The 56,786-nt window shown below is 71.8% G+C and carries 51 protein-coding genes, 1 pseudogene and 1 riboswitch (2 of these 53 only partly in view); of the genes and pseudogenes, 26 read left to right on the forward strand and 26 right to left on the reverse strand.

The features are described 5' to 3' along the window. Together EV375_RS21490 and EV375_RS21495 are read right to left on the reverse strand one after the other, a co-directional pair. Positions 1-1,429: the 5' portion of an excinuclease ABC subunit UvrA gene (locus tag EV375_RS21490; protein WP_130301007.1), read on the reverse strand. The gene continues 995 nt to the left of window position 1, outside the view; only the first 1,429 of its 2,424 coding nucleotides appear in the window; the start codon lies at positions 1,427-1,429; its stop codon lies beyond the left edge, outside the window. 427 nt (positions 1,430-1,856) lie between these two features. Continuing rightward, complete coding sequence (locus EV375_RS21495; protein WP_130302017.1) at positions 1,857-2,276, reverse strand: helix-turn-helix transcriptional regulator; 420 nt, start codon at positions 2,274-2,276, stop codon at positions 1,857-1,859. Positions 2,277-2,615: 339 nt separating this feature from the next. Between EV375_RS21495 and EV375_RS21500 the strand changes: the two genes are divergently transcribed. Further along, complete coding sequence (locus tag EV375_RS21500; RefSeq protein WP_130301009.1) at positions 2,616-3,194, forward strand: dihydrofolate reductase family protein; 579 nt, start codon at positions 2,616-2,618, stop codon at positions 3,192-3,194. Here the strand turns inward: EV375_RS21500 and EV375_RS21505 are convergent. The 3 genes from EV375_RS21505 to EV375_RS21515 all read right to left on the reverse strand — a co-directional run bounded on the left by EV375_RS21505 (position 3,176) and on the right by EV375_RS21515 (position 6,711). After that, a complete protein-coding gene (locus EV375_RS21505) occupies positions 3,176-3,886 on the reverse strand; it encodes a helix-turn-helix domain-containing protein (protein ID WP_130301011.1) in 711 nt (236 codons plus the stop codon). The genes EV375_RS21500 and EV375_RS21505 overlap by 19 nt on opposite strands. A gap of 94 nt (positions 3,887-3,980) precedes the next feature. Beyond that, positions 3,981-4,745, reverse strand: a complete 765-nt coding sequence (locus tag EV375_RS21510) for an SOS response-associated peptidase (protein ID WP_130301013.1) — start codon at positions 4,743-4,745, stop codon at positions 3,981-3,983. A 151-nt stretch (positions 4,746-4,896) separates the two neighbouring features. Then, complete coding sequence (locus tag EV375_RS21515; protein ID WP_165434790.1) at positions 4,897-6,711, reverse strand: helix-turn-helix domain-containing protein; 1,815 nt, start codon at positions 6,709-6,711, stop codon at positions 4,897-4,899. Between the two features lie 360 nt (positions 6,712-7,071). On the opposite strand from EV375_RS21515, the gene dnaK reads away from it, so the two are divergent. From dnaK to clpB, 5 genes and pseudogenes are all read left to right on the forward strand, one after another. Continuing rightward, complete coding sequence (gene dnaK / locus EV375_RS21520; RefSeq protein WP_130301017.1) at positions 7,072-8,976, forward strand: molecular chaperone DnaK; 1,905 nt, start codon at positions 7,072-7,074, stop codon at positions 8,974-8,976. Between the two features lie 9 nt (positions 8,977-8,985). Continuing rightward, positions 8,986-9,636, forward strand: coding sequence for a nucleotide exchange factor GrpE (locus tag EV375_RS21525; RefSeq protein ID WP_130301019.1), 651 nt, complete (start codon positions 8,986-8,988; stop codon positions 9,634-9,636). A 6-nt stretch (positions 9,637-9,642) separates the two neighbouring features. Continuing rightward, positions 9,643-10,587, forward strand: a complete 945-nt coding sequence (locus EV375_RS21530; protein WP_130301021.1) for a J domain-containing protein — start codon at positions 9,643-9,645, stop codon at positions 10,585-10,587. Continuing rightward, a complete protein-coding gene (locus tag EV375_RS21535) occupies positions 10,584-10,937 on the forward strand; it encodes a chaperone modulator CbpM (protein ID WP_130301023.1) in 354 nt (117 codons plus the stop codon). Before EV375_RS21530 ends, EV375_RS21535 begins: the two co-directional genes overlap by 4 nt. A 9-nt stretch (positions 10,938-10,946) precedes the next feature. Further along, positions 10,947-13,591: pseudogene (clpB, locus tag EV375_RS21540) on the forward strand (ATP-dependent chaperone ClpB). A gap of 28 nt (positions 13,592-13,619) precedes the next feature. Here the strand turns inward: clpB and EV375_RS21545 are convergent. Further along, the gene (locus tag EV375_RS21545; RefSeq protein WP_486588625.1) at positions 13,620-14,138 is read right to left on the reverse strand and encodes a DUF488 domain-containing protein; all 519 of its coding nucleotides are present in this window, start codon (positions 14,136-14,138) and stop codon (positions 13,620-13,622) included. Positions 14,139-14,529: 391 nt separating this feature from the next. On the opposite strand from EV375_RS21545, the gene EV375_RS21550 reads away from it, so the two are divergent. The 4 genes from EV375_RS21550 to EV375_RS21565 all read left to right on the forward strand — a co-directional run bounded on the left by EV375_RS21550 (position 14,530) and on the right by EV375_RS21565 (position 17,890). Beyond that, positions 14,530-15,309 carry a uracil-DNA glycosylase gene (locus EV375_RS21550; protein WP_130301027.1) on the forward strand — a complete coding sequence of 260 codons (780 nt, stop codon included), beginning with the start codon at positions 14,530-14,532 and terminating at the stop codon, positions 15,307-15,309. 236 nt (positions 15,310-15,545) lie between these two features. Continuing rightward, positions 15,546-16,400: a lysozyme gene (locus EV375_RS21555; protein ID WP_130301029.1), complete on the forward strand. Its 855-nt coding sequence runs from the start codon at positions 15,546-15,548 to the stop codon at positions 16,398-16,400. 267 nt (positions 16,401-16,667) lie between these two features. After that, on the forward strand, positions 16,668-17,027 hold the full coding sequence (locus EV375_RS21560) for a cupin domain-containing protein (RefSeq protein ID WP_130301031.1): 360 nt from the start codon (positions 16,668-16,670) through the stop codon (positions 17,025-17,027). A gap of 179 nt (positions 17,028-17,206) precedes the next feature. Further along, entirely contained in the window at positions 17,207-17,890 is a 684-nt protein-coding gene (locus EV375_RS21565; RefSeq protein WP_130301033.1) for a pentapeptide repeat-containing protein, read from the forward strand. Between the two features lie 51 nt (positions 17,891-17,941). Here the strand turns inward: EV375_RS21565 and EV375_RS29855 are convergent, their stop codons facing one another. Continuing rightward, positions 17,942-18,547: a hypothetical protein gene (locus EV375_RS29855; protein ID WP_486588626.1), complete on the reverse strand. Its 606-nt coding sequence runs from the start codon at positions 18,545-18,547 to the stop codon at positions 17,942-17,944. 146 nt (positions 18,548-18,693) lie between these two features. After that, positions 18,694-19,269 (reverse strand): TerD family protein, encoded by a 576-nt coding sequence (locus EV375_RS21580; RefSeq protein ID WP_055484033.1) that lies wholly within the window; start codon positions 19,267-19,269, stop codon positions 18,694-18,696. 164 nt (positions 19,270-19,433) lie between these two features. Between EV375_RS21580 and arfB the strand changes: the two genes are divergently transcribed. Continuing rightward, complete coding sequence (arfB, locus tag EV375_RS21585) at positions 19,434-19,883, forward strand: alternative ribosome rescue aminoacyl-tRNA hydrolase ArfB (protein ID WP_130301035.1); 450 nt, start codon at positions 19,434-19,436, stop codon at positions 19,881-19,883. A 118-nt stretch (positions 19,884-20,001) separates the two neighbouring features. On the opposite strand, the gene EV375_RS21590 is transcribed toward arfB, so the two are convergent. Next, positions 20,002-20,535, reverse strand: coding sequence for a flavin reductase family protein (locus tag EV375_RS21590; protein WP_130302018.1), 534 nt, complete (start codon positions 20,533-20,535; stop codon positions 20,002-20,004). 562 nt (positions 20,536-21,097) lie between these two features. Here EV375_RS21590 and cdgB point away from each other — a divergent pair. Continuing rightward, positions 21,098-22,741, forward strand: coding sequence for a diguanylate cyclase CdgB (cdgB, locus tag EV375_RS21595; RefSeq protein WP_130301037.1), 1,644 nt, complete (start codon positions 21,098-21,100; stop codon positions 22,739-22,741). A gap of 186 nt (positions 22,742-22,927) precedes the next feature. Continuing rightward, entirely contained in the window at positions 22,928-23,893 is a 966-nt protein-coding gene (locus EV375_RS21600; protein ID WP_130301039.1) for a carbohydrate-binding protein, read from the forward strand. A 101-nt stretch (positions 23,894-23,994) separates the two neighbouring features. Here EV375_RS21600 and EV375_RS21605 read toward each other — a convergent pair whose 3' ends face one another. The 3 genes from EV375_RS21605 to EV375_RS21615 all read right to left on the reverse strand — a co-directional run bounded on the left by EV375_RS21605 (position 23,995) and on the right by EV375_RS21615 (position 27,134). After that, positions 23,995-24,939 carry a 1-phosphofructokinase gene (locus EV375_RS21605; RefSeq protein WP_130301041.1) on the reverse strand — a complete coding sequence of 315 codons (945 nt, stop codon included), beginning with the start codon at positions 24,937-24,939 and terminating at the stop codon, positions 23,995-23,997. A 129-nt stretch (positions 24,940-25,068) separates the two neighbouring features. Continuing rightward, positions 25,069-26,232 (reverse strand): N-acetylglucosamine-6-phosphate deacetylase, encoded by a 1,164-nt coding sequence (gene nagA / locus EV375_RS21610; protein WP_130301043.1) that lies wholly within the window; start codon positions 26,230-26,232, stop codon positions 25,069-25,071. Continuing rightward, a complete protein-coding gene (locus EV375_RS21615) occupies positions 26,229-27,134 on the reverse strand; it encodes an ROK family protein (RefSeq protein ID WP_130302019.1) in 906 nt (301 codons plus the stop codon). Before EV375_RS21615 ends, nagA begins: the two co-directional genes overlap by 4 nt. Before the next feature lie 365 nt (positions 27,135-27,499). Here EV375_RS21615 and EV375_RS21620 point away from each other — a divergent pair, with 365 nt between their 5' ends. The 5 genes from EV375_RS21620 to EV375_RS21640 all read left to right on the forward strand — a co-directional run bounded on the left by EV375_RS21620 (position 27,500) and on the right by EV375_RS21640 (position 31,496). Further along, positions 27,500-28,789 (forward strand): extracellular solute-binding protein, encoded by a 1,290-nt coding sequence (locus tag EV375_RS21620; RefSeq protein WP_130301045.1) that lies wholly within the window; start codon positions 27,500-27,502, stop codon positions 28,787-28,789. A gap of 309 nt (positions 28,790-29,098) precedes the next feature. Beyond that, complete coding sequence (locus EV375_RS21625; RefSeq protein ID WP_486588766.1) at positions 29,099-29,377, forward strand: DUF3263 domain-containing protein; 279 nt, start codon at positions 29,099-29,101, stop codon at positions 29,375-29,377. Positions 29,378-29,426: 49 nt separating this feature from the next. Continuing rightward, positions 29,427-30,167, forward strand: coding sequence for a peptidase E (locus EV375_RS21630; protein WP_130301047.1), 741 nt, complete (start codon positions 29,427-29,429; stop codon positions 30,165-30,167). A gap of 9 nt (positions 30,168-30,176) precedes the next feature. Beyond that, positions 30,177-31,034: a trehalose-phosphatase gene (gene otsB, locus EV375_RS21635; protein WP_130301049.1), complete on the forward strand. Its 858-nt coding sequence runs from the start codon at positions 30,177-30,179 to the stop codon at positions 31,032-31,034. Between the two features lie 147 nt (positions 31,035-31,181). Next, positions 31,182-31,496, forward strand: a complete 315-nt coding sequence (locus EV375_RS21640; protein WP_130302021.1) for a GatB/YqeY domain-containing protein — start codon at positions 31,182-31,184, stop codon at positions 31,494-31,496. Between the two features lie 40 nt (positions 31,497-31,536). Here EV375_RS21640 and EV375_RS21645 read toward each other — a convergent pair whose 3' ends face one another. Both EV375_RS21645 and EV375_RS21650 read right to left on the reverse strand, forming a co-directional pair. Beyond that, entirely contained in the window at positions 31,537-33,090 is a 1,554-nt protein-coding gene (locus tag EV375_RS21645) for a trehalose-6-phosphate synthase (protein ID WP_130301051.1), read from the reverse strand. 54 nt (positions 33,091-33,144) lie between these two features. Beyond that, entirely contained in the window at positions 33,145-34,101 is a 957-nt protein-coding gene (locus EV375_RS21650) for a glucosyl-3-phosphoglycerate synthase (protein WP_130301053.1), read from the reverse strand. Positions 34,102-34,246: 145 nt separating this feature from the next. Beyond that, a riboswitch (SAM riboswitch) is annotated at positions 34,247-34,395 on the forward strand. 19 nt (positions 34,396-34,414) lie between these two features. On the opposite strand from EV375_RS21650, the gene thrC reads away from it, so the two are divergent. The 4 genes from thrC to groL all read left to right on the forward strand — a co-directional run bounded on the left by thrC (position 34,415) and on the right by groL (position 38,720). Next, positions 34,415-35,725 carry a threonine synthase gene (gene thrC / locus EV375_RS21655; RefSeq protein ID WP_130301055.1) on the forward strand — a complete coding sequence of 437 codons (1,311 nt, stop codon included), beginning with the start codon at positions 34,415-34,417 and terminating at the stop codon, positions 35,723-35,725. Continuing rightward, the gene (locus EV375_RS21660; RefSeq protein ID WP_055484045.1) at positions 35,722-36,000 is read left to right on the forward strand and encodes a MoaD/ThiS family protein; all 279 of its coding nucleotides are present in this window, start codon (positions 35,722-35,724) and stop codon (positions 35,998-36,000) included. Before thrC ends, EV375_RS21660 begins: the two co-directional genes overlap by 4 nt. A gap of 473 nt (positions 36,001-36,473) precedes the next feature. Then, entirely contained in the window at positions 36,474-36,677 is a 204-nt protein-coding gene (locus EV375_RS21665; RefSeq protein WP_028429801.1) for a cold-shock protein, read from the forward strand. A 414-nt stretch (positions 36,678-37,091) separates the two neighbouring features. Further along, positions 37,092-38,720: a chaperonin GroEL gene (groL, locus tag EV375_RS21670; protein ID WP_130301057.1), complete on the forward strand. Its 1,629-nt coding sequence runs from the start codon at positions 37,092-37,094 to the stop codon at positions 38,718-38,720. A gap of 137 nt (positions 38,721-38,857) precedes the next feature. On the opposite strand, the gene secD is transcribed toward groL, so the two are convergent. The 4 genes from secD to EV375_RS21690 form a co-directional block, all read right to left on the reverse strand. After that, positions 38,858-41,233: a protein translocase subunit SecD gene (gene secD / locus EV375_RS21675; RefSeq protein WP_130301059.1), complete on the reverse strand. Its 2,376-nt coding sequence runs from the start codon at positions 41,231-41,233 to the stop codon at positions 38,858-38,860. A 113-nt stretch (positions 41,234-41,346) separates the two neighbouring features. Further along, on the reverse strand, positions 41,347-41,790 hold the full coding sequence (locus tag EV375_RS21680) for a hypothetical protein (protein WP_130301061.1): 444 nt from the start codon (positions 41,788-41,790) through the stop codon (positions 41,347-41,349). Positions 41,791-41,945: 155 nt separating this feature from the next. After that, entirely contained in the window at positions 41,946-42,812 is an 867-nt protein-coding gene (locus EV375_RS21685; RefSeq protein WP_130301063.1) for a class I SAM-dependent methyltransferase, read from the reverse strand. A gap of 56 nt (positions 42,813-42,868) precedes the next feature. Further along, positions 42,869-43,654, reverse strand: a complete 786-nt coding sequence (locus tag EV375_RS21690; protein WP_130301065.1) for an IclR family transcriptional regulator — start codon at positions 43,652-43,654, stop codon at positions 42,869-42,871. A gap of 372 nt (positions 43,655-44,026) precedes the next feature. Here EV375_RS21690 and EV375_RS21695 point away from each other — a divergent pair, with 372 nt between their 5' ends. Next, on the forward strand, positions 44,027-45,358 hold the full coding sequence (locus EV375_RS21695) for an MFS transporter (protein WP_130301067.1): 1,332 nt from the start codon (positions 44,027-44,029) through the stop codon (positions 45,356-45,358). A gap of 38 nt (positions 45,359-45,396) precedes the next feature. On the opposite strand, the gene EV375_RS21700 is transcribed toward EV375_RS21695, so the two are convergent. Next, entirely contained in the window at positions 45,397-46,623 is a 1,227-nt protein-coding gene (locus EV375_RS21700; RefSeq protein WP_486588627.1) for an MFS transporter, read from the reverse strand. 140 nt (positions 46,624-46,763) lie between these two features. Between EV375_RS21700 and EV375_RS21705 the strand changes: the two genes are divergently transcribed. After that, the gene (locus EV375_RS21705) at positions 46,764-47,435 is read left to right on the forward strand and encodes a hypothetical protein (RefSeq protein WP_130301070.1); all 672 of its coding nucleotides are present in this window, start codon (positions 46,764-46,766) and stop codon (positions 47,433-47,435) included. A gap of 227 nt (positions 47,436-47,662) precedes the next feature. Continuing rightward, positions 47,663-48,022 (forward strand): hypothetical protein, encoded by a 360-nt coding sequence (locus EV375_RS21710; RefSeq protein WP_130301072.1) that lies wholly within the window; start codon positions 47,663-47,665, stop codon positions 48,020-48,022. A 262-nt stretch (positions 48,023-48,284) separates the two neighbouring features. Here the strand turns inward: EV375_RS21710 and EV375_RS21715 are convergent, their stop codons facing one another. The 3 genes from EV375_RS21715 to EV375_RS21725 form a co-directional block, all read right to left on the reverse strand. Further along, positions 48,285-48,881 carry a Uma2 family endonuclease gene (locus EV375_RS21715; RefSeq protein WP_207228207.1) on the reverse strand — a complete coding sequence of 199 codons (597 nt, stop codon included), beginning with the start codon at positions 48,879-48,881 and terminating at the stop codon, positions 48,285-48,287. A 70-nt stretch (positions 48,882-48,951) separates the two neighbouring features. Further along, positions 48,952-49,875, reverse strand: a complete 924-nt coding sequence (locus EV375_RS21720; protein ID WP_130301074.1) for a virginiamycin B lyase family protein — start codon at positions 49,873-49,875, stop codon at positions 48,952-48,954. Continuing rightward, positions 49,872-50,372 carry an ATP-binding cassette domain-containing protein gene (locus tag EV375_RS21725; RefSeq protein ID WP_130301076.1) on the reverse strand — a complete coding sequence of 167 codons (501 nt, stop codon included), beginning with the start codon at positions 50,370-50,372 and terminating at the stop codon, positions 49,872-49,874. The genes EV375_RS21720 and EV375_RS21725 overlap by 4 nt, the downstream gene beginning before the upstream one ends. Positions 50,373-50,665: 293 nt before the next feature. Here EV375_RS21725 and EV375_RS21730 point away from each other — a divergent pair, with 293 nt between their 5' ends. After that, positions 50,666-51,337: a TetR/AcrR family transcriptional regulator gene (locus EV375_RS21730; RefSeq protein WP_486588628.1), complete on the forward strand. Its 672-nt coding sequence runs from the start codon at positions 50,666-50,668 to the stop codon at positions 51,335-51,337. Positions 51,338-51,406: 69 nt separating this feature from the next. On the opposite strand, the gene EV375_RS21735 is transcribed toward EV375_RS21730, so the two are convergent. The 4 genes from EV375_RS21735 to EV375_RS21750 all read right to left on the reverse strand — a co-directional run. Further along, positions 51,407-52,939 (reverse strand): hypothetical protein, encoded by a 1,533-nt coding sequence (locus EV375_RS21735; protein WP_207228209.1) that lies wholly within the window; start codon positions 52,937-52,939, stop codon positions 51,407-51,409. A gap of 192 nt (positions 52,940-53,131) precedes the next feature. Beyond that, a complete protein-coding gene (locus EV375_RS21740; protein WP_207228211.1) occupies positions 53,132-54,811 on the reverse strand; it encodes a PTS transporter subunit EIIC in 1,680 nt (559 codons plus the stop codon). Positions 54,812-54,908: 97 nt separating this feature from the next. Continuing rightward, positions 54,909-55,862, reverse strand: coding sequence for an N-acetylmuramic acid 6-phosphate etherase (murQ, locus tag EV375_RS21745; protein ID WP_130301078.1), 954 nt, complete (start codon positions 55,860-55,862; stop codon positions 54,909-54,911). 411 nt (positions 55,863-56,273) lie between these two features. Further along, on the reverse strand, positions 56,274-56,786 hold the 3' end of the coding sequence (locus tag EV375_RS21750; RefSeq protein WP_130301080.1) for a MurR/RpiR family transcriptional regulator. The gene runs 534 nt beyond the window's last position; 513 of the gene's 1,047 nt are visible here — the last part of the coding sequence; its start codon lies beyond the right edge, outside the window; it ends in the stop codon at positions 56,274-56,276.

The raw sequence follows: 56,786 nt of genomic DNA on the forward strand, positions 1-56,786 counted from the left end.
CAGTGCCCTCGAAGACGACCTGCCCGCCCTCCGCGCCGGCGCCCGGTCCGAGGTCGACGACGTGGTCGGCGACCGCGATGGCCTCCGGCTTGTGTTCGACGACCAGCACCGTGTTGCCCTTGTCCCGCAGCTGCCGCAGCAGGTCGTTCATGCGCTGGATGTCGTGGGGGTGCAGACCGATCGTCGGTTCGTCGAAGACGTAGGTGACGTCGGTGAGCGACGACCCCAGGTGCCGGATCATCTTCGTGCGCTGCGCCTCGCCGCCCGAGAGCGTGCCCGACGGCCTGTCCAGCGACAGGTAGCCGAGCCCGATCTCGACGAACGAGTCGAGGGTGCGCCCCAGCGTCGTCAGCAGCGGCGCCACCGCGGCGTATCCCCCGCTCGAAGAGCCCGGCGAAGGCTCGCGCAGGCCCCGCACCCACTGCGCGAGATCGCTGATCTGCATCGCGCAGGCGTCGGCGATGCTCACCCCCTCGATCTTCGACGACCGCGCCTCCGCGCTCAGCCGTGTGCCGTCGCACTCGGGGCAGGCGGTGAAGGTGACCGCCCGTTCCACGAAGGCCCGGATGTGCGGCTGCATCGCCTCCTTGTCCTTGGACAGGAACGACTTCTGGATCTTGGGGATCAGCCCCTCGTACGTGAGGTTGACCCCGTTGACCTTCACCTTGGTGGGCTCACGGTGGAGGAAGTCCCGCATCTCCTGCTCGGTGAACTCGCGGATGGGCTTGTGCGGGTCGAGGAAGCCCGATTCCGCGTAGACGCCCACGGTCCACCAGCTGTCCGACTTCCAGCCGGGGATGGTGAACGCGCCCTCCGCGATCGACTTGGAGTCGTCGTAGAGCTGGGTCAGGTCGATGTCGCTGACCGAACCCCGGCCCTCGCAGCGCGAGCACATGCCGCCGGTGACGCTGAAGCTGCGGCGCTCCTTCACCGTCTTCCCGGCACGCTCCATGGTGACGGCGCCCGCCCCGCTGACGGACGCGACGTTGAAGGAGAACGCCTGCGGCGAGCCGATGTGCGGCTTCCCGAGGCGGCTGAAGAGTATCCGCAGCATCGCGTTGGCGTCGGTGGCGGTGCCGACCGTGGAGCGGGGGTCGGCGCCCATCCGCTCCTGGTCGACGATGATCGCGGTGGTCAGCCCGTCCAGTACGTCGACCTCGGGCCGGGCAAGCGTCGGCATGAAGCCCTGCACGAAGGCGCTGTAGGTCTCGTTGATCAGCCGCTGCGACTCCGCCGCGACGGTGCCGAACACGAGCGAGCTCTTGCCCGAGCCGGAGACTCCGGTGAACACCGTCAGCCGGCGCTTCGGGAGTTCGACGCTGACGTCCTTCAGGTTGTTCACGCGCGCACCGTGCACGCGGATCAGATCGTGGGTGTCCGCGGCGTGCGGCGTGGGCGACTGCGAGTCGGTCCTCGAGTCCGTGGTCATCGTGTCTCCATCTGTGAGGTGCCTGTGACGCGGACGTCTTCCGCGGACGTCTTCCGCGGACGTCTTCCGGGGAGGGCTTCTCGGGACGTCTTCTCGCGGTCGCCGACGCGTCCTTCTCGCGGTGGCCGGGGCGGGCGCCGGCGGGACGGCAGGATCCGCTTCGAGCAGCTCGTCCGGCTGTCCGTATGGTTCTACTTCGTCCGTGCTGCCGCGGCAACGGTCCGATGGCGGCCGGCCCGTGCGGCAGGGTCGCGGCCGTCTGCCCGGTGGCGGCGGCTGCCGCGCTCGTGGCCGCGTGGCCGACGGTCGTGCGGGTCAGGACCGTGCACGGGTCACGGCCGGTCACGGTGAGCGGGTGGAAGGTGCCTGTTCCGGTGGCAGAGGAAGCGCAAGACAGGAAGCGCAAGAACGGTGACGTCCATGCCGGTCAGGCTAGGCGGGGCTCCGTCGTCCGCGCTTCTCGATTCCTGACCGGCCTGGTCACCTGCTTCGCCACACACGACGGCATCCCCGCCGTCGCCTGCGCCGCCTCCCGGCGGTAGGTGCTCGGCGGCATCCCGACGAGTTCGGTGAAGCGGGTGCTGAAGGTGCCCAGCGACGAACAGCCGACCGTGAAGCAGACCTCGGTGACGCTCATGTCGCCGCGGCGCAGCAGGGCCATCGCGCGCTCGATGCGCCTCGTCATCAGGTATCCGTACGGGGACTCGCCGTAGGCGCGGCGGAACTCGCGGCTGAGGTGCCCGGCCGACATGTGCGCGCCGCGTGCGAGCGCCTCGACGTCCAGCGGCTGCGCGTACTCCCGGTCGATCCGGTCGCGGACACCGCGCAGCCGCGCGAGGTCGCGCAAGTGCTGTGCCGTTCGGGGCTCTCCCGTTCGGCCGCCCGGGGAAGCCCCCGCCCACGGCTGCGGGGCCGCGGCGGAAGGTGTGCTGGTCACCTGTAGAAGCGTGCCACCTCACGGACCGGGGGTCGAGTGCCGGGGTGTGCCAGGCGTGCGGGCGCCGACGGGGCAGCGGGCCCTGGCGCTGCGCCGTCTCCCGATCAAGGCGGGCGGGGCGGCGGGGCGCTGCCCGGGAGCTGCGAACCCGCTGTCGTTTCCGTCCAAGACGGCCGCGGCGGCCGCGATCTAGCGTGGGCGCAGCAGCTCCCTCGATCAGGAGGAGCCGGCACATGAGGAGACAGCACGATGCGTGATCTGGTCTACACAGGCTTCATGTCGCTCGACGGCGTCGTGGACTCGCCCGGCGGCGGGCCGGAGGAGGAACACCGCAGCGGTGGCTGGGTGGTCGAGGACCTCGACTTCGTCCCGGAAGCCTGGTCGCTGAAGGGCGAGGAGCTCGCCGGCACGACGGCGCTGATGTTCGGCCGCCGCAGCTACGAGGCGTTCGCGCCGGTCTGGCCCGGCTCGGAGGACCACGCCGACTACAAGGAGCTTCCCAAGTACGTGGTGTCGTCCACGCTCTCCGAGGACGCCCTCGTCGACGGATGGGGGCCGACCACGATCCTCCGCTCGGCCGAGGACGTCGCCGCGCTCAAGGAGAGCGAGGGCGGCGCGATCTTCATCCACGGGAGCGCGGAGCTGGCCCGGCGGCTGTCGGAAGCGGGCCTGATCGACCAGTACAACCTGCTCGTCTTCCCCGTGCTGCTCGGTGCGGGGAAGAGCCTGTTCGACCGGGCCGACCGCGCCAAGAAGATGCTGACGCTGCGGGAGTCGGAGAGCTACTCGAACGGGATCCTGAAGCTGGTCTACAGCGTCAGGCGCTGATCCAGGTCGAGGGCTATGACGCCACCGGTGCCCTCGCGAAGCTGCCGGGCGGTGCGTCCGACGTAGGAGCGCAGCGCCCGGGCCAGGTGCGGCTCGTCGAAGTAGCCGAGCACGGCGACGACATCGGCGGCCGGGTCGCCGGCCGCCAGCAGTTCGGCCGCCTTGCGGGCCCGTTCGATCTGCCGGACGGCGCCCCGCGTCAGCCCGGTCGCGGCGCGGAAGCGGCGTTCGACCGTGCGCCCGGAGACGGCCGGGTGGTGGCCCCGCAGCACCTCGGCGACGAGCGGGTCACGGACCACGGTCCCGGCCCGGACGAGACGCTCGACGAGGGCCTCGGCGTCGTCGGGGCCGGGCGTCTCCCAGCGCTCGCCGTTCAGCCGGAACGTCCGGCGCGTGGTGTCGGGAAGCTCCACACCGCCGTCGACCAGCGCCGGCGTGGGCACGGCCCGCAACGAGGTGCCGACGGTGAACTCGATGCCCGTGAAGGTCGCGCCCTCGGGCACCGGCGCACTGCCGGTCCGGGTCTCGGGGCCGGTGACACCCGCGTACGCCCGGCCGTCCTGCTCCCAGAACACCAGACCCCAACTCACCCCTGCGACGGACGTCATCGCCGTGACCTGCTCGCTCGTGCAGGTCCACACGGTGTCGACCCACGGCGAACCGGACCGGCGTGTCTCGAAGCGCAGTGCCACGGGGCGAAGGATACGCCGCGTCGTGGCGGGCGAACCCGCCCGTCGGACAGGCCGTTGACCGTGAAAGCAGACCGGAGGGCCAGGACGGCCCGGATCAGGACGAGGAGTCCTTGCCCGCTTCCGGATCGCCGGCCTCCGCCGGATCCAGCAGGTGCGGGTTGTTGTTGCGGACGTTGTTGACCGCGGTGGAGACCGGACGTGCGTCCAGCTCCCCTCCGGCGGGCGAGGTGAGGAGCGCGCGGAGCTCGTCCGGGTCCTCGTGTGCGGGGTCGAGCCATGCGGCCTGGTCGGCGGGGTCGAGGGCCAGCGGCATCCGCGGGTGGACCCTTCCGGCCGCGTCGGTGGCCTCGGTGGTGAGGATGGTGCACGTCCGCCACCAGGCCTGCGGGTCGTCCTTGTCGCGGTCGGGATCCCGCCAGACCTCGTACAGGCCCGCCAGCGCCATCACCTGGCCGTCGTGGGGATGGATGAAGTAGGGCTGCTTGTACGCCTTGTGGGTCTCGGTCGCCGGGACGGACTGCCACTCGTAGAAGCCGTCGGCAGGCAGCAGGCAGCGGCGCTTGGCGAACGCGCGGCGGTAGGCCCGCTTTTCGTGGGCCGTTTCCATGCGGGCGTTGATCATTTTCGCTCCGACCGCCGGACTCTTCGCCCAGAACGGGACCAAGCCCCAGCGCAGCGGCCGCAGTTGGCGCTCCACCGCCCCCGTCTCACGGTCGGCCTTCTCCAGAACCGCCCACACCTGGTCGGTCGGAGCGACGTTGTAGTTCGGACCCAGGGCCGCCTCCCGGTCCCACTGGTCGACGTCGAAGAGGCCGGCCAGGTCTTCCGGGCTGCGGGTCGAGGCGTATCTGCCGCACATGCGTCCACCCTGCCACGCCGGTACGACAGTGACGGCCCGGTCGGCCGGTGTGCGCACCGCGCACCGCGTACCGTGCATCGCGCATCGCGCATCGGCCCCCGGCTCCCGGCGCGTTCAGCCTCCGGCTCCCGGCGCGTTCAGCCGGGCGCGTTCAGGCCGAGGCCTGCACGACCTGCCAGATCCTGGTCGCGACATGCAGGTTGAGACGTGTGTCGGGCTGCGACAGGTCGTGGCCGCTGACCTCCCGTATGCGCCCGAGCCGGTAGCGCAGGGTGCTGCGGTGGATCGTCAGCACGGAGGCGGCGGTGTCGTAGTTGCCGCCGCAGTCGAAGTAGAGGGCCAGGGTCCTCACCAGGTCGGTGTGGTGCCCGGCGTCGTAATCCTGAAGCGGGCCCAGCCATTCCCGTACGAACTCCTCGGCCTTCCGCTGGTCCTGGCCGGAGGCGAGGATGCGGCAGAAGCCCAGATCGTCGTATGCGGTGGCACCGGCGGGGTTGCCCGAATGGCGCCGGAACTCCGAGGCGCGCACCGCTTCCTCGTAGGAGCGGGGGAAGTCGGCCGGTGCGTCGGCCCGTCCGCCGATCCCGACACTTCCGTCCGCGGAGCCCAGTTCCTCCGCCACGGCTTCGTGCAGCGCGTGCGGCGCGGCGGCGCCCCGCACGGCGAGCACCGTGGCCCCCGGGCGGCGGCCGAGCAGGAAGCGGAGGCCCAGGTTTGCCGCCGAGCGGCCGACGGCCTCGGCGACGGTGTCCGCCGGTCTGTCCTGCCACCGCACGACGACGAGGCGGTGCGTGCCGTGCAGATCGTGGCCGACGGCTTCGGAGCGTGCGCAGGCCCCGGCGTCGTCGGTTCCGGTGACGAGGTCCTCGACGAGTTCGCGGCGCAGCCGGAGCTCGGTCTCCGCCAGGCGCCGCTGGTGGGACAGCTCCAGGGCCAGCGCGACGCAGGCGTGGTCGAGCACGAACTCCTCGTGGGCCCCGGCCGTTCTGCCGGGGTCGATCAGCGAGATCGTGCCGAACACCTTGCCGCGGTGCTGGGCGATGCAGGTGAGGCGGCTTCCCGCACGTACGGGGCCGGCGCGCCGCATGCCGCTGTGCACCTCCTGCTCGCGCCGCACGAGCCCCCGTTCCGGGTACGGTTCGGGGCGGCCGGGCCCCGACCACACCCGCAGATTCCCGAAGGGGTCTTCGACGGCGACAGGGAGACCGGTGAACGCGCGGACCATGTCCGCGATGCCTTCCTCGCTCTCGGCCGAAGCCTGGCTGAGGCACTCGTGGACGGACTTCTGGAATTCGAGCTCCGCCACCGACTCGCGGAGGCGGGCGATCGCCCGGCCGCGATCGCGGTGGGCGCGGCGCAGCGCCGCGGCGTGTTCGCGCTCCGCCCTGCGCCCCGCGGCGTTGCTCAGGGCCGCCGAAGTCTGCTGCGCCAGCGCCCCGATCAGGAACTGCTCCTCCTCGGACATCCGGGTGGCGGCGCTGACCACCAGGTATCCGACCGTGGCCCCGGCCGAGCGCAGCGCAACGGCCTCGCACCAGTTCCGCCCGGGGACCCGCACGATCCCGTCGTCCCCGCCGAGAGCGGCGACCTGGTCGTCCAGGTCCGTACCCGGGGCGCCGTCCCGTTCGTCGGGCGCGCGTATCCATCCGCCGCTGCCGTTTTCACCGGCGTCTCCGGCACGGCCTCCGCTTTCACCGGCGTCTCCGGCACCGCTTTCGCCGGCGCCTCCGGCACCGCGGCCGTCGCCGGGGCCACCGCCGTCGCGGCGCAGATATCCGGCCTCCGCCGTGCAGCGTGCGAGGGAGGCCACGGCACCCATGGCCAGGTGCAGGACGTCCTCCTCGTCGCATCCGTCGAACATCGCGATGGAGAGCAGGACGAGGTCCCGAAGGCCGTCCGGGCCCTCCGTGCCCCACGTGGCGGGGGCGGGAAGGCTCTGCCGCTGTTCTGTGGGGTTGACGCCCATGTTCTGACCCCCGCGTCTCCTCGTACCGCGTCCCCTTCCCCTTTTTTCAGGCTAGCGACGGCCGGAGGCGTTCGCCTGTCCGTGGCCGGGCGCTGCGCTGCCCCCGGGAGCGCGACCCTCCGGCCGTCCCTCTGCCCCGGGAGGCCCATGCGCCTGCTCCCCGCGTCGCGCACCGTGGATCACGTGCGCCGGCAACGCGCGCAGGCCGAAGGCGGCGGCGGGCTCCGCCGCAGGGAATCAGGGGGACCGGGCGAATCCGGGGGACCGGGCGAACCCGGAACCAGGGCGAGCCCCCGCAGGTGTCGTCGCGTGAGCGACCGCTTCCGGCCGGTAGGTGAGCGCTGGAGGAGGAGGCACCTCATGGGCAGGGCAGTGGGCATAGACCTCGGCACCACGAATTCGGTCATCGCCTATTGGGAGGGCGGCGAGTCGACGGTCGTCCCCAACGCGGAAGGCACCCGTACGACACCGTCCGTGGTCGCCTTCACCGACACCGGGGAGCGGCTGGTCGGCCAGCTGGCGCGACGCCAGGCGATCCTCAATCCCAAGGGCACGATCTACTCCGCCAAGCGCTTCATCGGCCGCAACTACGACGAGGTCCCGGACGAGGCGAAGGCCGTGGCCTACGACGTGGTCGAGGGGGAGGGCGGTGTCGCCCGCTTCGAGGTACGGGGGAAGCAGTACGCGCCGGAGGAGATCAGCGCACAGGTCCTGCGGAAACTCGCGGACGACGCGGGCAAGGCCTTCGGCGAGAAGGTGACCGAAGCGGTGATCACCGTTCCCGCGTACTTCAACGACTCGCAGCGCACGGCGACGAAGGACGCGGGCCGCATCGCCGGGCTGGAAGTCCTGCGAATCATCAATGAGCCCACCGCCGCCGCGCTCGCCTACGGACTGGACAAGAAGGAGCACGAGAGCGTGCTCGTCTTCGACCTCGGCGGCGGGACGTTCGACGTAAGCATTCTGGACGTCGGTGACGGGGTCGTGGAGGTCCGCTCGACCGCCGGCGACGGCCACCTGGGCGGCGACGACTTCGACCGGCGGCTCGTCGACCACCTCGCGGACGCGTTCCAGCGGGAGAACGGCATCGACCTCCGCAGCGACCCGCAGGCCCTGCAGCGGCTCTTCGAGGCGGCGGAGAAGGCCAAGACGGAGCTCAGCTCGGTCACGCAGACGCAGGTCAGCCTGCCGTTCATCACCGCGGACGCCGCCGGGCCGAAACACCTGACGGAGACGGTGAGGCGCTCCACCTTCGAGCAGATCACCGCCGACCTGGTCGAACGCTGCCTGGCCCCGGTCAGGCAGGCCATGGCCGACGCGAAGATCACCGACAGCGACATCGACGAGGTCATCCTCGTGGGCGGCTCCACGCGGATTCCCGCGGTGCAGGCCCTCGTCCGCCGGCTCACCGGCGGCATGGAGCCGAACATGAGCGTCAATCCCGACGAGGTCGTCGCGGTGGGCGCCGGCATCCAGGCAGGTGTGCTGAAGGGCGAGGTCAAGGACGTCCTGCTGCTTGACGTCACGCCGCTCTCGCTGGGCGTGGAGACACGCGGCGGCGTCATGACGAAGATCATCGAGCGGAACACGACCATCCCCGTCCGGCGTTCGGAGACCTTCTCGACGGCCGAGGACAACCAGCCGGCCGTGGACGTCGTGGTGCTCCAGGGCGAGCGCGAGAACGCCGCCGACAACAGGGTGCTCGGGCGGTTCCAGCTCACCGACATCAGGCCGGCGCCGCGCGGCGAGCCCCAGATCGAGGTCGTCTTCGACATCGACGCCAACGGCATCCTCAACGTCACCGCACGCGACCGGGACACCGGCGCCGAGCAGGGCATCACGATCAGCGAGAGCTCGAACCTCGACCGCAGCGAGGTCGAGAAGATGGTCGCCGAGGCCGAGCGCAACCGCAGCGAGGACCAGGCTCTCCGCCAGGCCGTGGACGCCCGGAACGAACTGGACACCGTCGCCTACCAGGTGGAACGCCGGCTCTCGGAGCTGGGCGACGACGCGCCGCAGCACGAGAAGGCCCGCGCGGAGATGCTCGTCGCCGACGCCCGGATGGCCGTGGAGCAGGGGGAGGAGCTCGAGGGCGTCCGCTCGCTCACCTCCGAGCTTCAGCAGCTCTTCCACGCCCTGGGCGCCCGCGGGGCGGCACCCGGCCCCGAAGCGGCCCCGGCCGGCGCAGCGTCCTCCGAGGGCGGGAGCGGTGAGGGCCCCTCGGGTGGTGACGACGTCGTGGACGCAGAGTTCGACAAGGGCTGAGGCGGTGCCATGCCGAAGAAGAACGAACCCACGGAAGCGGAGTTCCCGCTCGAGGAGGGGGACGAGGTACAGGAGCCCGGCGCCTCCGGGGAGGGCGCTTCGCGCGAGCGGCCGGCCGCCGGGAAGCCGGCGGTGACGGCCGAGCCCGGGCCACCGACGGAGCCCGGGGCAAGGGCCGAGCCCGGGCCACCGACGGAGCCCGGAGACCAAGCCGGGCCCCGGGCGCGCACGGAGACCGTGGAGGACCTGCGCGACCGCTGGCACAGGGCCCTGGCCGACGCGGACAACCTGCGCAAGCGCCACGCCCGCGAACTCGAGCAGGCACGTTCGGCGGAACGTGCCCGTACGGCGGCGGCGCTGCTGCCCGTCATCGACCACCTGGAGCTGGCGCTCGAACACGCCGGGTCCGACCCGTCCTCCGTGATCGAAGGTGTGAGGGCGGTGCGGGACCAGGCCGTCGGCACCTTCGAGAAGCTGGGCTTCGCCCGGCACGAGGAGACCGGGGTGCCCTTCGACCCCGCTCGTCACGAGGCGGTGAGCACCGTCGAGGACGACGGGTCCGGGCCCGGCGTCGTCAGCGACGTTCTGCGCCCCGGCTACGGCGACGGCCCCGGCCAGCTGCGTCCCGCGGCCGTCACCGTCACCGCGCGGCGGGAGTGACCTGCCGTGGCCCGTGACTACTACGAGGTCCTCGGCGTGGCCCGCGACGCCGACGCGGACGAGATCCAGCAGGCCTACCGGCAACTGGCCCGGAACTACCACCCCGACGTCAACACCGAGCCGGCGGCGGAGGAGCGCTTCAAGGAGCTCAACGAGGCCTACAGCGTGCTCTCCGACCCCAGGAGCCGCAGACGGTACGACCGCTACGGCCCCGCGTTCCGCCAGATCCCCGAGGACTACGACGAACGTGTGGCCGCCGGCGCGGGCAGGGCGGGCGGACCGCGGGGCCGGGGCCCGCGTGTGCGGGTGTCGGAGGACCTCGGCGAGGGTTTCGGACCCTTCCAGGACGTCGGAGTCGACCTCGACGACCTCTTCGGGTCGATGTTCGGAGCGGGCGGTGCCCGCGGCCCGGTTCGCGGCGCGGACCAGGAGGCGGAGATACCGCTCAGCGTCGAGGAGGCCTACCGAGGGGGCCGCCGCAGCTTCACCCTCAGCGGGATGCAAGGCGCCCGTACGTACGAGGTGAACATTCCCCGCGGCGTCGTCGACGGCCGGCGCATCCGGCTCGCGGGCGAGGGCGGCCGGGGCAGTCAGGGCGCCCCCGCCGGCGACCTGTTCCTGCGGGTGCGGATCACGCCGCACCCCCGCTTCCGACTCGATGGCCGCGACATCCACGTGCAGCTTCCCGTCACCCCGTGGGAGGCGGCGCTCGGCGCGACCGTTCCGGTGCCCACTCCCGACAGGCCGGCGAAGGTGAGCGTTCCCGGCGGGTCCTCCAGCGGCAGGCGGCTGCGGCTGCGCGGCGAAGGCATGCCCGACCCCGGCGGGAGGCCCGGCGACCTCTACGCCGAGCTGCGCGTGATGGTGCCGCCCGCGCCGGCAGGCCGTGAACGCGAGCTGTTCGAAGAGCTCGCCGCCGCCTCCGACTTCGATCCGAGGAGGCAGTCATGACGACCTCGCGGTCGAGGCTCTCCGGCCCCCGCGCCGGCGGCGGGGCGGCCCGTCCGTCCCACGTGCTGGCGCCCGCGCACCGGCTGAGCCTGGAGACCGTCGCGCGCCGGTCGGGGCTGCACCCGGAGCTGGTACGGCGATTCGTCGCCCTCGGTCTCCTCGAAGACGTCCACCGCGACGCCGAGGGACGTCTGTGGTTCCCCTCGTCGGCACCCATGATCCTGGCCCGCATCCAGCGGCTGCGAGCCGGGTTCTGTCTGAACTACGCGTCGCTGGGGCTGGTCCTGGACCTGCTCGACCGCATCGCCGTGCTGGAGGCGCGGCTGCGCCGCAGCGGTGTGAGGAGCTGATGACTCGTCATGGATATGAACCGTCTGACCCAGAAGTCGCAGGAAGCGCTCCAGGAGGCCCAGTCCACCGCGGCACGGCTGGGCCGGGCCGAGGTCGACGGCGAGCACCTGCTGTCCGCCCTGCTCGGCCGGAGCGACGGCCTCATACCGCGCCTCGTGGAACAGGCAGGCGCCGACGTCCCGGCGCTGCGGGAGGACGTGGAGCGTCAACTGGCCCTCAAACCACGGCAGACCGGCGCCGGAGCCGCGTCGGGCCAGGTGTATGTGACGCGGGGGCTGGCGAACCTGCTGGAGACCGCCGACCAGGAGGCCCGCAGGCTCAAGGACGAGTACGTCTCCGTGGAGCATCTGCTGCTCGCGATGGCCGACGAGGGCTCCGCGACCGCGGCGGGGCGCACGCTCGAGGAGCACGGCGTCACCCGTGACGCCTTCCTCAGCAGCCTCAGCCGTGTTCGCGGCAGTCAGCGCGTCACCTCCGCCACTCCCGAAGGGGCGTACGAGGCGCTGGAGAAGTACGGCCGCGACCTCGTCGACGAGGCACGGGGCGGGACTCTCGACCCGGTCATCGGACGGGACGCCGAGATCCGCCGGGTGACGCAGATCCTCAGCCGGAAGACGAAGAACAACCCGGTGCTGATCGGTGACCCGGGCGTCGGCAAGACCGCGGTCGTGGAGGGGCTCGCGCAGCGCATCGTCAGCGGTGACGTTCCCGAGGGGCTGCGGGACAAGACGATCTTCTCCCTGGACATCAGCGCGCTCGTCGCCGGAGCCAAGTACCGCGGCGAGTTCGAGGAACGGCTCCAGGCGGTGCTCGCCGAGGTGAAGGCCGCCGAGGGCAGGATCCTGCTGTTCGTCGACGAGCTGCACAACGTCGTCGGGGCGGGCGGCGGTCCCGAGGGCGCGATGGACGCGGGCAACATGCTGAAGCCGATGCTGGCACGCGGCGAGCTCCACATGATCGGCGCGACGACGCTGGCCGAGTACCGGAAACGTGTCGAGTCGGACGCCGCCCTGGAGCGCAGGTTCCAGCAGGTCATGGTGGACGAGCCGTCCGTCGAGGACACCGTGTCGATCCTGCGCGGGCTGCGGGAGCGGCTGGAGATCTTCCACGGCGTCAGCATCCAGGACACGGCGCTTGTCGCCGCGTCCACGCTCAGCCACCGCTACATCTCCGACAGGTTCCTCCCCGACAAGGCCATCGATCTCGTCGACGAGGCGTGCGCCCGCCTGCGTACGGAGATGGACTCGATGCCCGCCGAGCTGGACGAGCTGACCCGCCGTGTCACGCGCCTGGAGATAGAGGAGGCGGCGCTCTCCAAGGAGTCGGACCCGGCCGGCACCGCGAGGCTTGAGGAACTGCGGCGGGAGCTCGCCGACCTGCGGGCGGAGACGGATGCGAAGCAGGCCCAGTGGGAGGCCGAGCGCCAGGCGATCCGCAGGGTGCAGGAGCTTCGGGAGGAACTGGAGCGGATGCGTCTGGAGGCCGAGGAGGCCGAGCGCTCCTACGACCTGAACCGCGCGGCCGAACTGCGCTACGGCAAGATCACCGACCTCGAACGCAGGCTGGGCGCGGAGGAGGAGCAAGTGGCCGCCAAGCAGGGCGAGTCACGGCTGCTGCGCGAGGTGGTCACCCAGGACGAGATCGCCGGGATCGTCGCGGCGTGGACCGGTATCCCGGTGACACGTCTCCAGGAGGGCGAGCGGGAGAAGCTGCTGCGGCTCGACGACATTCTGCGGGAGCGGGTCGTCGGACAGGACGAGGCCGTCGGCCTGGTCGCCGACGCGGTCATCCGGTCCCGGTCCGGCATCCGCGCGGGTCCTTCGTCTTCCTGGGGCCGACGGGCGTCGGGAAGACGGAACTGGCGAAGGCTCTCGCGGCAGCGCTCTTCGACTCCGAGGAGAGCATCGTCCGGCTCGACATGAGCGAGTACCAGGAGCGGCACACGGTCAGCAGGCTCGTCGGCGCACCTCCCGGATACGTCGGTCACGAGGAAGGCGGACAGCTGACGGAGGCGGTGCGGCGCAAGCCCTATTCCGTCGTGCTCTTCGACGAGATCGAGAAGGCGCACGCCGATGTCTTCAACACCCTCCTCCAGGTGCTCGACGACGGGAGGATCACGGACGCGCAGGGCCGTACCGTCGACTTCCGCAACACCGTGATCATCCTGACGTCCAACATCGGTTCGGTGCACCTGCTGGACGGCGTGACCGCGGAGGGAGAGATCAGGGCCGACGCCCGCAGCCGCGTCATGGACGAACTGCGCGCCCACTTCAGGCCCGAGTTCCTCAACCGCGTCGACGACGTGGTGCTCTTCAGCCCGCTCGGCGAGGAGCAGATCGAGCAGATCGTGGATCTTCAGTTCGACGAACTGCGCTCCCGGCTCGCGGAACGCAGGATCACCGTCGAACTGACCGAGCCGGCACGCCGGCTGATCGCACGCCAGGGCTACGACCCCGTGTACGGCGCCCGGCCCCTGCGCCGCTACATCTCGCACGAGGTCGAGACGGCCGTCGGGCGTGCCCTGCTGCGGGGCGACGTCGAGGACGGCGCGTCGGTGCTCGTCGAGGCCGCCGACGGGGAACCGGCCGTCACCTACCGGTCGCCGGCGGCCGGAGCCCGGCCCCGCGACGACTCCCTCGCCAGGGCAGCGTGACCGCGGTCCCGTGCGGGACGGCGACGGGTCACAGCCGGTCGTAGACGAGGAGGCCGTCGTCGCGCAGCCGTGCGCCCTGCGCCGGCGGGTGCTCCGTGAGCCGACCGTCGTGCGCCAGGTGCAGAACGGGCGTGCCTCGTGCCAGGACGGCGAAGTCCGCGATGATCCGCCTGTGGCAGCGCCACCAGAGGGACTCGGCGCACATCACCGCCGTGCGTTCCGTCCTGGACGAGGCCTGCCCGAGCAACTCGTCCATGGCCGCGAGGAACGCGGGGGCGCGCGTGTAGCCCGCGTAGCCGCGGAACTGGGCGTGCTCCCAGAAGACGTCCTCCGAGTCGGGCGCCGCCTTGCGGAAGCCGCCCAGCCGCTTCTCCCAGCGGTACTCCAGTCCCGCGTCGGGCATCCACTCCGCCATCAGCTCCCGCCGGGCGTCCGGATTGCGGCGGCTTCCAGGTGCCGTCCGGACGTCGACGACGGCGGCGACGCCCGCGTCCCGGAGGAGAGCGGTGATCTCATCGCGGGTCGCGAGGCCGTGTCCGAAGGTCACGAGCGGGGCGGTCGCCGTCACCGGGCGCGGACGGGCGTCGACGGTACGGCGTGGGTGGCGGTGTCACGCAAGAGGTGTTCCCGTGGGCGCGTGTCCGACGAGAGCATTCGCATGGGACCGAGTGTGCCAGCGAGTCGTGGACCTCCGCCCGACGGAGAGCCGAAAGATCGGCGAAGGCCGGCCGAAGACGAGCCGATGAGCCGCGAAACCGGTTGATGTGACGGGGCGGGGTAACCGGCGGAGGAGCGCGCCGAGGACGGGCCCGGGCCGGGAAGCCGGCCGGCCGGGGAGACCGGCCGAGGACAGCGACAGCGGACAGCAAAGGAGGACCGGCCGGGGAGCCGGTGGAGAAACCGGCAGAGGAGAACCAGGACCGGCCGAGGAGAGCGTGATGTCGGCGTCGTCGGATTCCGCACGGCCCGAGGAAGCCCCCGGCTTCCCCGCGGCCGCGGCGCCTCGCGCTGCGAGCACCGCCGAACTCGACGCGGCTGTCCCGGCCTGCCGTGCCTGCCCGCGGCTGGTCGCCTGGCGCGAGGAAGCGGCCCGTACGAAGCGGAAAGCCTTCCTCGAATGGGAGTACTGGGCCCGTCCGGTCCCCGGATTCGGCCCACCGGACGCCCCCTTGGCGCTCGTCGGACTGGCGCCGGCGGCACACGGCGGCAACCGCACCGGCCGGGTCTTCACCGGTGACCCTTCCGGGGACGCGCTCTTCGCCGCCCTTCACGACATCGGCCTCGCCTCGCAGCCCACGGCCACGCACCGCGGCGACGGCATGGAACTGCACGGGGTACGGATCACCATGCCCGTGCACTGCGCCCCGCCCGCCAACCGGCCCACCACCGCCGAGCGCGACACGTGCCGCCCCTGGCTCGCCCGCGAGCTGGAGCTGCTGCGTCCCGCTCTGCGCACCGTCGTCGTGCTCGGCGGCTTCGCCTGGCAGGCGCTGCTTCCGGTGCTCGCCGACGCGGGGTGGTGGCTGCCGCGTCCGCGCCCGGCGTTCGGGCACGGCACGGAGGTACTGCTCAGCGACGCGCAGGGCGAGGCGGAGCTGCGTCTCGTCGGCTGCTACCACCCCAGCCGGCGCAACATGTTCACGCGCACCGTGACCCCCGGGATGCTGCGCGAAGCCCTGCGCCGCGGGGCGGAGACGGCCGGTCTGCCGACGCGCTGACGGTACGGGCCGCCGGGGGCCGGCGCCGGCGGCGGGTGCTCGTGGCATGGAGTCCCGCTGCCCGGCGGGCCTCCCGGCGGACTCGCGGAATCCCGGTCTCCGCCGTACCGCGGAGGACGGGGCCGTCCGTCCCGGCACGCGCCTCCCTGTTCGGCGAGGCAACCATTTAATACGTTTTTGTCCGGATACATTCATGGCTGCTGCTCCGCGACTCATCGACATCTACGGAGGCACGCATGCCCCAGCCCAGGTCCGGCCCGTCGCGCCGTGCCGCCACCGGCTCGGCGAGGACGCCCGCCGTTCTGCTCACCGCCCTCACCCTGCTCTTCGCACTGCCCGGGATCGCCGCGGCGCAAGGTGACGATGAACGACTGGCTCACCCAGAGAAGGACTGGATGGGTTCCACCCTCAGGGCCAACGAAGGCCATGCACCGGCATCCCCGGCCTCGTCACGGAACCTCGCCGCGTCCGTCGAAGGCGTAGACGTCTCCAGCCACAACGGCAACGTCCCGTGGGCCACGTTGTGGAAAGCCGGTTCGCGTTTCGCGTACGTCAAGGCCACGGAGGGCACCAGCTACAAGAACCCCTACTTCGCCCAGCAGTACAACGGCTCGTACAAGAGCGGCATGATCCGGGGTTCCTACCACTTCGCCCTGCCCTCGAACTCCAGCGGCGCCGCTCAGGCCAACTACTTCGCCTCGAACGGCGGCGGCTGGTCGCGGGACGGGAAGACGCTCCCCGGCGCGCTCGACGTGGAGTACAACCCGTACGGCTCGGCCTGCTACGGCAAGTCACAGAAGGGCATGGTCGACTGGATCAGCGACTTCGTGAAGACCTACAAGGCGCGCACCGGCCGTGACGCGATCATCTACACCTCGGCGACCTGGTGGAAGACGTGCACCGGGAACTCCACGAAGTTCAGCAAGACCAACCCGCTGTGGATCCCCAGCTGGGGCAAGTCGGTCGGCACGCTCCCGGGAGGCTGGCCGTTCCACACGTTCTGGCAGTACACCTCGACGGGGAAGACCGTCGGTGACCACGACCGCTTCAACGGTTCCCTCGCGCGGCTCAAGGTGCTCGCAACGGGGTGAGCGCCCGCTCACCTCGGCCGGCGGCCCCCCGGAAGCGACCGGGGGGCCGCTGCTTTTTCCGCCGCGCCCGCCGTGCCCGGGGGTTCCGCTGTTCCCCGCTGCGCTCGCCGTGCCCGCCGCTTCCGCCCGCCCGTCGTGTCCGCCGGGCGGCGGCCCCGCGCCCCGTGCCACGGCGGCCCTGGGAAATCGGCTCCTCAGGACGTTCGCCGCTCCCGCTGCCGCGGTCGCACCATGGAATGAGCAGGGGGGTGATTGGAGTGAAACCTCATGATCGAAGTCAAGACGGTCGACAAGGCAGACGAACGGCGTGACTTCCCGCGCGGGCACATCGAAGCCCTGCACCTCACCGGCCTGGATTTCGCCGTGGCCACGTTCGAGCCCGGCTGGCGCTGGACGGATTCGCTCCGTCCGATAGCGGGCACGGAGACCTGCCAGGTGCACCACAACGGATTCATGGTGCAGGGGCGGATGCGCGTGAGGATGGACGACGACGGCACCGAGACCGAGGTCGGTCCCGGCGACGTGTTCGTCGCCCCGCCCGGTCACGATGCGTGGGTCGTGGGCGACGAGCCGGTCATCCTGTACGACTTCGCAGGTCAGATGGCGATCGATTACGCGAAGCACTGACCGGACGGGACCGGGCCCCGGAGCTTTCCGGGACTGCGGGCCCTGACCGGAACGACCGCTGAACAACCGGGACGGTGGCCGCGGGCGACGCGGAAGCCGGGACATGGGCGTCGTCCGCGGCCGCCCCTGTGCGGCGGTTGATGCGCGGCGGTGTCAGTGGCGCGGTGCACGATGCCGGGATGGCGAGCACGAGGACGACGAAACAGTCCGGGGGAACGGTCAGAGGGCCGCGCAGGCCGGAGGTGAACCTTCCGGAGCTGCGTGCCCACGAGGGTGCGCTCTCCCCGGACGGGGACTACGACGGGGTGGAGTTCGAGGGTGCGGATCTCAGCCGCACCGACGCCTCCGGGGCACGGTTCCTGGAGTGCGGCATCCGCAACTGCACGCTGAACGACGCAGGATGGGAACGTGCGCGGCTGCTCGACAGCGTTCTCGAGGCCGTGACGGGAGCGGGCACGGACCTCGCCGGCTCGGAGCTGCGTGACGTCGAACTCCTGGACGCCCGGCTGGGCGGCGTTCAGGTGCACGGGGCGCGGCTGTCCAGGGTGCTGGTGCGCGGAGGCAAGATCGACTTCCTCAATCTCCGCCAGAGCCGGCTGCTCGACGTCACCTTCGAGAACTGCGTGCTGGTGGAGCCCGACTTCGGCGGAGCCACGCTCGAACGGGTCGCGTTCCCCGGATGCGTGCTGCGCGGTGTCGAATTCAGCGGGGCGGCACTCACGGACGTCGACCTGCGGGGCGCCGCGGAGCTGGACATCGCAGGCGGCATCGGACAGTTGGGAGGGGCGGTCATCGGCTCCGCCCAACTGATGGATCTCGCACCGGCGTTCGCGGCGCAGCTCGGAGTGCGGGTCGAGGGCTGAACTCTCCCGGCAGGCGCTCCCGTACCGACTCCTGGCCGGCCCCGGGAGACGTCACACGCGGGGAAAGCGTGCGCGCAGCGTCCACACGACCGGGTTGTGCGCCAGCCCTTCGTGCATGTCGGTGAGGTCCGCGAGGAGATCGTGGAGGAAGTCGCGGGCCTCGCGACGCAGCTCCGTGTGCTGGAAGGTGAGCGGGGGATCGCCCCGCACGGACCAGTCGGCGGTGATGTCCACCCAGCCGAACCGCCGCTCGAAGCGCATCCGGTCGGTGCTCTCGGTGAAGTCCACCTCAGCGTGCTGCGGCCCGGCTGCGCGCCTGCCTGGGGGCACTTCCCCTGGCTTCTCCCCCTGGCTTCGCCGGGGTGGGGCCTCCCCGGCGAAGCCAGGGGAAGTGCCCCCAGGGGAGACCCCACCCCTGCCGGAGGCCGGGGGAGGATCGGCGTCGAGCAGCTCCACCGTGTCGCACAGCGCCCAGGCGAAGTCGAGGACCGGCAACCATCCCCAGGCTGTGGACAGTTCGCGGTCCGTCTCCGTGTCCGCGAGGTAGACGTCCCCGCTGAACAGATCGTGGCGCAGCGCCCGTACGTCCGCCGTCCGGTAGTCCGTCTGCGGCGGGTCGGGGAAGCGGCGGGAGAGCGAGTAACCGATGTCGAGCACGGGAGCGATCGTGTCACGCCGCGGGCGTCGCGCCCGCGGCGCGGGCCGGAGGCCGGGAACACGGCGAGGGCGGCGCCCCCCTCATGGGGAGGCGCCGCCCTCGCTCCGTACTCCCCGCGTCGGGGAGCACGCACTCGGCGACCGCGTCAGACGTTGACGCCGAAGTCCTGCGCGATGCCGACCAGCCCGGACGCGTAGCCCTGGCCGACGGCACGGAACTTCCACTCCGCGCCGTTGCGGTACAGCTCGCCGAAGACCATGGCGGTCTCCGTGGCCGCGTCCTCGCTCAGGTCGTAGCGCGCGATCTCGGACTGGTTGGCCTGGTTGACGATGCGGATGAAGGCGTTCCGCACCTGGCCGAAGTTCTGGCTGCGGCTTTCGGCGTCGTAGATCGAGACCGGGAAGACGATCTTTTCGACGTCGCCGGGCAGGCCGGCCAGGTTGACGTTGATCTGCTCGTCGTCGCCCTCGCCCTCTCCCGTGACGTTGTCACCGGTGTGCACGATGCTCTGGTCCGGCGTCGCCTTGTTGTTGAAGAAGACGAAGTGCTGGTCGGAGTAGACCTTGCCGGCCGTGTTCACCGCGATGGCGCTCGCGTCCAGGTCGAAGTCGGTACCGGTGGTGGTGCGGACGTCCCAGCCGAGGCCGACCGTGACGGCGGTCAGGCCCGGTGCCTCCTTGGTGAGGGAGACGTTGCCGCCCTTGGACAGGCTTACAGCCATGGGGATGCCCTTCCGTTGGTGAGATCCGATGTGGAACCGGCCTGCGGCCGGTGGAAGTCGCTCGGGAGCTCGTTCCTACCCCTGCACAACGCACCTCGTGCATGGCGGGGTTCCAGGTCCCCGGTGGAAAAAGCCGGTGGCTCGGACAAGAGCTGGGAGCGACCATGGGAGACATGTCCTCGTCCCCTTTTGTCATCCGCGGATCGGTTTCGTTGCCCGAGGCCGAGCTGGTGTGGCGCTTCACGCGCTCGTCGGGGCCGGGCGGGCAGCACGTCAACACGAGCGACACCCAGGTCGAGCTGCGGTTCGACCTCGCGGGCAGCGACGCGCTGCCCGCGGTGTGGAAGGAGCGCGCCCTGGAGCGGCTCGCGGGCACGGGCAGCCTCGTCGGCGGCGGTGTCGTGGTCGTACGGGCGAGCGAGCACCGGTCCCAGTGGCGGAACCGAGAGGCGGCGGGACGGCGGATGGCGGCGCTTCTCGCGGAGGCGACGGCGCCCCCGCCGCGCCCGCGCCGCAAGAGGAAGGTGCCGCGAGGGGTGAACGAGCGCCGGCTTCGTCAGAAGAAGCAGCGCGGCGACATCAAGCGCGGGCGCTCGGGACGGGACTGGTCGTGAACTGCCTTTCCCACGCGGTCCGTCGGGGCTCTCGCGGCCATTCCTGGCCCGGCACCCCCGGCCGGGGCGCAGGCGGGGTAACGACGCCGGGACCGACGCGGGGGGACCAACGCAGGGGTCAGGAACCGCCGTTGCTCAGTGAGCGGTAATGGCCCCGGAAGTACAGGAGCGGTCCCGTGTCCGCGACGTGCGGCAGTCCGGTGCTCAGCACCCTCCCGATGACGAGGGTGTGATCGCCCGCCCGCACGCGCTGCTCGGTGCGGCACTCGACCGTGGCCAGCGCCCCGTCCACCAGTGGTGCCCCGGAGGCCTCACCGCGGGTGTGCGGGAGTTCGCGGAAGAGGAGCCTGTCGCTGAGCCGGCCCTTCATCGCGAAGCGGCCGGCGGTCTGGCGCTGGCTCTCGGTGAGCAGGGAGGTGGCCCAGAAGGGGCGGCGCTCCAGCAGTTCGTCCATGCGTGATCCGTCGCGGACGCTGACCATGACCAGCGGCGGTTCGAGCGAGACGGACATGAAGGCGCTGGCGGTCATGCCGACGTCCGCGCCCTCGGGGCCGTCGTCGGGGTCGAATGCCGTCACCAGCACCACCCCGGCCGCCAGTCTCGCCATGGCCGCCCGGAACTCGTCCTCGCTCACCCCCTCAGCATGGGGCATCGGGTGGTCCGGCGCCGGGGTCGTCTGCTGCTGAACTGCGTGTGACACGTCAAAAACGCTAACTGCTGCCCTAGGGCGGGTGCATCGGCCCCCGGGACCAGGACTTCAGACCCATGATCGACAATCGCGGTCGGGCCCGGATCTGTGACCATACTGTGCTCTTTGTGTGTACGTTGAGGGTCTGTGCAGTGACAGGACCGTGACCAGGGGTGGGAGCCCGCCGGGCGTCCGGACCCCTGTGCGTGCGGATGTTGGGGCGCGCGAAGGTTGCACAGAGGGGGCGTGAAAGGGGGCGCTTTTCAGGCTCTACGCTCCGGTAAGGCCGTACTGTCTGTGGACCGGTCATTCGGTCGAGAGCGTCGGCCGAGGGCCGGGTGCGCCGCGGAAGCACACGGAGAGGAGTCAACAGGCTGCGTACAGTTGTGACTTGAGTCACAGCGGGCAATAATTGTTGACCCTGTGTACCTGGAGAACAGCTCGCTGTGATTCAGTGGCCGTGGCAGTCGGACAATGACGTCCCGTGAACACCTGGAGTTGACGAACGAGGCTCAGGGGGAGGGCGATGGAAACCGAGTCGGAGCCCTACGTCCGCCTTGCCAGCCTGCGTGAGCTGCACCTCGTCGTGTCCCGGCTGAGCACCGCCCGCAGCCTTGCCGACACCTTGCAGACCGTCGCCGACGGCGTGGTCGAGGGGCTGGGCTTCGAGATAGCGGCGGTCAATCTCGTACGTCCCGAGGGCGACCTCGTCGTCGCCGCCGTCGCCGGCAGCCAGGCAGCCGAGGCGATGATGGCGGGCCGGACCGGCTCGCGAGCCTCCTGGGACCGCCGGCTGTCGATGGGGGAGGCGTGGGGCAACCTGCGGTTCGTCCCCTACACGGAGGGCTGGGTCCTCGACCACGACGATGTACCGCAGTGGCACTCCACCGGCCCCGCCCCCCAGTCGCCCGACGACTGGCACCCCATGGACCGCCTCTTCGCCCCGCTGTACGCCTCCGACAGCGAACTGCTCGGCGTCCTCTCCGTCGACAGACCCCGCAACGGACGGCGGCCCGGCCCCTGGGGCCGCGAGGCGCTTCAGCTCTACTCGTCCCAGGCTGCGATAGCCCTCAGCAACGCACGGCTGCGCTCCAACATGCAGCGCGCCCTCGTCCGTCTGGAGCGGGAACAGTCGGCGCTGCGCGCGAGCGAGGAGAGCTTCCGGCAGGCCTTCGAGTACGCACCGAGCGGGATGGCCGTCGCCGAGATGGGCGGGGACCAGCACGGCCGCCTCATCCGCATCAACGACGCGCTGTGCAGGCTGCTCGGGCGGCCCGCCTCCGCCATGCGGCGCTACTCCTTCTCCGACATCGTCCATCCCGAGGACATCGGCACGCTGCTGCGCACGTCCGCGGAAGGCGGCCGTGCGGAGCTGCGGCTGGCCCGGCGCGACGGCTCGTACGTATGGGTCTCGCTGCGCAACTCCGTGGTGGCCGACACCGCGGACGGGCCGCGTTTCCTGCTGACCCACGTCGAGGACATCGAGGACCGCAAGCGGCACGAGCTCCAGCTGGCCCACCGCGCGAGCCACGACTCCCTCACCGGCCTGCCCAACAGCGCCGAGCTGCGCACCCGCCTGAACGGCCGGCTGTGCGCCCGGCCGGGGCCCGCCGTCTCCGGGGTGATGCAGACCGGCCGGAACGGGGACGCCGGCAACGGGCCCGGCTCCGTGACTCCTTTCGACGACGCGGGCTCGGGCGTGATCGCGTCCACGGGCATGTACGACCCGCATCACACGCACGCGGTGCCGCCGACCGGCACGGTTCAGGGTGAGAAAGGTCTCGCGGTCCTGTTCTGCGACCTGGACGGCTTCAAGTCGATCAACGACCGCTTCGGGCACAACTGCGGGGACGCCGTACTCGTCGAGGTCGCGCGCCGGCTCTCCGCCGGTGTGCGGGACAACGACACGGTGGCCCGTATGGGCGGCGACGAGTTCGTGGTGCTCACGGACGGGGTGGGTCCGGCCGAGGCGCAGGATCTGGCCGTCCGCCTGCGGAACGCGATCATCCCGCCGATCCGCGTCGACGGACGGGCGGTGCGCGTCGGCGCCAGCTTCGGCATCGGCTGGGCGGGGTGCGGGATGACCGCGGAGGAAGTCCTGCAGTCGGCGGACCAGCGGATGTACGTGGAGAAGCGCTCCCGCTCCAAGGGGCAGCGCCGGGCCGGCTAGGACGGGGCCCGGGGCAGCGCCGGACCGGAGGGCAGCGCCGGACCGGAAGGCAGCGGACGGGCCCGTTCCGAGTACGGGCTTGATCCACCCCTTCCGGCCATTGCGCGATCATCCGCCGTTGGCGTAGCCATCACTCCGGAGAGGTAGGCTCGGCCGGATACGTGACGCAGTTGGGAGTGACAGGGGATGACCGCCGAGAACGACGGCACCGGTGCGACGCCGGAAGGCGACGACCCGTTCGCCTACCTTTACCGCCAGGAAGGCGGTGAGGGCTCTCCGGCGCCTCAGAGCGGTGCTCCCAGGCGCTCGTACAACCAGGTCCGCGCGGTCGGCGAGCGCCAGTACGGCGGCTACGGCGGCCAGTACGGCGGTGGTGCGGGCACCCAGCAGACCGCCGCGTACGGCCAGCAGCCGAACGCGCACTACGCCGCCCCGGAGACGATGCCCGGCGGCCGCGCGGCCGCCGGGCAGCCCCCCGGCGGCCACGGCGGGGGCAACGGACACGGTGCCCCGGGCGGGCGCAGCCGCAACGGCCTTCTCATAGGGGCTCTTTCCGTCGTCGCAGCGGTCGTCATCGGTATCGGCGCGGCCATCTACTTCAACTCGGGCGCCGAGGAGGGCCAGGACGCCGGCGCCACCGCCGGTGCCGGTGCGGGCGACGGGGGCAAGGGCCAGGGCCAGGACCAGGACACCGGTGCCGACAAGCCGAGCAAGGGCGAGCTGATCGGTGAGAAGCAGGACGCCTCGGGGTTCCAGCTGGCCGGCGGCGCGGCCGCGGCCAGCGACATTCCGGGCGCGGCGAGCAAGGACGGTTCGTACGTCGGGTCGATGAACGTCACCGGTGCTTCGGCGACGTGGACCGCGGACGTCCCGAAGGGCGGCACCTACACCCTCTTCGTGCGGTACGGCGTTCCCGGCAAGGACGCGAACTCGACGCTCTCGGTCAACGGACAGCCGACCTCGCAGCCGCTGAACATGTCGAACTTCGGCAAGGCCGAGGAGGGCGACTGGGAGCACGGCTGGACCCGGACGTGGGCCTGGATCGCCCTGAAGCCGGGCAGCAACACCTTCAAGCTCTCCTGCGAGCAGGGCAACAACTGCGACTTCAACCTCGACCAGGCCTGGCTGAAGGCCGGCAAGGTGAAGCGCTGAGCTCACACTCCGGCGCCGGAACGCGCGGCCCCATCCGATCGCGGGGCCCATCCGATCGCAGGGCCCCATCCGTTCGCAGGCCCTCATCCGTTCGCAGGCCCTCATCCGCCTGCGGGTGCGCTGCTCTCCTCGACCGTCACCTCTGACAGCAGGTCCGCGTGGACCTGCTCGTCGAACTCCCCCGCTGTGGGGGCCCGTACCGTCGCCGCCGACAGCGCGACCGCGCGTGCCAGCCGCTCGGGCCACGGCAGCTCCTCGACCATCCCGGACAGCAGCCCCGCAACCGCGGAGTCGCCCGCTCCGGTGGGGTTCCCCACGAAGGACCGGGGCGGTCCGGCCTGCCATGTGCCGTCCGGGGTCACCAGCAGCATGCCGTCGGGGCCGAGGGACGCCGCCACCGAGTGCGCCCCGCGTCGTTGCGCCGCCCGCGCCGCGCGCAGCGGCTCGGTCGTGCCGGTGATCCCGGCGAGTTCCACGGCGTTGGGCTTGACGAGGTCGGGGCGTGCGGCGAGGCCGCGGCGCAGCGGTTCGCCGCTGGTGTCGAGGACGACGGGAACGCCGGCCGCGTGCGCGTCCCGCGTCAGCTGTGCGTAGGCGCCCACCGGCACTCCCGGCGGCAGGCTCCCGCACAGCGCGACCGCCTCGACGCCGCCGTCCTCGTGCAGCAGCCGTCCGTACGTCTCCTGGAACGCGGACCACTCGTCCGGGGAGATGTGCGGGCCCGGCTCGTTGAACTGCGTGGAGCCGCCGCCCGATTCGTCCACGACGCCGACGGTGCGACGCGTGCTGCCCCTCGTCGGAACGAGCCGGTCCGTGATGTTCCGTTCCCCGGCCAGCAGTTCGCGCAGCTCCGAGCCGGTGAGTCCGCCGGCGAAGCCGGTGACGACCGACGCGTGGCCGAGTGCTGCGAGCACGCGCGCCACGTTGAGCCCCTTTCCGCCGGGGCGCTGCACCACCTCCCGCACCTGGTGCGAGTCGTGCGCGTGGAGACGCGGCACCCGGTAGGTGAGGTCGAGGGCGGTGTTGAGCGTGACCGTCAGGATCACGGAAGACAACTCCAGGGGGACGGGGCGGGGACGGCAACCGCCCGAGCGATCATGCCATTTGGCTTCCGGCGCCGCGACCCCCGCGGGCCGGGACGGCGGCATGTGACGGTTCGTCGGACGTACCGGAGGTCATCGCACGTCAGGCCGCAGCGTCCACTCGCCCCGGCGCATCACGCCCGCCACTTCGAACGCCTCGTCGAGTACCACCAGGTCGGCGTACTTGCCCTCTTCCAGGGAGCCCGTGCGGTCCCCGACGCCGAGCAGTCGCGCCGGATTGGCCGACAGGGCTCGCACCGCTTCCTCCACCGCGATCCCGTCGACCGTGACGGCCCTGCGGAACGCCGCGTCCAGGGTGAGGGTCGAGCCCGCGATCGAGCCGCCCTCCGTCAGCCGTGCCACCCCGTCGCGCACCTCCACCTCGAGCGGTCCGAGGGGGTAGCGCCCGTCGCCCATGCCGGCGGCCCCCATCGCGTCGGTGATGAAGGCGACGCGGCCGGCGCCGGCGCGGTGGAACGCCAACTCCAGGGCGGCGGGGTGGAGATGGGTGCCGTCGTTGATCAGTTCGACGGTGACGCGCTCGTCCTCCAGCAGCGCCGCGACGGGCCCGGGGGCCCGGTGGCCGAGTGCGGGCATGGCGTTGAAGAGGTGGGTGGCGACGGTCGCGCCGGCCTCGACGGCCTCCACGGTCGCCTCGTACGTCGAGTCGGTGTGGCCGACGGCGGCGATGACGCCGCTGTCCGCGAGCATCCTCACCGAGTGCATGCCGCCCGGGAGTTCGGGAGCGAGGGTCATCATCCTCGCCGTGCCGCGTGCGGCGTCGACGAGCTTGCGCACCTCCGCCGGGTCGGGGTCGCGCAGCAGCGCTGGGTCGTGGGCGCCGCAGCGTCCTGGGGAGATGAACGGGCCCTCGAAGTGGATGCCGGCCAGCTCGCCCTGTTCGACCAACTCGCTGAGCGCGCCCGCCTGCTGGGCCAGATCGCCGAGTTCGCCCGTGACGGTCGAGGCGACCATGGTGGTCGTGCCGTGCCGCTGGTGGGTGCCGATGACCTTCAGCGCCTCCTCGGCCGTTCCCGCGGAGAAGGACGCACCGCCGCCGCCGTGCACGTGCATGTCGACGAAACCGGGCACGATCCAGTGGCCGGCCAGGTCGAGCGTGGGCCTCTCCCCGTCCGCGTTCGCGGCGATCAGCGCTCCCTCGACGGTGAGGGTGGCGTGCTCCGCCACGCCGTCCGGCAGCACCACCCGGGCACCGGTCAGGACGGTGCGCTCACTCTTCGGGCTCGTGGGGCTCATCGGCTCGCAACCTCCGCGGAGAGTAGGTCCCGGGCGAGGAGTCCCGCGCCCAGGCAGCCCGCGGCGTCCCCCAGCGCCGCCGGGACGATGGTGGGCAGCTGCTGGAAGGTGACGCGTGCGCGTACCGCTTCCCGCAACGGTACGAAGAGGATGTCGCCGGCCTCGGCCAGCCCGCCGCCGACGATCACCGTGCGGGGGTCGAGGAGCGTCAGGGCGGTGACGAGGCCCGCGGCGAGGGCGTCCACGGCGTCCCGCCACACGGCGACGGCCCGGTCGTCCCCGGACTCGACCGCCCGTGCCGCGTCCGCGGCGGTGGCCGAGGCGTCGCCGCACGCCGCGGCCCAGGCACGTCCCACGGCGGACGCCGAAGCGAGAGCCTCGAGGCAGCCGCGCTGTCCGCATCCGCACTCCGGCCCGTCCGGCCGCACCACGATGTGCCCGATCTCGCCCGCGCCCCCGTGCGCGCCCGGCTCGACCCGTCCGTCCGTTCCGACGGCGCCCGCGATGCCCGTGCCGAGGGCGACGAAGAAGAATCTGTCGACGCCTTCGCCGGCGCCGATACGGCCCTCGGCGAGGCCTCCCGTGCGCACGTCGTGGCCGAGCGCGACGGGGACGCCGCCGAGCCGTTCGGTCAGCAGCGCGCGCAGCGGCACGTCGCGCCAGCCGAGGTTGGCGGCGTAGACGGCGGTGCCGCTGGCCTGGTCGAGGACGCCCGGTACCGCGACGCCTGCGGCCAGCGGCTCCGTGCCGAACTGCTCGACGCCGTGGGCCCGCAGCGCCGCCGCGAGGTCCAGGATGTTCGCGACGACGGCGTCCGGGCCGTCCTCGCGGCCGGTGGCCCGGCGCGTCTCGTACAGCAGCTCGCTACCGCCGCCTCCGGGGCCGATGAGGGCGGCCTTCATGCCGGTTCCGCCCACGTCGAGGGCGATGACGTAGTCCGGGTCGTGGGGGCTCGTGCTCACGGGGCCAGTCTCCCGTGACACCCGGCAACAGGTCTAGTCCACTCCTGTCATTTCGTTCGGGTTTCCCTCGGTGGAGCCGCGGCGGAGTGTCCCGTTCTGGTACGGAGAACTGCCACGTCACCACTTTTCGCTCCACGTACGGGATGAAACGGGAGAGGCTGTTGCGAAAGTGATATCGCCGCTGGCGTAGACCTCCGGCGGCGGGCGTTGGACACTCCCGTCCGTACACGTCCGGCCGGGCCGGACGCGGGGGGTGGGAGGGGAGCACGGCATGTGCCGTGCTCGTGGGTTGAGGGGTAGATGCTGTGGAGCGTCGCAGGTTCCTCGGTCTGGCGGCCGCGACGGGCGCGGCGGCAGGCGGGGCCTTCACGGCCGCCGGGTGCGGCACAGGGACGGGAACGCAGAGCGCGGCCTTGAAGGTGGTCGCGGCGGACTACGGCGAACCGGGCCGTGGCGACAGCTCCCAGGGGTACTGGGACAGTATCGTCCGCACCTTCCGCAAGAGGCATCCCGGCATCGCGGTCGACGTCGAGGTCCACCGCTGGAAGGACGTCGACAGGAAAGTCGCCGCGATGGTGGACGCGGGCCGCCCGCCGGACATCGCGCAGACCGGCTCGTACGCCGGCTTCGCCGAGAGGGACATGCTCTACAGGGCCGGCGAACTGCTCTCCATACCCGTGCAGGCCGACTTCCTGCCGTCGCTCGCCGAGGCGGGCGAGGTACGGCGGGTGCAGTACGGGATGCCGTTCATCGCCAGCACCCGGCTGCTGTTCGTCAACCGGACCCTCTTCGAGCGGGCCGGGCTCGACCCGGACTCACCGCCCAGGACCTGGGAGCAACTGGCCCGCGCCGCCAAGAAGTTGAAGGCCGCGGGTGTGAAGGTCCCGTACGGGCTGCCGCTCGGGCCGGAAGAGGCACCCGCCGAGGCCCTGATGTGGATGCTCGGCGGCGGCGGCGCGTACACCGACAAGGTCGGCAACTACACGATCGACGCCGCGGCGAACATCAAGACCTTCAACTGGCTGCGGGACAGCCTCGTACGGCCGAAGCTGACGAACGACGACCCGGGCGGCACCGACCGCAAGGAGCTCTTCGACGCCTTCGTACGAGGCGAGGTGGGCATGCTCAACGGCCACCCGACGCTGCTGAAGCGGGTGCGGTACAGCGGCGTGAAGTTCGCGACCGCGGTGCCGCCGGGGTCCGACGGCCCGTCGGCCTCCACTCTCGGCGTGGCGGACTGGGTGATGGCCTTCAAGAAGAACGGCAGGCGCCAAGAGGCGGGCCGCTTCCTCGACTTCCTCTTCGAGGTGAAGAACCACTACGCGTTCGCCGACCGTTACGACCTGCTGCCGGTGACCACCTCCGCGAACGAGAAGATGCGCGAGCGCCGCGAGCACAAGCCCATGCGGCATTTCCAGGACGAGCTCTCAACCGCCGAGTTCTACCCCGTCGGCAAGGTCTCGTGGACGAAGGTGAGCGGGGAGATCAAGCGGAGCATCGGCAAGGCGGTCGCCGCGGACACCGACCCGGTGGGCGTGCTCGGCGCCCTCCAGCGCCGCGCGGAGGAGCAGGACTCGGCGGCACGGGCACGCTGAGTGCCGGCCCCCGGCGCTGGTGCCGCGTCAGCCGTGGATCGCCCGGTAGCGAGGTGCCCTTGCGCTGTCAGCTGCAAGGCGCCGGATCGGCCTCGTAGTGGGCCTGCTCGGGCGATCGGGCAACGCAGCAGATGGCTGTGCCAGGGTGGTGAGCGGGGTGAACCTTGGCTGATGCGGCGCTAGGTTGGACGCATGAGCCACGAGGCCGGGGACGAGGAGCGGACCGGAGACGAAGTGCGGGCCGAAGGCGGCGAGCGGGCAGGGGCGGGCGAGCCGACCGGGGACGGCGGCTCGCGTATTCCGGCGCAGGTGCCGCGGGCCGCGGCGGAGGGGGGCGAGGCCGTGGGGGAGGAGCGCCGGCGGTCCGGTCTCTCCGAGCGCGACCTGTCCGTGCTCGCCGTGGAACGCCGCGGCTGGTCCGGGCCCGGCATGAAGGAACGCGCCATACGCGAGCAGCTGGAGATGTCGCCCACGCGCTACTACCAGCTCCTCAACGCGCTGTTGGACGACCCGCGCGCCCTCGCCCACGACCCGGTCACCGTCAACCGGCTGCGCCGCCGCCGCGAAGCCCAACGGGCCCGCCGCTGATGGGAGTCGACGTCATGACGGGAGCACGCACCCCACGGGGCCCGGCGCCGTGACGGCTCCGGAGCCGACCATCCTGGCCACCTCCGGCGGGCACCGCACCGGCGCCCGCAGCCGGGTGCTCTTCGACGCGCTGGTGCACCACGCGGTGGACCTGTCCGGCGCGCACGGCCGCCGCCCCCGCGTCCTGTACATCGGGACGGCGATCGGCGACTCCGAGCACTTCGCGGCGCGCATGGCCGAGGCCGCGCGGGTGGCCGGATTCGACCTCACCCCGCTGAACCTCTTCCCCATGCCCAACGTCGAGGACGTCGAGGGCACGGTCCTCGCTCAGGACGTCGTATGGGTCATGGGCGGCTCGGTGGCGAACCTGCTGGCCGTCTGGCGCGTGCACGGCCTCGACCGCGTCCTGCGCCGCGCGTGGGAGGCGGGCGTGGTGCTCAGCGGAGTGAGCGCCGGGTCGATCTGCTGGTTCCAGGGCGGTGTCACCGACTCGTTCGGCCCCGAACTGCGCCCGCTCACCGACGCGTTGGGCTTCCTGCCATACGGCAACGGGGTGCACTACGACAGCGACCCGGGCCGCCGCCCCCTCATACACCGGCTCGTCGCCGACGGCACCCTTCCCACCTCGCACTGCACGGACGACGGAGTGGGGCTCGTCTACCGCGGCACGCGGCTGGACGGGGCCGTCACCGAGATCCCGGGCAAGGCCGCCTACGCCGTCGTGCGGGAGGGAGGCTCGGCCGTCGAGGAGCGCATCGAGCCGCGCGGGCTGCCGCCCGTCGACGGGTAGGCTCGCGGCATGGCCGACGTTCCGACTCCCCGTACCGACGCAGGCCGGGAGGGGCTCGCCGCGATCCTCTCGGAGCCCCGGCGTGCCCTCGTGGCCTTCGACTTCGACGGCACCATCTCCCCGATCGTCGCCGACCCCGCCGACGCCCGCGCACATCCCGGCGCCGTTCCGGTGCTCTCCCGACTCGCTCCGCGCCTGTGCGCGGTCGCCGTCGTGACGGGACGCCCGGCCGAGGCCGCGGTCCGCCAGGGCGGCCTCGGCGGCGCCGAAGGTCTGGAACACCTCACCGTGCTCGGCGCGTACGGGGCGGAGCGCTGGGACGCCGCCACGGGCAGGCTGAGCACCGCGCCGCCGCCTCCCGGTGTCGAGGCCGTACGGGCCGAACTGCCCGCGCTCCTGGACGTCTTGGGCGCCCCACCGGGCACCTGGACGGAGGACAAGGGCCGCGCCGTGGCGGTGCATACGCGGCGCACGGACGATCCCGTGGCCGCCTTCGAGCTGCTGCGCGCCCCGCTCCACGAACTGGCCGACCGGCACGGTCTCGTCGTCGAACCGGGCCGCATGGTCCTGGAGTTGCGCGCCCCCGGCGTCGACAAGGGCGCGGCGCTGACCGAGCACCTGCGGGAGGTGGGCGCCGGGTCCGTGCTCTACGCGGGCGACGACCTCGGCGATTTGGCCGCGTTCGCGGCCGTGGAGAAGCTGCGCGGCGAAGGCGTGCCCGGTCTGCTGGTGTGCAGCGGCGGCGGCGACACCGGCGAGTCCGTTCCAGAGGTCGCCGACCGGGCCGACATCGTCGTCGACGGGCCGGCCGGTCTCGTGGGGCTGCTGGGCGGACTGGCCGACTCCCTCACGGAGCGGAGCGGTTAGGGCCCGTCCGGCGGTGTCCGCCCGGAGACCGCCTGGCCGGTCCCGCGGTGTCCCGTGCCCGGATATCCGGTTGCCGGGCCGCGAGCAGGGCCGTACGGTCCCGGAATGTCCCTGCGTGTTCGTATGCGTCAAGCCCTGCCGGAGGCGATGCGCGCCCGCGACAAGGCCGCGGTGAGCGCCCTGCGCGCCACGCTCGCCGCCGTCGACAACGCGGAAGCGGTGCCTGTGGACGAAGCCGGGACGCGCGGCCCGGCCCTCGAACAGTCACCGGTCGGCGTCGGTGTCACCGAGGCGGTACGGCGTGAGCTGAGCGAGCGCAAGGTGGCGGACATCGTGCGGGCCGAGGCCACCGAACGGCTGGAAGCCGCAGCGCAGTTGACGGTGCCCGCCCACGCGGACCGCGTCGCCCGGCTCCATGCGGAGGCAGCTGTGCTGCTCCGCATCCTCGACGGCACCCCGTAGGACCCGTAGGACCCGCAGGACACCGGCGGCACCCGGAGTACTACGCGTCGCGCAGCGCGTGCAACTGGTCGAGGAACCAGCGGGTCGGGGGGGTCGCCGTCGCGGCCGCCGCCAGCCTCTTGGTGCGCTCCGCCCGGCGGCCGTGCTCCAGGGTCAGCGCCTCGTGCAGCGCCCGGGCCGTGTCCCCGATGTCGTACGGGTTGACCACGAAGGAGTCCTCGCCGAGTTCCGCGTAAGCACCCGCCTCGCGCGAGAGGACCAGGGCGCAGCCGTCGTCGGAGACGACCGGGACCTCCTTGGCGACCAGGTTCATCCCGTCGCGGATCGGGTTGACCAGTGCCACGTCGGCCAGGCGGTACGCCGCCAGCGAGCGCGCGAAGTCGTCCTTGAGGAAGAGCACGACCGGCGTCCACTCCGGCGTCCCGTACGTGGAGTTGATCTCGTCCGCGACGCGCGAGACCTCGCTCATGTAGTCGCGGTAGACCGCGAGGTCCTGCCGTGAGGGGTAGGCCAGAGCGAGGTGCACGACGCGCCCGCGCCACTCGGGCCGGTCCGCGAGCAGACGCTTGTACGCGTGCAGCCCGCGCACGATGTTCTTGGACAGCTCGGTGCGGTCGACCCGCACGATGGTGCGCCGCGGCCGCCCGTCGCCGTCGCTGCCGACCTCCTCGCGCAGCAAGGCGATCCGCTCCTCGACGTCGTCCCGCCCGGCGCGCTCCCTCAGGAACTCCGCGTCCGCGCCCAGCCCGTGCACTCCGAGGCGCGTGGTCCGGCCGTCGCAGCTGATCTCCAGCTCGCCGGTCGACTCGTCCTCGGCGACGGTCGCCCCCAGCACGTCCGCGCAGCAGTCGGCGAATGCGCGCGCCCAGCGCCGCGTGAGGAACGCGGCGCGGTCGGTGCCCAGGATTCCGCGCAGGACCTCACGCGCGACGGCGCCGGGCAGCATCCGGTAGTAGTCCGGCGGCGCCCACGGCGTGTGCGAGAAGTGCCCGATGCGCAGATCGGGGCGGCGCTCGCGGAGCAGCCCGGGCACCAGCGTCAGGTGGTAGTCCTGGACCAGTACCGTCGCACCCTCCGCCGCCTCCTCGTCCAGCGCCTGCGCGAAGGCCGCGTTGTAGCGCTCGTACGACGCCCACTGCCGCTCGAACTCCGCGTCGAAGGACGGTTCCAGAGGCGTCTGGTAGAGCATGTGGTGGACGAACCAGAGCACGGAGTTGGCGATGCCGTTGTAGGCGTCGGCGAAGGTCTCCTCGGGGATGTCCAGCATCCGTACCGACTGGCCGCCGGTGTCGGCCGGGTCCGGCTTGCCGCCCGTGCGGCGCACCGCCTCCCGGTCGCCCTCACCGAGAGCGGCGCACACCCACACCGCGTTGCCGCCGCCGGCACCGTCCCCTGCCTGCGGCGGGGAGGCCCCATTCGCGATGGCCGAGAGCCCCGAGACGAGGCCACCGCCGCCGCGCTTCGCGGAGAGCGATCCTCCCCCAGAGCCTCCGGCCTGGGAGGTGCCCCCAGAGACGGAGTACGAGACGGGGCCCCGGTTCGACGCGACCAGTACGTCCGCCAGGGTCTGCTGGGATGCGCGTTCGACGGCCATGGCCCGAGCTTAGCCGCGCCCGGATCCACGCAAACGTGACGCGCGTGACCCCGCTCAGGCCGCCCGGCGGTCCGCGTACTCCGCCATCTCACGCATCGGTGGTCGCTCCACGGTGTCGACGGCGTGGCTGCGGGCCGCGAACCCGCCGGGGCCGGCGCCCCGTTCGAACTGGGTGAGCGTCGGCCTGACGAGGTGGCTGCCCCGCGCCAGGCGGAGCTGTGCCGTGTGGTGGATCGCGGCGGCCATCCGGCCGAGCGCCTGCCCGTCCTGGTGCCGGTGCCGCCGCACGCCGACGTCGGCCTGCGCGAGGGCGTCGAGGCCCGCGGTGTGCAACGAGTCGACGAGCAGCCCCAGTTCGACGCCGTAACCGACGGGGAAGGGCAGCTGCTCGAGCAGCGTGCGCCGCGCCGCGTACTCCCCGCCGAGCGGCTGCACGAACCCGGCGAGCCGCGGCCAGTGGAGGTTGAGCAGGGGCCGTGCGACGAGTTCCGTGACCCGCCCGCCGCCGGCCGGGTCGTCCCCGAGCGGCCTGTCGTACATCGCCTTGACCAGCCGCAGCCGCGGATCGGTGAGCAGGGGCCCGACGACGCCGGAGACGAAGCGGGCGGAGAAGTCTTCCAGGTCGGCGTCCGCGAAGCAGACGATGTCGCCGCTCGTCACCAGCAACGATCGCCACAGCACCTCACCCTTGCCGGGCAGCGCGGGCAGTCTCGGGAGCACCTCGTCACGGTGCACGACCCTCGCGCCCGCGGCGGCGGCGACCTCGGCCGTACGGTCCGTGGACCCGGAGTCCATCACCACCAGCTCGTCCACGAGGGCGGGAGCGCCGGCCATCAGCTCGCGCCGGATCACCGACACGATGCCGCCGACGGTCCGCTCCTCGTTCAGCGCGGGCAGCACGACGCTCACCCGGGACCCGGTGTGCCGCTTCGCCGCCAGCAGCTCGGGCAGAGGCCGGCCGGCCGACGAGTACGACCGGTGCCTCAGCCACTGCCCGACTTCCTCCAGCACGCGGCCCCCCTTGTGATCCATCTCGCGGTACGGACGCCTGTCTCGATGCGCAGGCCTGTCGGTTACAGTCTTGAACAACGCGGACGGCGATCGCATGCCGGGCCCGGCCCGGCGCGCTCGACCACCCCGCCTCACAACTTCACACCGCTCATCCAGAGGGGCAGAGGGAACGGCCCGTTGAAGCCCCGGCAACCCTCCGGCCGGTCTCGCGCAGTACGTCGTGAAGCGAGGCTCCCGGCTCGGGAAGGTGCCAATTCCGTCTCGTGGCGAGATACGTCACGAGGAAGATGAGGAGAAAGGGCCTCGCCGAATCATGGCTGTTCAAGCTGCCGCCAGCACGCTCGCCGACTCCACCGGAGCAGGCGCCGCGCTCGGCCCCGCCGCAGCGCTCTCCTGCCGCGAGTGCGGGGAGCGCATCCCCCTCGGTCCGGTCTTCGCCTGTGAGGCGTGTTTCGGGCCGCTGGAGATCGCGTACGAGTTCCCCGGCGGCGGCACTTCAGGGTCAGCGGCGCTCCGTGAACGCATCGAGGCCGGTCCGGACAACATCTGGCGCTACGCGCCGCTGCTGCCGGTTCCCGCTGACGTGGCCACGAAGCCCAACACCAATCCCGGCTTCACCAAGCTCGTCCGGGCCGACCGGCTTGCGCGTGAGCTCGGCGTCACGGGCTCCCTGCACATCAAGGACGACTCCGGCAACCCGACGCACTCCTTCAAGGACCGTGTCGTGGCCATCGCCGTGGAGGCGGCCCGCGCCTTCGGCTTCACGACCCTCTCCTGCTCCTCGACGGGCAACCTCGCGGGCGCCGTCGGCGCCGCGGCCGCCCGGGCGGGGATGCGCTCCTGCGTGTTCATCCCGCACGACCTGGAGCAGGGCAAGGTCGTCATGGCGGCCGTCTACGGCGGCGAACTGGTCGGCATCGAGGGCAACTACGACGACGTGAACCGTTTCTGCTCCGAGCTGATCGGCGACCCCGCGGGCGAGGGATGGGGCTTCGTCAACGTCAATCTGCGCCCGTACTACGCCGAGGGCTCCAAGACCCTCGCGTACGAGATCTGTGAACAGCTGGGCTGGCGGCTGCCGGACCAGCTCGTGGTGCCCATCGCCTCCGGCTCCCAGCTCACGAAGATCGACAAGGGGCTGAAGGAGCTGATCGCCCTCGGCCTGGTCGAGGACAAGCCGTACAGGATTTTCGGTGCGCAGGCGGAGGGCTGCTCGCCGGTCTCCCGCGCCTTCAAGGACGGGCACGACGTCGTGCGTCCGGTCCGCCCGGCGACGATCGCCAAGTCGCTGGCCATCGGCAACCCCGCCGACGGGCCGTACGTGCTGGACATCGCGCGCCGTACGGGCGGCGCCGTGGAGGACGTCGACGACCAGCAGATCGTCGACGCGATCAAGCTGCTGGCGCGGACCGAGGGGATCTTCGCCGAGACCGCCGGCGGAGTGACCGTCGGCGTCACGAGGAAACTGATCGAGGAGGGGAAGCTCGACCCGTCCCTCACCACCGTCGTCCTCAACACGGGCGACGGCCTGAAGACCCTGGACGCGGTGGCCCCGACCACCGGACCGTCCGCCGTCATCCGTCCCAACCTGGACTCCTTCCGAGAGGCTGGTCTCGCATCATGAGCGTGAACGTCCGTATCCCGACCATCCTGCGTACCTACACCGGCGGGCAGGCAGAGGTGAGCGCCGAGGGGGCGACCCTCTCCGAGGTGCTGACCGATCTGGAGAAGAACCACACCGGAATCGGCGCCCGGGTGCTCGACGACGCGGGCAACCTGCGCCGTTTCGTCAACGTCTACGTGAACGACGACGACGTCCGCTTCGAGCAGGGTCTCCAGACGCCGACGCCGGACGGTGCCGGCGTCTCGATCATTCCCGCGGTCGCCGGGGGCTGCTGAGGTCTCGTGAGAGGTCGGTGAAGGCCCCTTGCCGGGGCCTGCCGTCCCCTACTGTCGAACCGCCTTCTCCGGGAACAAGTGAGCGAAACGGAGGGGGCGGTTCCGCGTGTGGGGACGCGATAGGGTTGCGGCCAATCCCCCCCCCGACGACTCACCCGGCGTATGCCGGCAGCATATGAGAACGCGACAAGTTGTGCCCGAATTCGGGGCGGCAATTGTCGTGTTGGCGCGCTATGCCCGGCCTTGCTTGCCCCGCTTCCTCGGGGATTGCGGGCTTTTGGGCCCTCCGTCGGTGCTCAGATTTCTCGCCCTCGTGACCTGTTGCAGAGGGCGTCCGTGCAGATACATTCAGCCGCGGTCGACGCCTTCCGGTGTACGACTCCGCACGCCTGCGGGGTTGTTCAGGAGGTGAGGTCTGACCCGGGCTCGCGAAGTGCGGGCCCGTGCAAGGGCCAGTAATAGGGGAGTTAGGGATGGCTCAGGGCACCGTCAAGTGGTTCAACGCGGAGAAGGGATACGGCTTCATCGCGGTCGACGGTGGTGCGGACGTGTTCGTCCACTACAGCGCGATCCAGATGGACGGCTACCGCACCCTGGACGAAGGACAGCGGGTCGAGTTCGAGATCTCGCAGGGTCAGAAGGGGCCGCAGGCGGACATGGTCCGTGTGACTGCCTGAGCACCCGCAACACTGCGCAGAGCTGCAACAGCCGTAACCACAGCCGTAAGTAGGGCCGTGCCCCGTGAGGGGTACGGCCCTTCTGTGCTGCCCGCCCTTCCGCTTCCGTCGCGGATCCGGCCGCGCGGCGCGCCCGGACCGGCGGGACCACTCCCCGGACCGATCGGTTGCGCCCTCCCCGGCTCGGTGTGATGTCCTGGGGGCGCTTGCACTCGCAGGGGTCGAGTGCTAATCATTGCGTTAGCACTCTCCGAGTGAGAGTGACAGTCAAGGACCGGGTCGGTGAGGCCCGCTCGCCGGGTGGAGCAAGGAACCACGCGGCCGAGGGCCGTCCGTCGCGGGCGCCAGCGCGGTCCGGTATATCCGTCCCCTGGTTGTGCAGGGGGATCCCCAGTCCGGGAGGGACCACTTCACATGGCCAAGATCATCGCGTTCGACGAGGAGGCACGGCGCGGCCTCGAGCGCGGGATGAACCAGCTCGCCGACGCCGTCAAGGTCACGCTCGGCCCCAAGGGCCGGAACGTCGTGCTGGAGAAGAAGTGGGGCGCCCCCACGATCACCAACGACGGTGTCTCCATCGCCAAGGAGATCGAGCTCGAGGACTCCTACGAGAAGATCGGCGCCGAGCTGGTCAAGGAGGTCGCGAAGAAGACGGACGACGTCGCCGGTGACGGCACGACGACCGCGACCGTCCTCGCCCAGGCGCTCGTCAAGGAAGGCCTGCGCAACGTGGCCGCCGGCGCCAACCCGATGGCGCTCAAGCGCGGCATCGAGCGCGCCACCGAGGCCGTCTCCGCCGCCCTGCTGGAGCAGGCCAAGGACGTGGAGACCAAGGAGCAGATCGCTTCCACGGCCTCCATCTCCGCCGGCGACCCGCAGATCGGTGAGCTCATCGCCGAGGCGATGGACAAGGTCGGCAAGGAAGGCGTCATCACCGTCGAGGAGTCGCAGACCTTCGGGCTCGAGCTGGAGCTCACCGAGGGCATGCGCTTCGACAAGGGCTACATCTCCGCGTACTTCGCCACCGACATGGAGCGCATGGAGGCGGAGCTCGAGGACCCGTACATCCTCATCGTCAACTCCAAGGTCAGCAACGTGAAGGACCTCCTTCCGCTGCTGGAGAAGGTCATGCAGTCGGGCAAGCCGCTGCTGATCATCGCCGAGGACGTCGAGGGCGAGGCCCTCTCCACGCTCGTCGTCAACAAGATCCGCGGCACCTTCAAGTCCGTCGCCGTGAAGGCTCCGGGCTTCGGTGACCGCCGCAAGGCGATGCTCGGTGACATCGCCATCCTCACCGGCGGCACGGTCATCTCCGAAGAGGTCGGCCTCAAGCTTGAGAACGCCGGTCTGGAGCTGCTGGGCCGCGCCCGCAAGGTCGTCATCACCAAGGACGAGACCACGATCGTCGACGGCGCGGGTGAGAGCGACCAGGTCGCCGGCCGCGTCGCGCAGATCCGTGCCGAGATCGAGAACTCGGACTCGGACTACGACCGCGAGAAGCTCCAGGAGCGTCTGGCCAAGCTCGCCGGCGGCGTCGCCGTCATCAAGGCCGGTGCCGCCACCGAGGTGGAGCTGAAGGAGCGCAAGCACCGCATCGAGGACGCGGTGCGCAACGCCAAGGCCGCCGTCGAGGAGGGCATCGTCGCCGGTGGTGGCGTGGCTCTGCTCCAGGCTTCCAGCGTCTTCGAGAAGCTGGAGCTGGAAGGCGACGAGGCGACCGGCGCGCAGGCCGTCAAGCTCGCGCTGGAGGCCCCGCTCAAGCAGATCGCGATCAACGCCGGTCTCGAGGGCGGCGTCGTGACGGAGAAGGTGCGCAACCTCAAGCCCGGTCACGGCCTGAACGCCGCCACCGGGGAGTACGTCGACATGCTCGCCGAGGGCATCAACGACCCCGCGAAGGTGACGCGTTCCGCGCTGCAGAACGCCGCCTCCATCGCGGCGCTCTTCCTGACGACGGAAGCCGTCATCGCCGACAAGCCGGAGAAGGCCGCCGCGGGTGCCGGCGACCCGACCGGTGGCATGGGCGGTGGCATGGACTTCTGATCGCGCAGCGATCGGAGTCCGCTCCACGAGGAGGACGGCTGCCTCCCGGCACGGAACGGACCGAGGGCGGCATCCCGGAAGGGGTGCCGCCCTCGGCGTGCGTGCGGCGTCTGTTCGGCGCCGAGGGGAGCGCCTTCTCAGACGCGCGCTCCGTTGTCGTGTGCTGCGCGGCGGGTTCTCGATGGCGCGGGCCCGGGCCCGTTACCTCCGGGCCGGGGCGGAGTGTGCGCGCGGGCCTCGAGTTCGACGGCGAGCGGCGCACCGACGAACAGCGACGAGTACGAGCCCACGACGATGCCGATCAGCAGTGCCAGGGCGAAGTCGCCGAGCGAGTCTCCGCCGAGCACCGCGAGCGCGGCGATGATGAACAGCGCGCCCATGCCGGTGTTGAGGGTGCGCGGCACCGTCTGGACGACCGCGTTGTTGACCACGCTCCGGAAGGATGGCTTCAGCGTCGGCCTCCGCACGCCGTTTCCGGGCCCGTGGCCCTGCTCCTTCCCCCGGCCGGTCCCCTGCCCGTGCCATTCGGAGCGGACCCTGTCGAAGATGACGACGGAGTCGTTCACCGAGTAGCCGATCACGGTCAGCAGCGCGGCCAGGAACACTCCGTCGACGGGCTTCCCGAGCCATGCGAAGGCGCCGACGAGGATCACCGCGTCATGGGCGAGTGTGAGAACGGCCGACGCACCGAACGTCCACCGGAACCTGAAGGCCAGATAGAGCAGCTGGGCGCCCAGCGCGACTCCGAGGGCGATCAGTGCGTGCCGCCGCAGCTCGTCGCCGAGGCTCGGCCCGAACAGTTCGTCGCGCACCTTCTCGGCGTCGCCTCCCAGGCCGTCCAGCGTCGAACGGACCGTCTCCGCCTGGTCGTTGGTGAGCTGTTCGGACCGGACGGTGATCTCGTGACCGCCGCTCTCACCGCCCGACCCGGAGCTCTGCACGACGGTGTCCGGCAGGCCCGCGTCCGTGAGCGCCGCGCGAGCGGCCTCCGGATCGACCGCGCGGCTCGTCGAGTACTCCACGAGCCGCCCGCCGGTGAACTCGACGCCGAAGTCCAGCCCGCGCAGCACGATTCCCCCCACCGCGAGGACGACGGCCGCGGCCGACACCGCGAGCAGCCTTCTGCCGTGCCGCATCCAGTCCGGATTCCGTTTCGTCAGACGGGTCCGTACTTGTCCCAGCCCGGCCAGGCCCGAGATCCGCGGATGGGCGCGGACGGCACGGCGGTTGACGGCGAAGTCCACCAGCACTCTCGTGACGACGAGCGCGCTGATCATCGAGGCGAGCACCCCGATGGAGAGCGTCACGCCGAAGCCGCGCACCGGCCCCGAGGCGAGTGTGAACAGCAGCAGGGCGGCGAGAAGGGTGGTGACGTTGGAGTCGGCGATCGCGCCGAACGCACCGCGGAACCCCTTCGCCGAGGCGGTGCGCAGGCTTCTGCCGCGTCCGTACGCGTACTCCTCGCGGGCCCGTTCGAAGACGAGCACGTTCGCGTCGACGGCCATGCCGATCGCGAGGACGAAGCCGGCGAGGCCCGGCAGCGTGAGGGTGGCGCCGAACGCCAGCAGCGCGGAGTAGGCGGTCAGCCCGTAGCACAGCAGGCCCACGGCCGTGAGCGCGCCGAACAGCCGGTAGACGCAGACGACGAACCCGGACGTGAGCAGCACTCCGATCGCGGCGGCCCAGGCGCTGTCCTCGATCGCCTCGGCACCCAGCGTGGGGCCGACGGTGTGGTGTTCGATCACCTCGACCGGCAGGGGGAGGGCGCCGCCCTCGATCAGCGTGGCCAGCTCCTTCGCTTCGTCCTCGCTGAAGTCCCCTGTGATCTGCGTGTTCCCACCGGCGATGCCGTGTCCGCAGGAGACCGACGGGTCGATCTGCGGTGACGAGATGACTTTCTTGTCGAGCACGATCGCGACGCGGCGCTGCGGGTCCCCGACCGGATTGCACGCGGCCTTGCCCGTCAGGTCCGCCCAGCGTTCCTTGCCCTTGTCGCGGAAGCCGAGGTCGATGAACCAGCCGGAGCCGCGCTGCGGATCGACGGCGGCTCGGGCGGACTTCACCTCGTCACCCGTGATGGCGGTGGCGCCCAGCCGCACCGGCCTGCCCGACTCGTCGGTGAGCGCGTCACCGCCACCGGTCCTGGAGCCGTTTCCCTGCGGAGCGCCCGTGACGGGGCGGAAGGTCAGCTGCGCGGTGCGCCCGAGGACCTCGGTCGCCTCCTTCGCGTCCTGAAGGCCGGGGAGTTCGACGATGATGCGGTTGTCGCCGGAGCGTACGAGGCTGGGTTCGGCGACTCCGAGCGCGTCGACGCGCCGTCGCAGGACCTCCATCGTGTCGTCGGTGCCGGCGGGTGTCGCTTTCGCTGTCGCGGAGTCACGGGACTCCAGGACGATCTGGGTTCCGCCTCGCAGGTCGATGCCGAGGCGGGGTTGCTGGGTCAGGGCGAGGACCGCGGAGAGAGCCATCACGGCAAGCGCGATCACCGCCCGCACCTTGTGGGCGCGAGTCATGGGGTTCTGCCTCCTGCACAGGCACACCGGGTCGCTTCAGGGACCGCGGTGGTGAGGATGACGGCACCGGCGTGCGCAGGAATGCGGCTGCCGGGTGCCGTTTCGGTCGGAGCTCAGATGCCTGTGCGGGCCGGGGGAGCGCGTCCTTGGCGCGGCGAGCGGTGCGTGAGGTCGGCGGTGGAGAGCTGCGGGCGCTCCGGCAGTACATGGCCGGGCTGCTTCTGCGAGCCGTCGTGTCCGACCGCGGGAAGCAGCGGGAGGGGAGCCTGAGTGGCGGCGTGCGCCGGATGCGCGACCGCCGTCCGGAGATGCTGCGGCGGGTCCTGGTGGTGCGTACCGACCGACTGGCCGGCGGACCGGAAGTCGTGGGCGCCCGGCTGGTGCTGCACCGCCGCGGAGCCGCCGAACAGGGCGAGCAGCACCGCGAGCAGGACGCCGGGCACGCTCGCCGGCAGACCCGCCTGCCGGCGCGGGCGGGGCCGTGCGCCGGCCGGTGAGGAGGGCGAGCGGCGGTGCACGGGGGCCGGACGGTGTACGCGGTCCGCGCTGTGTGCCACCTCGCCCTCCTCGCCTCGCTCGACGTCCGTGGCCGGGAGGCGCGGACGCCTCACAGCCTGCCCGAGAAGCGTCCCGGGTTCAACGTCGGCCCGGGCCGCCCCGGTGGTCTCGCCTGTGCCCCGGTGCCCGACCGAACCGGCCTTCGCGGGGCGGGTCACGCCGTGGGACGGGATGGCTGACCGGCCGGGTCTCTCCACCAGACGAACGCTTCGGTGCTCGGCCGGCGTTCGCAGAACCGTTCCGAGGGCGACGCCGCCCGAAGCAGGCGGCGCAGGTCCGCCTCGAAGTCGTCGCGGCGCGCGCCGAAGAGATGTGGAGCGGAGAACGACATGGAGAACACCTCCGCGACGACGTCGTCGGAGGTGCGTTCCAGCGCCTGCCCGCCGGGAACGACGAGGCGCCGCGGGCCGGAGAATCCCGCCCTGGTGAACACGGCGGCCTCGTTGCCGGGTGTTCCCTGCGGCAGCAGGCCCCGGCCGGCTCGCCGGACCGGTCCCAGGTAGTCCCTGACCAGTTCCTCGACGGCGGACCGGGGAACCGCCGGGTGCGCAAGGCCCTCGACGCTCCGGGTCTCCGTCTTCAGGTCGGAGATGTGCACCAGCGCCCCGCCCGGCCGGAGCATGCCCTTGACGGTGGCCGCCACGGCATCACGGTCCATCCAGTGGAAGGACTGGCCGAACGTCGCGACGGTGAACGTGCCCAGTCCCGCGGGCAGTTCCTCGGCCCGGGCCCGTACCCACCGGACCTTCGCGGACAGTCCGCGCCCGGCGGCGTTCCGCGCGGCTTCGGCGATCATCCCGCTGTCCGGGTCGACGCCGACGGTTTCGCCGAACAGGTGCGCCAGGAGGAGAGCGAGGGTGCCCGGCCCGCACCCCACGTCGATGAGCCGGCCGCGTCCGTCGAGGTTCAGGGCATCGGCGAGAGCGTCCGCCAGCCCGGGCGCGTAGGGCAGCCTTCCCCGCTGGTAGTGGGCGGCCGTGCCGGAGAACAGCATCTCGTCCCACTCATGGTCGGTGGCCATGGCACCTGCCGTTCTTCCTCGTGTTCACATGCCGGCGCACGGTGCGTCCAGGTCCGTCAGGCCCTTCGAGGGGCGAGCCCGCTCCGGTGCGGCGGTGCGCCGAGCGTCAGCGAGAAGCGCTTCGCGGCACCGGCAACGGCCTGCCCGCACCGGGCGAGTGACGTCTCGTCGGTGAAGCTGCTCAGCGTGACGGCGCTCATGCCGCCGACGGCCGCTCCCGAGTGGTCGAAGACGGGAGCTCCGACGGCGACGACGCCCGTCTCGTTCTCCTCACGGTCCTCCGCGTAACCGCGTTCCCGCACGGCGGACAGTTCGCCGAGGAGCTTTTCCGGATCGGTGTGCGTGCGTTCCGTGCGCGCGGGCATCCCGGTGCGCTTGAGCAGGGTGAGCACCGTCTCGTCGGGCAGCGTGGCGAGCACGGATTTGCCCACGGAGGTGGAGTGCAGCGCGAGGCTCATGCCGACGCGCGAGGCCAGCCGGTAGGGCTTGTCGGCCTCCAACTTGGCCGCGTAGAGCGCCTCGTCGCCGCTGAGCAGCGCGAAGTGGACGGTCCAGTCCGTCTCCTCGCGCAGCGCCTCCAGCACCGGCCGGGCCTGGTCCGGCAGGTCGCCCTCGCGCTGGTGGCTGCCGACGAGGGCCAGGACGCGGGGCCCGCTCGCGTAGCTGCCGCGGCCGAGGGAGCGGGCGAAGCCGCGTTCGACGAGCGTCTGGAGGATGCGGTGGACGGTGGGCTTGGGCAGCGATGTGGCCTCGGAGATCTCCGCGACGCTCCGGTGATCGGCCAGGGCCTCCAGCACGTCGAGTGTCTTGTCCGCCGCTGTGCGGTGCCGGTCGCTGGCCATCGGCCCAGTCTAGGCAGCGGTGCGGTGCGGGGTTGTGCCTCGCGGAGCGGGCCCGGTGCTGCGAGGCGCCGGCCACCGGACGCACCGGTGAGCGCGGCGAGTTCGCCTTCGACGGGCCCGTGCGGGTTCACAGTCATGGAGGGCTGTGGCAGCATCACGGAACCCCGGGCCGGTTTCCGGAACACGATTCCGCCACGCAGAACGATGGCGTGGTGGTCTGCCGGTGTGCCGGTCCGTGGCGGCCAAGGCGGCAGGGACGGATGAATCGAGACGGCCATGTCCGAGGAACCACCACCCCCCACGACCACGAACCCCACCACACCCGCGTCCGGTCCCGCGGCCGGCTCCGCACCCGTGCCGGCGTCCAGAAGCATGCGGACCGACCGCGAGCTGCGGCGCGTCGTCAGCGCGTCGGTCATCGGCACCGCGCTCGAGTGGTACGACTTCTTCATCTACGGCACGGCCGTCGTGCTGGTCTTCAACGACCTGTTCTTCGTCCAGGACGACCCGGCCGCAGGAACGCTGATCGGTCTGGCGACCTTCGGAGTCGGCTTCGTCTTCCGCCCCGTGGGGGGCTTCCTCTTCGGAGCACTCGGCGACCGCATCGGAAGGCGCTCCACTCTCGTCCTGACCACGCTGGTCATGGGCCTGTCCACCGGATTCATCGGACTTCTGCCCCCGTACGCCTCGATCGGTGTGGCGGCGCCCGTGCTGCTCACGCTGATGCGGGTGTGCCAAGGGCTCGGCGCGGGCGCCGAGTTCGGCGGTGCCTCGACGCTGCTCGCCGAGCACGCCCCGGCCGGTAAGCGGGGGTTCTACGCCTCGTTCGCTCAGATGGGTGTGCAGGCAGGGCTCGTACTGGGGATGGTCGTCTTCCTGTTCGTCGGGATGCTTCCGGAAGCGAGCCGGCTGAGCTGGGGATGGCGGCTGCCGTTCCTGTTCAGCTTCGTACTGATCGGCGTCTCGCTCTACTTGCGGCTGCGCGTGGCCGAATCCCCTGTGTTCCAGCGGATGAAGGAGGACCGCAGCGTCGTGAAACTGCCGGTGCGGGAGGCGTTGCGCCGCTATCCGCGCAGCTTCCTGGTGGGCGTCGGCGCGCACATCTGCGACACCTCGGTCGTCTACATCTACGCCACCTTCTCCGTCTCCTATCTGACGGTGCAGGTCGAGCAGCCCAAGTGGGTCGCCCTGACCGGGGTGATCTCCTTCGGGCTGGTCGTGATCGCGCTTCAGCCGGTGTACGGCGCGCTGTCGGACCGGATCGGACGCAGGCCGCTCAACCTGTTCAGCGTCGTCTTCACCGGCCTGTTCGCGTACCCGTTCTTCCTGCTGCTCGACACCGGCGTGCCCGTCGTCATCTGGCTGGCGATGATCGTGGCCACCTCGCTTGGGCTGGCGCCGATGATCGCCGTCCAACCGGTCTTCTACGCCGAGCTGTTCGGGGCCCGCGTGCGCTACACCGGCTTCGCGGCCTCACGCGAGACGGGTGCCGCGCTCGCCGGGTTCTCGCCGTTCATCGCGGCGGCGCTGCTGGGATACGCGGACGGTGACCCGTGGCTCGTCGCGCTCTACATGGCGGCGACGGCGGCGATCTCCCTCGTGGCGTTCCTGTACTCCAAGGAGTCCCGGCTGACGGACGTCTCACTGGCCGAGCATGCTCCCGCGAGCCCTGGTGGAGCGGAGCCGAGCGCGCCGCCGTCCTGAACCGGAGGCCGGTCCTCGCAACAGCCGCTGAGGGAGCGTCAGGAGGCGCGGGCGCGCCGTCCCGCGCGCAGCAGCGCCGCCAGTACGGACCCCGCGAGCACCGCGACGAGCACACTGAACGCGATGCCCGCCGCCTGCAGCCCGACCAGATCGACCGCCAGGCCCACGCCGATCACGGGCAGGGACAGGGCGACATAGAGGACGACGAAGTACGTCGAGGCCACATTGGCGCGCCGGGCGACCGGAGCCTCGGCGTTGACGGCCGCCAGTCCGGCACGGAAGCTCATGCCCTGACCGAGCCCCGCGACGACGCCTCCGGCCACGAGAAGCGCGAACGACCGCGTGGCGAACCCCGCCGTCAGCAGTCCCATGCCGAGGACGAGCCCCGCACAGCCCAGCTGCTGGGACGCCCGGCCGAACCGTGGCACCAGCACGATCTGGCCGACCGCGGACGCAGCGAAAACCGTGAAGATCACCCCGCCTTCCAGTGCGAGGTCGTCCATCCCCAGCAGCTTCCCCATGAAGGACGGGGAGACGGCCGTGAAGAGTCCCAGCACCGCGAACCCCGCGAACCCCGCGATGCCCGCCCGTACGAAGGTGCCGCGCATCTCCTGCGGAACCCCGGGCTTCGTCACCCTCATCCGTGGACGCCGCACCACGCCTTCGACCGGTTCCGGCATGAACCACACTCCGGCGGCCACCAGCAGGAGCAGCACCAGGTGGACGGCGTACGGCAGCCGCAGCGGCTCCGGCGCGAACTCGGCGAGCACACCTGCCAGCAGCGGTCCGCTGCCCAGACCGCCCATCTGCACGACGGTTGCCACCAGGGTGCCCCGTCCGGTGTTCCTGCTGTCGGCCAGGTCGACGAGGGCAGCGGTGGCCGTACCGGTGAAGACACCCGCCGACAGGCCGGACAGCAGCCGTCCCACGAACAGGAGGCTCAGGTCCTCCGCGGCGAGGAAGACGACGGCGCTGAGCATCGCGAGGGCGAGCCCCGGCAGAAGCGTCCGGCGGCGCCCGATCTCGTCCGAGACATGGCCGACGAGCAGAAGTGCCGCCAGCACCCCGGCCGCGTACGTCGCGAAGACGACGGTGACCATCAGCGTGGAGAAGTGGAGCTCCCGCTGATAGAGCACGTACAGCGGGGTGGGCAGGGTCGTCCCCAGCATCGTCACCGTGAAGGCGGCCGCCACCAGCCAGAAGGCCACGGCGCGTGGCGCCGTGGGACGTTCGCGTGCTCCGCGTTCGTTGGTCTGTGCATCCATGCCGCTCATGTGCCCCTGCCACGACTCATGGATCCATGATCCGCTCCGGCGCCGGCGGAATCCGGAGTTTGCGGCAGGTCGGTGCGGCTACCCGGGCTCGAACTGACCGCCACAAGACGGGAACTCGGGGTGGGAACATCGTGTCCACGGTTGTGATCATCGTCCTTGCAGTGGCCCTCGCCGTAGTCGTCGCCGGTGTGCTCTTCACGAGCGCACGCAGACGCGGACTCGGCGGCGGCCTCCGGAATCGCTTCGGGCCCGAGTACGACCGCGTGCTCGCCCGCCACAACGGCGACACCAGGGCCGCGGACCGCGAGCTCGGCCAACGCGTACGCGAATACGGTTCGTTGGCCCCTCAGCCGCTCTCCCCTGAGCTGCGTGAGCACTACCTCGGCCGCTGGTCGGCAGCGCAGGAACGCTTCGTGGAGTCTCCGCAGCAGGCCCTCGCCGAGGTGCACGAACTGCTCGGCGGTCTGGCCCAGGCCCGGGGGTTCCCCGGGCCGGAACGCCGTGAGGCGCACGTCGACGCGCTGTCCGTCCATCACGCGTCCCACCTCGACGGCTACCGGCGGCTGAGCGCCGCCGCGACGAGCGGCACCGCCGGCACGGAGGAGATGCGGGAGGCGATGCTGCAAAGCCGCGCGTTCTTCGACGCGTTGGTGACCGAAAGGCCCGTGTACGCGGGGCACACCGGGCGCGGCGCACGCAGGCCGCGTGCACGCCGCCCGCTGACTGCCGGGGGCCCTGCCGGGGCACCTCGCGGATCGCTGTTCTCCACCCGTCGGCACACCAAGGGAAGTGAGGCCTCGTGACCTCTCACGAATTCACCGACCGTGGCTCTCGGGAGGGCGTGTCCGCCTCCGCTAGTCCCCCGCCTCCCCCGCCTGCCGCGCCTGCTCCGCCGGTTCGGCCGGATGTGGCCGCTGATCCGGGGTCGCGGGAGGGGACGCCGTCGTCGGCGAATCCGGCTGCGCCTCCGGTTCCGCCGGACGCGCCCGCGGACGCGGCGGCCGCGGGCGCGGGGCCGGGCCACGATTTCGTGCCGCCGAGGTCGGCGGAGCCTCACCGGCAGGCGCGGCCCGAGGAGCGGTGGGCGACGGAGGACGGCACGGTGCCGCTGCTGGACCGTGACGAGCGCGACCGCCTAACCGCCCGTCTGCACCATGCGGTCAGCGGGTTCGTGGAGGGGCCACGCCGCGCCGTGGAGGATGCCGACGGCGTCTTCGAAGAGGCCGCCCGTCACCTCGAGAACGCGCTGACGCATCGCCGACGCGTGCTGCGTGAGCCATGGCAGGGCGCGTCGCGTGCCGCCGGCCCCGAATCGGGAGCGGAGACCGAGGAACTGCGCCTCGCCCTGCGCCAGTACAAGGAGGCGACGGAGCGTCTGCTGCGGCTGTGAGCGAAGGCCCACATCGGGCCTCTGCCGTCGGGGCTTCTGCTGAATTCCGCTGCGGGCGCAGGGAGTTGAGAGCCGCTGGAGGCGGTGCACTCAAGGGCGCGGAGCTCGTCGCGCGCGGGACTCGCAAGACCGCGACTCGCAAAAAATGGGGGACTCGCGAGTGCGGAGGCCGGCTTTGCCGTCGGCCTCCGCACTCGTCCGACCGTCGGCCTCCGCGCTCGTCCTGCATGTGGTCCGCGAGCCGCGGCCTTCTCCGACCGCGTCAGCGGTTCGGCGCCTGCACTTCCGAGAGATCGATGTCGACGGGGAACGGGACCGTGACCTTGAGTTCGTCGTGGTACACGCCGGAGGGCGCGTAGGTGAGGGTGGCGGGTTCCAGCTCGAAGGTGTACACGACGGCGCGGCCCCCGTCGTTCTCCACGCGCCAGAAGTGGCGGATCCCCGCCGCGGCGTACTTGCGGTGCTTGGTCTCACGGTCCCGGTCCACCGAGTCCGGGGAGACGACCTCGGCGGCGAGGATCACGTCCTCGGGCCGGTAGGAAGTCTGCTCGGGTCCTGTAACGGCTTCTGCGTGCACCAGCATGATGTCCGGCTCCGGACGGTTGGCGCGGCCCAGCGTCACCGTCATCTCCCGGATCACTTCCACCTCCGGCGGAGCGCAGCGGAGAAAGTGCTTCTCCAGTACTCGGATCGCGCGCATGTGAAAGTAAGCTTGCGGACTCACGAAAACGAGGCTCCCGTCGATCAGCTCCGTGTGAGGAGGCAGATTCGGCAGCCGGTCGAGGTCTTCGGCCGTGTAACCCCCCTCCGGGGGACGGGGCCATTCGTACTCGGGCTCGGCACTCATCACTGCTCCCATGAGCCGCATCGTCGTCGACGTCTTCAGCGTACTCGCACGAATCGTGCGTGCTTCATGCGAAAGGGTGACGTCATCGCTGGTCGGAGGCGGTGACCCGGCCCAGCGCGCCCGATTCCAGGGCTGTCCAGGCCGCGCCGTCGGGGCCGACGGTGAGGCCGTGCGGTTCGCCGGCAGGGGTGGGAAATCCGGCCTCGGTGAGGGAGCCGTCGGGCGCGATTCGGCCGACGCGGTTGGCGCCCCACTCCGTGAACCAGCATGCTCCCGCCGCGTCCACGGCGACCGCGTGCGGGCGTGAGGACGCGTCCGGCAGCGGGAATTCCGTGAGGTCGCCCGAGACCGTGATCCGGCCGATCGCACCCGCTCCGATCTCCGCGAACCAGACCGTGCCACGCCGCGCGTCGGCGGCGATTCCCACCGGGGCCGCGCCCTTCGTCGGCAGCCGGAACGACGTGATCTCGCCTGCCGTGGTGATGCGGGCGACGGAGTCGGCCTGGTTCTGCGTGAACCAGAGTGCGCCGTCCGGTCCCGCGGTGATGACGGACGGGAAGGCCCCGGGCACGGGCAGCGGGAAGCCGGTCACTTCGCCGTCGACGGTGACGCGGCCGATCCGGTTCGCCGTGGTCTCGGTGAACCACAGCGCGCCGTCGGGGCCGGCGGTGATGCCGTACGGGCCCGACTCCGGTTCGGGCAGGGCGAATTGACGCAGACCGCCGTCCGTGCCGATACGGCCGATGCTGTGGTCCCGCGTGCGGCAGAACCACAGCGCGCCGTCGGGGCCGGGGGCGATGACGGTCGGGCCGCTGCCCGGGGCGCCCAGGTCGTGGAAGCTGAACTCGCGTGCGGGCAACTCCAGTCGGCCGATCGAGCCCGCGTGGACGAGGGTGAACCACAGCGCGCCGTCGGGGCCCGTGGTGATGCCGTACGGGCCCGCCCCCGCGTCCGCGCCGGCGGCAGGGAGGCCGATCTCCTCGACGGTGAGTCTCGTTCCGCTCATGCCGGTTCACTCCGTCCGTCGAGGGGTTTCAGTGCTGTCGGCGACTTCGCCGGTTCCGGTTCGTCCGGTGGCCGGCGCATCGGCTGACTTCTTCGGCGCCGGTTCTTCCGGGTGCTCACGTAGGCGGTGAGCAGGTCGCCGTACTCGGCCATCCGTTCCTCGGCGAGGTCCGACTCCAGCTCGCGCAGGCGTCGTTCCATGCGGCGCAGTCCGGCGAGCGCCTCGTCGATGAACTGCTGGACGGTGCGCGCCCCGGGCGGTACCGGGGTCTGCCCGAGGTGGCCGACGCCGCCGTGCGCACCGGCCGAGACGGTCACGGTGCCCTCGTCCGGCGGCTCCTGGCCGGCGATCAGCCGCAGCAGCGTGGACTTGCCGGAACCGTTGTCACCGACGACGGCCACGTGTTCGCCCGGGCTCACCGTGAGGGAGATTCCGTCGAGGACGGTGCGCCCGGCGTAGGAGTTCGTGACGTCCTTGAGCGTGAGCTGTGCGGTCAAGGCGGTGGACCTCCGGGGCGCGGTGCGGGGGACAGGGCGAGTGCGTCGGGGCGGTGTACGGCGCCCGGGCCTGGACTCGGTCCATCTCTGCTGCGCTCCTTCGGAGTTCTGCGGCGTGCCCGCGTCCGCGGATGCGGTGCGGGCACGGTGCGGTCGCGGTGCAGCCCCGGTACGGGCCGCGGTCCGTCCCCGGCCGTCCTTGGCGAATCGTTAACGCGACAATGTTGCGTTAGTGTGGAGCGTGGCACAGGGGGCCCGACGGTGCAACGCAATTCCAGGAGCAGGAGCCGCACTTGACGCGCGACGCCCGTGGCGAGGAAGAACGTCACCGCGTGCCGGGGAGCACGCGTCCCGGCGGACGCACGGCCCGGACCCGGGAAGCCGTGCGTGAGGCAACGCTCGCCGAGATCGCGGAGCGCGGCTACGACGCGCTGACGGTCGAGGGTGTGGCCGCCCGCGCGGGCGTGCACAGGGCCACCGTCCACCGCCGCTGGAGGAACGCCGCGGGGCTCGCCGCCGACGTCCTGGACCTCGCCTCGGCGGAAGGCTGGCCCGTCCCCGACACGGGGAGCATCAGAGGCGATCTGCGGGAGCTCACCTCGCTCGTGGTCACCCACTTCGAGGACCCCCGCGCCGGGTCGGTGTCGCGCGCCCTCGTCTCCGCCGCCGTCCACGACCCCGTGACCGCCCGGGCCCTGCACGGCTTCCTGACGGGCCGTCACCGCCAGGCGGCGCCGATCGTCGTGCGTGCGGTGGAGCGCGGGGAACTGCCCGAGGGCACGGACGCGGAAGAGGTCGTGCGCGCCGCGGTCGCCCCCCTGTACTACCGCCTGTTCATCTCGGGCGAGACGGCCGGCGCGGAGACGGCGGAGCGGGCCGCGGACGCCGCGCTGGCCGCGGCCGGTGCCGGGGTGTTCGTGCGGAGCGCGGGCGGATCCCCCGCCCGGGGCACCTCCGCGGGCTGACGAGGCTGACAAGGCTGACGAACGGGCTGACCGGCGGGCGGGCGGGCCGGCGGGCGGCCTGACGGGCGTTCACCGAGGGGAACCGCCCTGGTCGGAGTCGGAGGACCGTAGGGACGCCGGCAGATAGACGGCGTAGCCGTGGAAGCGGGAGGCGGAAGAGTCCGGTGCGAGCGGCTCCCGGCGCCATTCGCGGGCCACGGGATGCGGCCTGCCACCCCGCGGCACGACGACTGTCACCGCCGAACTGCGCGCCGCGGCCCGTACTCCGGCCGCCGTGATGCTGGCGTCGGGCCCGCCGGTCTGCCGCGACGAGCAGCGGGTGTAGAAGGACAGCTGCACGGAGTGGTCCCCGGAGATCACGCACGGCGGCCGCACACCCAGCTGGTGCAGCCGGGCCGCCGCGCGCGTGAAGTCCCGGTGCGAGGCGCGGACTTCGGCCGTGTTGTTCGACAGGACGGCGTACTGGACTGCCAGGTGCCCCGCGAGGGCCAGCGCGACGAGGCTCGTCGCGGCCGTGCGCAGCCGCCCGTGCCGGTCGGCCGCCAGCCACCACAGGAACCGGGCGACGGGCAGGGCGAGCAGCGCGTAGCTGGGCAGAAGGAAGCGCGGTGCCGCGTAGTCGATCAGGAAGAGATAGGGCACGGCGACGATCGCGGCCGTCGCGGCCGGCACCACGGCGGTGGCACGCCGGCGGCCCCAGGGCGTCACGAGGGTGCCTGCCACTGCCAGCAGCGGCAGGGCGAACCACCACAGTGCGGTGGCGGGATGCTGCCACGGGATGTCACAGGGACGGCAGAGCGTGCGCCCCGCCAGGCTGCGTACCTGATCGTCCGCTGCCATGTGCCAGCCCATTCCGCCCTGTATCTCGCTGGCGCGGTGCAGCCGCGCGGTCAGACCGCCGTACCGCACGTACGCCTCCACGATCCACTCCGCGGACCCCAGCGCGAACCCGGCGGCGAGGAGCGCGAGCAGTCCTGGCCTGCGCCACCGTCGTACGCAGAGAGCCGCGGCGCCGAGGGCGAGGCCGAGCCAGAGCCCGTCCGGCGGCCGCATGAGCGCCACGACCGCGACGGAGAGGACCAGGCCGACTCCCGCTCGGCGGTCGCCGCCGTCCCGGGCGAGGCGCACGAAGAAGCCCGTCGCGGCCAGTGCTCCGAAGGCGCTCCACAGGTTGGGCATCACCGACGGCCCGTAGTACAGCGTGATCCAAAGGCTCGCGAACAGGGCGCCCGCGGTGGCCAGGACGCGAGCCGGGAGCATGTCCCGCCACACCCACAGCGACGCGGAGAGCCCCGCCCCGGAGAGCAGCGCGAGATAGACCCGCAGGGCCGTGATGGAGGGGGTGAACGCCGCGACCGGTGCGGCGAGGAAGGAGATCCCGCGGGCGCGGGGCGCGCTGAAGAACGCCGCGGGCGCATGCCCGCTGACCTGGCTCGTGTAGACGGACTCGTCCCACCCCATCCCCGACCCGGGGACCACCAGCAGCAGCTGGGCGAGGACGAACGCCGCACCGACGCCGGCCAGCCACGGCAGCGGGCGCCCGCCCGGCACGGACCTTCGCAGGGGTATCGGGACGGTACGGGGGGCAAGGGCTTCGTGCATGTGGGACCTCGCGATCGGGCCGAGTCCCCCCTGCTGGCACCGGCCGCTCCGGCGGCCGTTCCCGCTTCCACCGGCTCCGGGACCGGCTCCGGCACCGGGCCCGGGAGTGGCAGTGCGCCCCGTGGGACGGCACGTGCCCGACGTCCCTCCCGGACCGGGCCGGGCCGATGCGGAGACGGTCCTCAACAGTGGCTAGACGCCCACCGGTTGCTTCGGCTCTCCGCCGCCCCCGCCGAGACCGCCGCCGCCGAGACCGTCGCCCTCGGCGCCGTCACCGTCGTCGTCCTCGCCCCGGTCGCGGTGCTCCTGCGGGACGCGGGACGCGGGAGCGGGCGTGCCCCTGGCGACCACCGTGCCGCCGGCGCCCGCCGCCTCGGGTGCGACGTTCAGTTCCGTCAGCATCTGCTTGCTGAAGCCGAAGAAGTACGTTGCGACGAAGCCCGCCAGATAGCCCGTCCCCATCCCGAGCGCGTACACGATCGCGATGGCGCCCAGCCCCTGATTGCCCTTGAGCAGGGGGAAGAGGGCCCAGCCGGACGGGCCGATGGCCGTGGACCCGACGGACGTGCCGAGCTGGTGGAAGAGCCCGACCGCGCCGCCGCCGACGGCGCCGCCGACACATGCGGTGATGAACGGCCGCCCCAGAGGCAGCGACACCCCGTAGATCAGGGGCTCGCCCACGCCCATCACACCTGCGGGAAGCGCGGACTTGATGGTCTTGCGGATGGAGGTGTTGCGACGCAGCCGCACGTAGACGGCGACCGCGGCCCCGACCTGACCCGCGCCCGCCATGGCCAGGACGGGAAGCAGGACCGTGAATCCGTCCTGCTCGATCAGCGTCGTGTGGATCGGGATGAGGGCCTGGTGCAGGCCGAGCATCACCAGCGGCAGGAAGAGCCCGCCGAGCACGAAGCCCGCGAGGGCTCCGCCGTGCAGGAGCAGCCAGTTGGCGAAGTGGCCGATGCCGGCGGAGACCAGGCCGCACACGTACATCAGCCCGAACAGCGTGACCAGCCCGGAGACGAGCACCGTGACGGTCGGAGTGACCAGCACGTCGACGGCCTCCGGCACGCGGCGCCGGCACCACTTCTCGACGTACACGGCGACCAGGGCCGCGAACAGCGCGCCCAGCACGCCGCCCTGGCCCGGTGCGAGCTTCGCCCCGAACGCCGAGACCTTCGCGACGTCCGCGAAGACGATCACGGCCGCGGCCGCGCCGCCGAGGACGGGCGTCCCGCCGAACTCCGCGGCCGTGTTGATGCCGACGAAGACCGCGATGAGTGACATGAAGCCGGTCGAGATCGCGGTCAGGGCGGGAACGATGCCGGCCGCCCACTGGGCGCTGCCGCTGCTGACCAGGTTCGTCAGGATGCCGTTGATGCCGGCGACGATGCCGCAGCCGATGAGCGCCGGGATGAGCGGGACGAAGATGTTGGCCACCCGGCGCAGCATCTGCTTCACCGGTGTGGCGTTCTTCCGTCTGCGGGCGGCCCGGATGGCAGAGCCCCGCTCGGCCAGCCCCTCGGCGGTGACGGCGGACTGCCCGCCGGCTGCCGCGTCGGCAGCGGCGGTGGCAGGCACCTCACCCGCCGCGTCGACGGCAGTGGCAGTCTCCTGACGGGCGATGGCCTGGAGTTCGGTGGTGACCCGGGCGACCTTCCCCGGGCCGAGCACGATCTGGTACGTGTCGTCGTCCTCGACGACCCCCACCACGTCCGGAAGCGCGCGCAGCGCGGAGTTCTGGACCAGTGAGCGGTCGGCCAGGCCGAGCCGCAGCCGGGTCATGCAGTGGGTGATGGAGACGACGTTCCGCGAGCCGCCCACGAGGGGCAGCAGCGCTTCGGCGATCTGGCGGTTCTTGTCTCTGCTCATCGGCGCGGTCGCTCTCTGGCTGTCCGGGGGGCCCGGAACGCGGTGCGGTCCAGCGCCCCGGCCGCTGCGGGCGGCGGCCGGACGCTTGGCACCACTGTCAGCCCTGGCCGCCCGCCGCGCGGAGCGCAGCTCGCAGGTGACCACCCGCGTTGTCGAGCAACCGGGCCGCCGTACGGCCGTCGACGCCCGCGAGAATGATCAGAATCGCGTTCTTCACCTCGTCGCCCGCTTGGGTGAGAGCGGCCTCGATGGCCTCGTCGCCGGCGCCGGTCGCGAGAGAGACGATGCGCCGCGAGCGTGCGCGCAGCTTCTCGTTGGAGGCGCGCAGGTCGACCATCAGGTTCCCGTAGGTCTTGCCCAGACGGATCATGGTGATCGTCGACAGCATGTTCAGGACGAGTTTCTGAGCCGTGCCGGCCTTCAGCCGGGTCGAGCCCGTCAGCAGTTCCGGCCCCACCACGACCTCGATGCGCAGATCGGCCGCGTCCCCGAGCGGCGAGTCCGCGTTGCAGGAGAAGCCGACCGTGAGCGCACCGTGCTTGCGCGCGTGCTCGACGGCGCCGACCGCATAGGGGGTGCGCCCCGACGCGGAGATGCCGACCACCGTGTCGTCGGCCGTCAGCCGCAGCGCGTCGAGGTCGGAGGCGGCGAGTTCCTTGCTGTCCTCGGCCCCTTCGACCGACCTGTTCAACGCGCCGGGCCCGCCGGCGATCAGCCCGACGACGTCGGACGGATCGGTGTTGAAGGTGGGCGGGCACTCGCTGGCGTCCAGTACGCCCATGCGGCCCGCGGTGCCGGCGCCGGCGTAGATGAGGCGGCCGCCGCGTGCCATCCGTTCGGCGGTGGCGTCGATCGCGGCCGCGATCCTCGGCAGCTGCTCGGCGACGGCTCCGGGCACGGTGGCGTCCTCACCCTGCATGATCCGGGCGATCTCCAGGGTGGGCAGCTGGTCGATCTCGGACAGGTCGCTGCGGAACGCCTCCGTGGTCAGCGTGTCCAGTTGTGCGCGCAGCTCGCTGTAGGAGGGGGGATTGTCGGCGGTGGAGGTCATGGGGAGGTGGCGCTCTCTCTGTGCTCGCGCGGACGGGGCGGACTGGGGTGCGGGTCGGGCTCGGGACTCGGCTCGGGCTAGGGCTTCGGCTAGGGCTTCGGCTCGGGTTGTGACTACGGCTGGGACCAAGACTCGGACCGGGACGCGGACAACGGGGGACGGACCCGGTTCGGACACGGAATCGGACCCGGAATCGGACCCGGACGGCGGGACCGTCGCGGGCCCGGACGGCCGCGCGCCCTCGCCGCTCGCGGCCGCTGCGGCGGGTGGGGCCGGAGACGCCGGCCCCGCCCGTTCGTACGTGTAGGCCCGCTCCGTGCGGGGACGGAACCAGCCCGGGCCGGGTCCGGGACTGGAACACGCGTGCCGTGTGCCGTACGGGTGCTGCGCACGTGCCCTCGCCGGACGGGGTCAGCGGGGCCGCGGCGAGTGCCGGTGCGCCAGCGCCTCGTACGAGGCGGAGAGCGCGGGGGCCGCGGTCTCGTACGTACGTTGCGCCACACCGATGAACAAGCAGTCGACGACGAGGAGTTGGCTCGTGCGGCTCGACATCGCGGCCGGCCTCAGCTCGCTCTCACGGGCCGTCGACGTGGCCAGCACGTGGTCCGCGTACTGCGCGATCTCGCCGTCCGAACGCCCGGTGACGGCGATCGTCGTCGCGCCCTGGTCGAAGGCGGCGCGGAGCGGTTCGATGACGTCGACCGTGCGACCGGAGTGGGTGATGGCTATCGCCACGTCGCCCGCCCCCAGCTGCACGGCCGTCGTCACGGCCAGGTGCGGGTCCGCCTCCGCGTGCGCGACGTGACCGATGCGCAGCAGCTTCTGCGCGAGGTCCTTGCCGACGAGCGCCGAGGCCCCCACCCCGTACACGTCCACGCGGCGCGCGGCGACGAGGGCGTTGACGGCGGCCTCCAGCTGCACGGT

The organism is Streptomyces sp. CNZ301 (genome assembly GCF_004217425.1).

Excerpts from the sequence above, each read along its gene's own strand:
- EV375_RS21500 (WP_130301009.1), top strand. The coding sequence starts at position 2,616 with ATGCGTGATCTGGTCTACACAGGCTTCATGTCGCTCGACGGCGTCGTG.
- EV375_RS21510 (WP_130301013.1), bottom strand. The coding sequence starts at position 4,745 with ATGTGCGGCAGATACGCCTCGACCCGCAGCCCGGAAGACCTGGCCGGC.
- EV375_RS21515 (WP_165434790.1), bottom strand. The coding sequence starts at position 6,711 with ATGGGCGTCAACCCCACAGAACAGCGGCAGAGCCTTCCCGCCCCCGCC.
- dnaK (WP_130301017.1), top strand. The coding sequence starts at position 7,072 with ATGGGCAGGGCAGTGGGCATAGACCTCGGCACCACGAATTCGGTCATC.
- EV375_RS21525 (WP_130301019.1), top strand. The coding sequence starts at position 8,986 with ATGCCGAAGAAGAACGAACCCACGGAAGCGGAGTTCCCGCTCGAGGAG.
- EV375_RS21535 (WP_130301023.1), top strand. The coding sequence starts at position 10,584 with ATGACGACCTCGCGGTCGAGGCTCTCCGGCCCCCGCGCCGGCGGCGGG.
- EV375_RS21550 (WP_130301027.1), top strand. The coding sequence starts at position 14,530 with ATGTCGGCGTCGTCGGATTCCGCACGGCCCGAGGAAGCCCCCGGCTTC.
- EV375_RS21555 (WP_130301029.1), top strand. The coding sequence starts at position 15,546 with ATGCCCCAGCCCAGGTCCGGCCCGTCGCGCCGTGCCGCCACCGGCTCG.
- EV375_RS21560 (WP_130301031.1), top strand. The coding sequence starts at position 16,668 with ATGATCGAAGTCAAGACGGTCGACAAGGCAGACGAACGGCGTGACTTC.
- EV375_RS21565 (WP_130301033.1), top strand. The coding sequence starts at position 17,207 with ATGGCGAGCACGAGGACGACGAAACAGTCCGGGGGAACGGTCAGAGGG.
- EV375_RS21580 (WP_055484033.1), bottom strand. The coding sequence starts at position 19,269 with ATGGCTGTAAGCCTGTCCAAGGGCGGCAACGTCTCCCTCACCAAGGAG.
- arfB (WP_130301035.1), top strand. The coding sequence starts at position 19,434 with ATGGGAGACATGTCCTCGTCCCCTTTTGTCATCCGCGGATCGGTTTCG.
- EV375_RS21590 (WP_130302018.1), bottom strand. The coding sequence starts at position 20,535 with ATGCCCCATGCTGAGGGGGTGAGCGAGGACGAGTTCCGGGCGGCCATG.
- cdgB (WP_130301037.1), top strand. The coding sequence starts at position 21,098 with ATGGAAACCGAGTCGGAGCCCTACGTCCGCCTTGCCAGCCTGCGTGAG.
- EV375_RS21600 (WP_130301039.1), top strand. The coding sequence starts at position 22,928 with ATGACCGCCGAGAACGACGGCACCGGTGCGACGCCGGAAGGCGACGAC.
- nagA (WP_130301043.1), bottom strand. The coding sequence starts at position 26,232 with ATGAGCCCCACGAGCCCGAAGAGTGAGCGCACCGTCCTGACCGGTGCC.
- EV375_RS21615 (WP_130302019.1), bottom strand. The coding sequence starts at position 27,134 with ATGAAGGCCGCCCTCATCGGCCCCGGAGGCGGCGGTAGCGAGCTGCTG.
- otsB (WP_130301049.1), top strand. The coding sequence starts at position 30,177 with ATGGCCGACGTTCCGACTCCCCGTACCGACGCAGGCCGGGAGGGGCTC.
- EV375_RS21640 (WP_130302021.1), top strand. The coding sequence starts at position 31,182 with ATGCGCGCCCGCGACAAGGCCGCGGTGAGCGCCCTGCGCGCCACGCTC.
- EV375_RS21645 (WP_130301051.1), bottom strand. The coding sequence starts at position 33,090 with ATGGCCGTCGAACGCGCATCCCAGCAGACCCTGGCGGACGTACTGGTC.
- thrC (WP_130301055.1), top strand. The coding sequence starts at position 34,415 with ATGGCTGTTCAAGCTGCCGCCAGCACGCTCGCCGACTCCACCGGAGCA.
- EV375_RS21660 (WP_055484045.1), top strand. The coding sequence starts at position 35,722 with ATGAGCGTGAACGTCCGTATCCCGACCATCCTGCGTACCTACACCGGC.
- EV375_RS21665 (WP_028429801.1), top strand. The coding sequence starts at position 36,474 with ATGGCTCAGGGCACCGTCAAGTGGTTCAACGCGGAGAAGGGATACGGC.
- groL (WP_130301057.1), top strand. The coding sequence starts at position 37,092 with ATGGCCAAGATCATCGCGTTCGACGAGGAGGCACGGCGCGGCCTCGAG.
- secD (WP_130301059.1), bottom strand. The coding sequence starts at position 41,233 with ATGACTCGCGCCCACAAGGTGCGGGCGGTGATCGCGCTTGCCGTGATG.
- EV375_RS21685 (WP_130301063.1), bottom strand. The coding sequence starts at position 42,812 with ATGGCCACCGACCATGAGTGGGACGAGATGCTGTTCTCCGGCACGGCC.
- EV375_RS21690 (WP_130301065.1), bottom strand. The coding sequence starts at position 43,654 with ATGGCCAGCGACCGGCACCGCACAGCGGCGGACAAGACACTCGACGTG.
- EV375_RS21695 (WP_130301067.1), top strand. The coding sequence starts at position 44,027 with ATGCGGACCGACCGCGAGCTGCGGCGCGTCGTCAGCGCGTCGGTCATC.
- EV375_RS21700 (WP_486588627.1), bottom strand. The coding sequence starts at position 46,623 with ATGGATGCACAGACCAACGAACGCGGAGCACGCGAACGTCCCACGGCG.
- EV375_RS21715 (WP_207228207.1), bottom strand. The coding sequence starts at position 48,881 with ATGGGAGCAGTGATGAGTGCCGAGCCCGAGTACGAATGGCCCCGTCCC.
- EV375_RS21720 (WP_130301074.1), bottom strand. The coding sequence starts at position 49,875 with ATGAGCGGAACGAGACTCACCGTCGAGGAGATCGGCCTCCCTGCCGCC.
- EV375_RS21735 (WP_207228209.1), bottom strand. The coding sequence starts at position 52,939 with ATGCACGAAGCCCTTGCCCCCCGTACCGTCCCGATACCCCTGCGAAGG.
- EV375_RS21740 (WP_207228211.1), bottom strand. The coding sequence starts at position 54,811 with ATGAGCAGAGACAAGAACCGCCAGATCGCCGAAGCGCTGCTGCCCCTC.
- murQ (WP_130301078.1), bottom strand. The coding sequence starts at position 55,862 with ATGACCTCCACCGCCGACAATCCCCCCTCCTACAGCGAGCTGCGCGCA.